The following is a 47,295-nucleotide window of genomic DNA, read 5'->3' as shown; positions in this document are numbered from 1 at the left end:
TGCGTAAATTCGCCTTGCCTACAGGATGTAGGTACCTTAGCGAGAGCAGGACGCGGAAGCGGTGTTTTCCCTAAAACTCTCTGGCTAGACAAGGAAAAACTAAGTTGTGCTTTAGCAACAATGAGTTGGAACACTCCTTATCCAAACCTCAGGTTAAATAACTTGCCTAACTTCCAATCGAACTTTACAGCGCTGACGGCCGTTAAGATTAAAACAATCCCAAGCGTTTGTAGCATCGAAATCGTGTGCTCGAATGCAATAAAATCTACAAACAGCGCCACGACCGGATAAATAAAAGAAAGAATAGCGATTAATGTGGTGCTTAAGCGTTGAAACGCATCATACATGATCACATACATAAACCCTGTGTTGACGACGCCTAAGAATAGGATATTGCCCCAGCTCGATGAAGTCTCTGGGAAATGTGCAAAGTCAACCCAAGGCAATAAAAATAAACCGCCCAAAAAGATTTGGATCACAGCAACCACACCGGATGGCACTTGGCTTACCTTTTTTGTCATCAGCGTTGTAATGGTATACAGAAATGCAGCTCCAAGTGCCAGTAGCAGACCAAAAACGGCTTGATTGCTCTCTTGTGCAAAAATAACTGCGACTATTTCTTGATAGGGGATCCCCACAACCAACCATAATCCCACCACGGCGATGGTCAACCATAAAAGGATTGCTTTACTTGGATACTGACGATAAAGCACCGCACTTAATAATACCAACATCAGAGGTTGTAGATGGTATGCGATGATTGAAATTGAAAAAGGAATATAGTCAAACGAGGCGAATAACAGCACCCAGTTTCCGACCAGCACGATACCGCCGAGCAAGATGGTTATAAAAACGGGACCTTTAAACACCTCTTTTGTCAGTTGCTTTGTTACGAGCACGTATCCGAGAAGACACAACGCGCCAATAACACAACGTAAAAATACCACGTTCCAATAGGATTGTTGTGCACTGACGACAAAGTATCCTATGGTGCCAGATAGCACCATAGCTATTATCATCTCTATCGAACCCTTTTCTTTATCTGAGCCAAACATTGTTCACACCTTGTCATATTCAATTCTATACTTGCATATTACTTAGGGTTTGCCGTATTACTAATAGGCAATAAAAGGCTAATCTTTCTAATTTCCTAAAAATGAAAGGCAAAAATGAGAAAACTAATTAATAATGAAAAATGGTCGCTTGACGCGATAGATAGCAAGCTTATATCGCTGTTAGAAAACAACAGCCGGGTGTCTGTTGCTGAAATGGCCCGGGCAGTGAATATGTCTTCACCGAGTGTGAATGAGCGCATGAAACGTATGGAAGAGTATGGGGTAATTAGTAAATACAGTATTGAATTAGACCCAGAAAGCTTTGATTACCCGCTGACAGCGATTGTGCGTATTCGCCAGCATCCTGGTAAACTAAAACAACTTGAAGCGATGATCCAAAACATTCCTGAAGTGATTGAATGTGACAAAGTGACGGGAGAGGATTGTTTTTATGTGAGGTTGTGTTTTGAGAGTATGCCTAAGCTAGACGAAATTCTGGATAAAGTCTCCACGCTGGGTGATACCCACACATCGGTGGTGAAATCAACAGTAGTCAAACGCAGAAACGTGCCATATCAGATCCGCAAAAGGTAATCGCTAAGTATGACGAGTAGTAACGTTTTGACGGGATAAGCAATGCACAGCTAAACGTCAACAAATTTATAGTTTGTCACACTTTTTATAGCAATCCTGCCATCAATCTGGTTTTGAGTATGTTAGTATCCGTGCAGCAGTTTTTTACGAGATAGATTATGTTTCAACCAGTTAGCCTCTTTGTTGGGTTAAGATATAGCCGTGCTGCGAAAGGCAATGCATTTATATCGTTTATCTCATTTTTCTCAATTGCGGGTATCGCCCTTGGCTTGATGAGTTTGATCACCGTCAGCTCAGTGATGAATGGCTTTGAGCAAACCTTAAAAGCCGCCATGCTTGATTTGATCCCGCATGTGCAAATTAAGGAAAATGAGCAACTTGATCAAAATAAATTACAAGCCATTGAAAATCATCCTTTGGTTAAGCAAGTTTCGCCATATGTTGCAAGTGACGTAATTCTACAAACCAATCAAGATTTGGTGGGCGTGCAACTTCAAGGGCTATTTCAAGGGTATGAAACAGCGTTAGATGACGCCGTACGCGCAGGTAGCTTAACTCGATTGTATGAGCAAAAATACCAAGTGGCGCTGAGTCGCTATTTAGCCAATAAACTTGGCGTAAGCGTTGGTCAACAACTTCGCGTGATCATGCCTGAATTCACCACATACACACCGCTTGGCCGCACACCGACGCAGCGCTTATTCACCGTAGCTGCCATATATGATGGCCAAAGCGAAGCTGACACTTATTTGGCATTTGCCGACGGGAAGAGTTTACAGCGGTTAATGCGCAAGAAGCCAGAGCAATACGACCTTAACATTCATTTATATGATGCCTTTAGTCTGCCTGATTTTTATCAGCAAGCGGATAGCTTGTTACAAGGGCTCGAGATACAGGATTGGCAAACTCAGCAAGGCACATTGTTTGCGGCGGTTGCAATGGAAAAGCGCATTATGTCGCTATTACTTGGCCTTATTGTGATAGTGGCTGTATTTAATATCATTTCAGCGCTATCTATGATGGTGAGTGAAAAGCAAGGGGAAGTGGCTATTTTGCAAACGCTTGGCTTTACCCCACAAATGATAGCTAAAGTATTTATGGCGCAAGGGATGTATAACGGCATTTTTGGCACACTCATTGGTGTTGCTGGTGGATTATTGCTTTCGAACAATATTAATGAGGTGCTCCACCTCGCAGGCCTTCAGTTGCTTGGTGGCGCTGAACTTCCGGTCAAAATAGAACTAACAGATTTAACGATTATGGCAGTGGGCAGCATATTGCTAAGCTTTTTAGCAACCTTGTATCCAGCTAAACGCGCGTCGAGTGTGCTGCCAGCAGAGGTATTAAGATATGAGTGATTTAGTCATTGACTGCCAAGATTTGGTCAAAAGCTACCAAGATGGTAAAGCCGAAGTAACGGTACTAAAAGGCGTTGATTTATCTGTAACCCAAGGTGAGATGCTTGCCATTGTAGGTAGCTCGGGTTCAGGTAAAAGTACTTTACTGCATATTCTCGGTACCTTGGATAAAGCATCCACCGGCAGTGTAAAAATCAAAGGTGTGGAAGTTGGCAAGCTGTCACGTAAAAAGCAGGCGGAATTTAGAAATAAGCATTTGGGTTTTATCTATCAGTTTCATCATTTGTTGATGGAGTTTAGCGCGGTTGAAAACGTGGCGATGCCATTACTAATTGCCGGTAATAAAGCAAAACAAGCCCGCGAAAAAGCATTACTCATGCTTGATAAAGTAGGCTTGAGTCATCGTGCTGATCATAAGCCTTCAGAGCTTTCTGGGGGGGAGAGACAGCGTGTTGCGATAGCGAGAGCGTTAGTAACAGAACCTGATTTGGTGCTAGCTGATGAACCAACCGGCAATCTTGATAAGCATAATGCGCTAAGGATCTATGACCTCCTAGCTGAACTCAATCAGCAACTAAAAACCAGCTTTGTTGTTGTAACACACGACCTAGAGTTGGCAGATAAGCTTGGTCGTGCAGTGCAACTGGACGATGGCAAAGTAGGTGTGTATCAGCATGCTTAGTTATTTTTTAAGCAAACGTTTTAGAGAGTCTAAACGTCAGCTTGGCTTTATTGGTTTTTTAACCCGTGCTTCTACGCTTGGTGTAATGCTGGGTATGGCAGTATTGATAGTCGCACTTTCTGTGATTAATGGTTTTGAAGAACAATTAGAGCAGCGGCTGTTGTCGGTGGTACCGCAAGTTAGTTATCAAGCACCTTACGACCCTATTCAAGCGTGGCAGCAAAAAGTAGAGATCTTGGAGAGTCAACGTGGCGTCGTAAGCGCGACGGCTGAAATTAACTTAACAGCCATGCTGCAATACAAAGGCACCTTAAAAGCGGCGCAGTTAAAAGGGATCGCACCGAATAGGCATCATACGGTGTCGAGCATAGGTGATTTTATAAAAGGCGCAGAACTAAAGGCACTAAAACCGGGTGAAGTGATCATCGGCAAAGGGATAGCTGACAAGCTTGGCGTCGTGGCTGGCGATAATATCCAGCTCTTGGTTGCTAACAAACATTCGGATAATCCACTCGCTGCGCCAAAGCGATTAACGGCGACGGTGGTGGGGCTTATCGATATGGGCGGGCCACTTGACCAAACATTATCCTTAGTGCCACTTAACGCACTGCAAGAAGCGATGGATTTTAGAGAAGACCAAGTAACGGACTTGCGTGCCAAGGTGAGTGATGTGTTTCAGGCACAGCAAATTGCGACATCAGCGGGCAGGGCATTACCCGATTTAGTGTACGTGTCGTCTTGGTTTCGAACGCAAGGCGGACTGTATCAAGATATTCAGATGGTACGCACTATCGTCTATCTCGTGGTATTTCTGATCATCGCTGTAGCGAGCTTTAATATCGTCTCTTCTATGGTGATGGAAGTAAAAGAAAAGCGGGCGGATATTGCCATTTTGAAAACCATGGGTGCACAGGACAGTACGATTTTTTCGACTTTTGCGCTACAAGGTGTGACGTATGCAGGGATAGGTGCACTGCTAGGCACAGGGATCGGCATTTTTATTGCTATTAATATCCCCGATATTTTTAAAGCCTGGATCAATATGAGTGATACCAATCCGCTTGAAGGCGTCTACTTTATTGAGTACTTACCGAGCAAAATTATTTGGACAGACATTTATATCAGTTTAGTCACGACTTTTGTTATGGCTGTCGTCGCAAGCTTATATCCCGCTTGGCAAGCCACCAAAACGGATCCTGCCAAAGTACTGGGAAATGGCTGATGATGGCAAAAATTTATAGCCGGTAAAACCGGCTATAACAAGTATATATTGGCTGCAGATAGATTAAATTCCCAATAGAAGAGGAAACGTTTGATCAAGTATCAAGATGTTTGCATGTGTTCACATCACTAAAATGTCAAAGTGACTCGCACGGCTGGACAGGCCCTAACCATCAAGCTTAAACATATTTTTTAATACCAATTTGTCTTAATACTAGCTCAATTTGAAGGTGTAAATCTGACGCTACCTGCGTTAAAAATTTCTTATTTAGAACAACTCAATAGCAAAATCTTTGCCTTGCAGATATGGATGTAGGCACCTTGGCGGTAGCAGGATGCAGTAGCGGTGTTATCGACAAAATTTTCTCACTGCAGAATAGATCACTTAATTAAGCAAATTGATATAAAGCTCCCTTGTCCGCAAACTGTCCGGTGTCCGTCCAAATCCTCTCAATAAAGCCGTTAAATTACATAAATAGCATATAAAACAGTAAGATAAATTATGGCACGCTACTTGTTATTAGTTACTCATAATAATCGCGGACACCCTCTTGTCCGCAAGGAGGTAACATGATTAAAGATACAAGTGCGCAAGATAAACAAATCGCAAAGAAACGAACCATAAAAAAGCCTGTGCTTGCGTTGTTGGCCGTTGGCATCACCTTAGGTGGATTGACCAGTGCTTGGCCAAGCATTAACACAATTTTATCTGCAGAGCAGACGGTATCGCGGGAGCAAGTACGTCTCGCCACGGTAGTGAGAGGTGATATCAGCGAAGATATTCGTGTTGAAGGGCGTACGCTGGCTGCGAATAATCCCGACTTATACGCCATCGCATCGGGCACAGTAACGCTAAACGTTAAACCCGGTGATGCCATCAAAGCAGGGCAAGCGTTGCTTATCATAGACAGTCCAGAGCTTACCAACCGTTTACTGCAAGAAGAGGCGACATTTGAACGTTTACAAACGGAAGTTGAGCGCCAACGGATCTCGATTAAACAGCAGCTACTTGATACTAAACAACGCATGGAAATGGCGAAAGTAGACTTAGAAGCGGCAGAGCGGGAAATGGCACGCTCAAAACAAAGCATCGAAAAGCAAATTATCTCAAAATTAGAGCTTGAACAGTCAATGGTTGAACTTAAGCGCGCGCAGCTACAAGAGCGTCACGCCATCGATTCGCTAAAGCTTGAGCAAGAACGACTTGCGTTTGAGCTAAAAAGTAGCGAGCTGAGCCTAACCAGACAACAGCATATTTTAGAAGAAGTGCAGCGTCAGGTAGCGGCACTTAACATTATATCGCCGTTGTCGGGTATTGTTGGTACGGTGCATGTCCAGCAAAAGCAGTTTGTACAGCGAGATGCGGCGCTAATATCCTTGGTTGACCTTTCAGAGCTTGAGGTTGAAGCGCAAATACCAGAAATTTATGCCGACAATCTAGGTGTCGGCATGGCCGCTGAAGTAATTATCAATCAATACCAATACCATGCAAAGCTGGTCGCTATTTCCCCTGAAATCGAAGCTGGCCGTGTCAGTGCGCGAGTACGCTTTGATGAACAACCAAGTGGTCTTCGCCAAAACCAAAAGGTATCTACAAGAATTATCCTGTCACAAAAGCAAGACGTGCTCAAAGTAAGGCGTGGTGCATTTGTTGAAACTGGCGCAGGGCGTTTTACCTATACGGTTGTCGGTGAGCAGGTCGATCAAACACCCATTCAGCTCGGTGTAAAAAGTATTTCTGAAGTTGAAATTATCGAGGGCCTAAGTGAAGGACAAGAAATCGTGATTTCAAGTTTAGATCCGTTCAATAACAAAGCGCGAGTGTTACTCGGGAAGTAGCCTCATCTTGCGTACCGAATAAGAATGAGAAGGAATAGACAATGTTAAAAATGAATGAAGTAAGCAAAATTTATCGTACAGATCTGATTGAGACCCATGCGCTCAGCAATGTTAATTTAACCATTGAAGAAGGGGAGTTTATTGCGGTCACAGGCCCGTCAGGATCAGGCAAAACGACCTTTTTGAACATTGCCGGTTTGTTAGAGCGTTTTGAGCGCGGTGACTATTTTCTAGATGGTGAAAACGTTGCCAATCTTAACGATAGAAAGTTGTCTCAGCTAAGAAACGAAAAAATTGGCTTTATCTTCCAAGGCTTTAACCTTATCAGCGACTTATCTTTATATGACAACGTTGAAGTGCCGCTCATTTTTCGGGGGATTAAGGCCAGTGAGCGTAAAAAGCGCATTGAAGAAGCGCTTGAACTCGTTGGGCTTGCAAGCCGAATGAAACATCATCCCGCACAGCTAAGTGGCGGGCAACAGCAGCGTGTGGCTATTGCCAGAGCTTTGGCGGGGAAACCGCGATTCCTACTAGCGGATGAGCCAACGGGTAACTTAGACAGCTTAATGGCAAGGCAAGTGATGGATTTATTACAAGAAGTGAATCAGGCGGGTACAACATTGATTATGGTAACCCATGACAATGAGCTGGCACGACGAGCGGGTCGTAACATCCAAATTTTTGATGGTGAGCTAACCGACATCACCAAATCTCAGCTAACTGAACTGGCAGTGTAGGAGTAAGCGATGAAAGAGCTAATACTATTAGCTTGGCAGGGATTAAAGCAAAAACCCAAGCTAAGCGCACTGATGGTGATCAACCTTGCAGTTGGGATCACCTTGATGTTGACGATGTCAGCCATTGTAAAACAAAGCAGCAGTGAGGTGATTGGTTATAAGGGAGATCACTTGTACACCGCGGGCCTAAATTTTTTTGATGGCGACCAAGACGTTGTCGATTTTAACCAATTTCCACGCTGGACATATCAAGATGCAGAGGCGCTTAAGCAAGCGGATTTACCATACGAGCATCTATCATTTAACTACACCACAGAGTTTATTGTGGGGCTGGCGGATAACTCAGTTAGACCTATTAGTGTAGAAGCTTCTGGTACAGATAGAGAAATGTTTAGTGTACTAGATGCGCCGTTTATCCACGGAGCTTCTTGGAGTGAACAAAGCCAGCAAAGTGGTGAAGCGGTCGCTGTGATCAGTAAAAACGCTAATGACCATCTTTTTGGTGGGGCGAATTCTGTCGGGCAGTTTATTCAAGTTCAAGGCGAACAAATACAAGTCGTGGGCGTGGTTGATTTGAGCAATTATAAACGTCGTTTCCAAGATTTGAGCTTTAGTAATAATTACAATCACGATGCATTTATCCCGCTAAATTATGCCTATGCGCAAAACTTTCCAAGAACAGGGCAAGTATCGTGTAGAACCGACGATTTATACACCGCAACCAACCCGCGTAGCGGCAGTATCGACATGCTGAAAAGTGCTGAATGTGGTTATTTGACGGTTTGGTTCCAGTACCAAAATGATATGGGGGTGGCACATCTTGCAGAGCTAAAAACTTGGTTGAATAACTATACTGCAAATCAGCAAGTGGTTGGCCGTTTTCAACACAACAATCTCACCGATTTTTATAGCATGGGTGAGCTCTATATTTTGATCCAGCGTTTTATGGCATGGGAAGCCATTTACCTAACGTTTTCATATTTACTATTTGCCATTTGTCTAGTGAACACTGTGGGGATCCTACTGGCCAAATTCCAAGCCAATCGTAAGCTTATTTCCCTTTACCGAGCCCTCGGTGCAAACCGTGGGGTAATAATGAAAATTCACTTTTTAGAGATCTTGATGCTCACAGTTGCATCTGTGTTGCTTGGTTTTGTACTCGCATTTGCAGGACTCGAGTTGATGTTCCATTTGCGTATGTATCAGACGGATTATATGGCATTTGCCGAGCAGGTTCGTCAAATCTATCAGTTTGATGGTGAGCTGGCACTTTTGACCACCATAGGTATTTTCTTGGCGGTTGGGATATCTGGATTATATCCGGTATATCGTAGTAGCCGTGTATCACCAGCTGCAGAGTTAAGGGGGTAAGTATGGCGATTAAACATATTTTAAAACTGATCTTAAAACAAAAAAGTATTGCGCTGTTAATTATTCTACAAATCGCGATCACCGTGATGATTGTCAGCAATACCGCGTTTATCAGCTATGCAACGCTGCAAAACTGGCTAATTCCTTCAAAGTTGGAAGAGCAACAAATTCTCAATGTAACGACGCGTGTGTTTGATACCTCCGTAGACGTGCAGTCACTTATAGAAAAGGATATTCAAGCGATTGAAAATGTGCCTGGGGTCGTTGCCGCATCTTATGCTGGTAGAGAGCTGGTATTAAACAGCTTAGGCCCTGGATGGACTATTTTTAAAGATACCCAACCAGAAACGGATTACAGCGTGTTCGGCTACTTTGGCTTGGATGAAAAAGGGGTAGATGTACTTGGGCTTGAACTTGTTGAGGGGCGGAGATTTTATGCCAGCGAATTTATAAAAGGTGATGAGGCAACAAAAAATGCAGGCGTTATTATGATAAGTGACGACCTTGCCACGTCTTTATTTGGTGGTGACTCTGCCCTTGGGCAGACGGTGTATATTTCAAGACAACGCATTCCACATCAAGTGATTGGTGTTTATAAAGGTAAAATGCTTGGGGAAGGCGCAACGTACAATCAACAACACTACAATTCAGGGGTTGTACCTGAGGTCATATGGGGTAACCGTCAACGGGCAAATTATTTAGTCAGGGTTGAAAAAGGTGTGTCTGAGCGAGTGCTAGAAGAAGTTGAAACGGCACTGTATCACACCAGCGGACGAATGGTTGAGCGAGTAGAGTTTGTTGCTAGGGCAAAAAAACGTTTGTGGGATGGCCGTAGCACCTTTGCACTCACCATGGCAGGTATAAGCATCATAGCATGCGTGGTCACCGCGCTTGGTATTGTCGCACTTGTCAGCTTTTCTGTTAGCCTAAGAAAGAAAGATCATGGTGTACTTCGTGCGTTAGGGGCATCTAAAGGCAAAGTGATGTGGTCTTTAATTAAAGAAAATACAATTTTAGTCTTTATCGGTTTAGTGCTAGGCTTTGGTCTCTCGATTTTGCTTTACTATTTTTTGATGAATAATGTTCGCGTGCAAAGTGTGGTAGAGATCCCGTTATTGGTTGGGGTAGCTATTTTTACTTGGCTTGTGAGTACATTGGCAGTGTACCTGCCTGCCAAAGAAGCTGCGAAAGTGTCGCCGGCACAAGTAACTAAATCGAGTTAATAATAAAAACAACAAAGCCCCGAAAGGGGCTAAATCTACAAATTAGGATCAAAAGCGTTCATGAGTGTATTGGTAATTGACGATAATCCGGATGTAATTCAAGCCATTAAAGTCCTTTTGTTACTCAATGATATTCCGTGTGAAGGTGTTACCTCTCCGCAGCTGGGCCTAGAGAAGGTTCGTAGCAAACAGTTCGACTTAGTTATTCAAGATATGAACTTTACCCGAGACACCACCAGCGGCGCGGAAGGTAAAGCCCTGTATAAAGCTATTCGAGATTTAGAGCCAGACTTACCCATCATCTTACTGACCGCTTGGACGAATCTTGAAATGGCGGTAGAGCTAATTAAAGATGGTGCAGCAGACTACTTAGCTAAACCTTGGAAAGATCATAAACTCGTCACTTCAGTGAAAAACTTGCTCGAAATGCGAGAACTACAAGAGCAAGTAAGTAGCGCTGCTAATCAGCGCAATGCCAGATTACAAAAGCTAAAAGCGCAATACGACCTGTGTGGTGTGGTGGTTGCCGATCCGGCCATGTTGAGCTTGCTTGAAATGGCGACGCAGGTTGCGCACTCCGATGCACCAATTCTGATCACAGGACCAAACGGCGCTGGAAAAGAGAAAATTGCAGAAATCGTACAAGCCAATAGCAGCTATAAACATAAACCCTTTATTAAAGTGAATGCGGGGGCCATTCCGGCGGACCTCATTGAGGCCGAGTTATTTGGGGTTGAAAGTGGTGCTTATACAGGTGCACAAAAATCGAGGGCTGGGCGCTTTGAAGCGGCCGACGGTGGCACCTTGTTTTTGGATGAAATCGGCAACTTGTCTTTGACAGGGCAACAAAAATTGCTAAGGGTTTTACAAAGTGGTGAGTTTGAACGCGTTGGCAGCACGGTCACGAAAAGGGTAAATGTTAGGGTGATCAGTGCCACCAACAGTAATTTACCAGAGGCCATTCGCGCAGGTACTTTTAGAGAAGACTTGTATTATCGGATCAATATGATTGAGCTTAAATTGCCGCCACTATCTGAGCGAAAAGAAGATATTGCCGTGTTAGTGGATCACTTTTTACCGAGCAATAAGAGTTTGAGTAACGCAGCTATGAAGCAGTTAAAGCACCACACGTGGCCTGGAAATGTCAGGGAGCTTGAAAACACCATAGGCCGTGCTGTGTTGCTGAGTCCTAGGCAAGAAATTGAGTGTGAGCATTTAGCAATTCAAATACCACAACATGAAGAGCCGCTTGAATATACACAAGCAGATATCGAAGCTGCATTAGACAGCGCTGATGGCGTAGTCAGTAAAGCCGCAAGAAAGCTTGGATTAAGTCGGCAAGCACTATACCGGAGAATGGAGAAGTTTGGTTTAAAATGACGGTGTCTCTTCAAGCAGCGGTGTCTGCATGCCTATTTGTATCGCTATTGGTGTTTGCGGCTATTCTATGGCTGGCAGCTTTATTTGCAATACCATTTACTCTGGCAATTCCGGTGGGGCTGCTTGTTGCGGCGGTAGTAGGCGTTGTCGGTATCAGTTACTTTTTCTCTCGCCAACAGCGGATCATAGATTGCTTAACGGACGGGATCCGCAGTTTTAAAGATCAAGACTTTTCAGTTCAAATTACACATTTTGAAAGCATAGAAATGTCTGATCTAATTTTGGAATATAATCGTTTATCGACAACACTAAAAAAGCAGCGCCACGCCACCAGCCAAAGGGAGTTACTACTCGATACTATTTTGCAGGTGTCACCGGTATCTATTTTATTACTAAACCAATTTGATCAGGTTGTATATGCCAATGATAAAGCAGGAAAATTACTTAATAACAACAAGTCGTTAAGCGGCCTAGTACTGCATCATGCCATTGCGAATGCAGATCCTAAACTGCAAACTATTTTGCTACAAAAAGAGTCTGGGTTTGTGACTTTTCAAGCCAATGATGAAAAGCAAAGCTATTACTTTTCAAGGCAGAGCATAACGCTCAACCACCAGCCACATATATTGTTAATGTGTCAAAACTTATCCAGCGAAATGAGCCGTCAAGAAGTGGGACTGTGGAAAAACGCCATTCGGCTGATAAGTCATGAGCTTAATAATTCATTAGCACCCATTTCTTCGTTGACTAACTCCGCAAACACGATTGTTGAGCGCAGTGTTAAAGAACAAAACCATGCCCTGATCCAACTGCTTCCCGATATGTTGGCAACCATTAATCGCCGTACCGAGAACTTGAGTGAATTTGTGGCTAAATATAGCGAATTTGCAAGATTACCGGCTCCTAATATTACAGAGCAACCCTTGCAGCCCTTACTTGATACCGTTAGTAAGCTTTATGACTTTACTTTGCTGGCAGCACTTCCCTTGGAGCGCGCTTTTTTTGATCCCATACAGGTAGAGCAGGTGATGATTAATTTGGTTAAGAACGCCCATGAGTCAGGATCTAAAATAGAAGAAATAGGCGTTAAACTGCTGGTTGATTATCAACGCCTCATTGTTGTAGTCGTGGATAGAGGGGTGGGAATGGAAGAAGAGAAACTTGCAAATGCAGTACTGCCATTCTTTTCTACTAAACCAAGTGGCACAGGGGTAGGATTGAGTATTTGTAATGAAGTCGTGATTGCTCACGGTGGACAACTTAAGCTATTTAATCGCAAAAAAGGTGGCTTAATGGTGCAGTTTGATTTACCACTCGTCGCACCAAAAGCATAGCGTTGTAATGACACTGACCCATATCTGGTAGGAGCGGGTTCACCCCGCGATCTTTTTGGCTCTAATGCCGCACTTTAAGCCGCGGGAATATTTGTGCCCAGATAAATCACGACCCACAGATATTATCGGTTGAGCGCATATCTATCGACAGGCAAAGGCAGAACAGTGATACTTAAGCAAGTTGACAATATAGGGAAATGAACTTGAACACGAAAACTCAAACGACCAACCATTTTCTACTCTTCGCGGGTGTGTGTACAGCCATTGCGGCAGTGGCGCATATTGGCTGCATTATTTTTGGTGCACCTTGGTATCGATATTTCGGTGCCGGCGAGGAAATGGCTACTATGGCCGAGCAAGGGCTTATTTATCCTCACCTTATCACTGCCGTTATCGCTACGATTTTACTGCTCTGGTCATGCTACGCGTTTTCAGGGGCGAAACGGATCCGACAATTACCTATGCTTAAAATCGCCCTGTGTGTAATAAGTGCAATCTTTTTAATAAGGGGAATTGGGTTTGTTTTTATCATGCCAACGATCCCAGATAACAGCATGACATTTTGGCTGGTGAGTTCCTCAATTTGTTTGGTAATAGGAGGGGCTTACGCGCTTGGAACCAAAAAGGCATGGTCACAAATTTAGCCGTTTAATAGCTAGCACTTCAGGTGCTAGCTATTTGTTCAGATTAGGCAGTTAACCTTATTCACTCAGTGCCGTTCTAACACCGGCTTCAAGCTCTTCGTGAACAGATTTAAATAACCCAAGTTGGCGTTCAATGATATGTTCAGGTACACCCGCCATCGCGCGCGCTATGTTGCCGTACAAGCGCTGCTTTTGGGCATCATCAAATAGGCAATATAGAGCACGAGGCTGTGAAAAATCATCATTGTCTTTACGGTGGTCGTATCTATCCGCCATTCCTTCAAGCTCAAGAGCAGGGCGTTTATACTCTGGGCTCTCTTTTGGGCCTCCCATCGAGTTAGGCTCGTAGTAAGCATCTTCGTTACCACCAGGTTCATTATTAAAGAACCGCATTGCACCGTCTTTGTGGTAATGATGCACAGGGCATTTTGGGCGATTAACAGGTAATGCCTCATAATGCGTACCGAGTCGGTAGCGGTGAGCATCGGCATAGGAGAAAATGCGTGCTTGCAACATTTTATCGGGAGAAAATCCAATTCCAGACACCACGTTAGACGGACTAAATGCAGCTTGTTCTATCTCTGCAAAATAATTGTCTGGTACGCGATTTAATTCTAGTGTGCCAACATCGATGAGTGGAAAGTCGCCATGCGGCCAGACTTTGGTTAAGTCAAACGGATTGTGTTGGAACTGTTTTGCTTGCGCTTCAGTCATCACTTGAATCTTCATATCCCATTTCGGATAATTTCCGCGCTCTATGGCCTCAAGCAAGTCCTCTTGAAAACTCTCTCTGCTTTCGCCAATTACTGATTTTGACTCTTCATCGGTATGATGCTGGTGGCCTTGTTGGGTTTTCATATGAAACTTCACCCAAACTCTTTGGTTTTCCTCGTTAATCAAACTAAAGGTGTGAGAGCCATAGCCATTCATATGTCTCACATCCGTTGGCAAGCCACGGTCAGACATTAAAATCAATACTTGATGCAGGCTTTCTGGCGACAGTGACCAAAAATCCCATTGCGCGGTGTTGGAACGCAGGTTGGTTTTTGGGTGGCGCTTTTGGGTGTGAATAAAATCTGGGAATTTATACGGATCACGGACAAAAAATACGGGGGTATTATTACCAACTAAATCCCAATTTCCTTCATCAGTGTAAAACTTTATCGAGAAACCTCTTACGTCACGCTCCGCATCCGCAGCCCCTTTTTCGCCGGCTACCGTTGAAAAGCGCATCAGAATGTCGGTTTGCTTACCAACCTCAGCAAATAGCTTTGCCTTGGTATATCGGCTTATGTCATTTGTTACCGTAAATGTTCCAAACGCACCCCATCCCTTAGCATGCACGGTACGCTCTGGAATACGTTCTCTATTTTGATGCGCCAGTTTTTCGATTAATTGGTAGTCCTCAACCAATAATGGGCCTCTAGGACCTGCGGTAAGACTATTTTGATTATCGGCGATTGGATTACCAGCTGTGGTGGTTAATGGACACTTGGTCATTGCTCGTTTCCTTCATATAAAATTTAGAAACTAACAGCAAGAAATGAACCAAAGAAAAATTCAATTTAAACAATTAGTTGAGTAGTAGCTTAGCGGTGATTGTGATTTTTACAGAGCAAAGTTTTCAAACGCGTTGTAAGAGCTACGTAAGTGGTGAGCTAGGATATTGCTCACCACTTACTCATCTTAGTTACTGAGATTCGGCAAATGCATCAAGCTCACTTTCCATTTGCTCTCGCATTTTGAACTTTTGTAGCTTGCCTGTGACTGTCATCGGATAATTTTCAACGAGCTTGATATGTTTTGGGACTTTGAAATAGGCGAGTTTATCTTTTAAAAATATACGAATATCCTCTTCCGTAATATAGTGTCCGGGCTTAAGTTGAACCCATACACATACTTCCTCACCATATTTTTCGTCTTTGATCCCAAATACAGCGGCGTCTTGAATATCATGATGATGATAAAGCACTTCCTCAATTTCTCTGGGGTAAATATTCTCGCCACCGCGAATGATCATGTCTTTTATGCGGCCGACGATACTAACGAACCCTTCGTCGTCCATTACCCCTAAATCGCCAGAATGTAGCCAGCCATCGCTATCAATAGTTGCCCCCGTTTTTTCTGGGTCTTGCCAATAGCCTTTCATTACGCAATATCCTCGGGCACATACTTCACCAGGCGTACCAATTGGGGCAATATGTCCTAGCTCGTCAATAATTTTGACCTCGGTATGTGGCATAGCGCGACCAACAGTCTGCACGCGTTTCTCAACAGGCGAATCGATTTCGGTAATATTATTGATTGGGCTGCACTCGGTTTGCCCGTAACCAATGAGTACATCGGTCATATGCATTTGGGTTTGTACTTGGCGCATGACCTTTTCAGGGCAGGTAGAGCCTGCCATCACGCCAGTGCGCAGCGAAGATAGATCAAACTGTGTAAAGTCTGAGTGCTCTAATTGTGCGATAAACATTGTTGGTACACCGTGAAGCCCAGTGCACTTTTCTCGTTCAACAACTTCTAAGGTGACAAGCGGATCAAAGCTATCGTTAGGGAGTACAGCGCACGCCCCTTTACTGATACAAACGAGATTACCGAGCACCATGCCAAAACAATGATAAAGCGGCACGGGAATACAAAGCTTGTCTTGCTCTGTGAGCTTCATGGCATTGGCGACGAGTAATCCGTTATTGAGGATATTACTGTGGGTGAGGGTGGCGCCTTTCGGGTTGCCTGTAGTACCTGAAGTGAATTGAATATTGATTGCGTCGCTGGCACTGAGGTTGGCTGCAATCGCATTTGCCTCAAGATAGTGGGCATCATTAGCTTTAGATAACAGGGTGCTGAAATTCATTAGACCTGGTTCAATATCCTCGTCAATCAGCACAATCTGTTTGAGAGAGGGAAGGCGCTGTGAAGACAATTCGCCAAACATGCAGTCATAAGATTCTGGTGCCAGCTCTCTTATCATGTCAACGTAATGGCTATGTTTAAATGATTTCGCCATAACTAACATCTTACACTCAACGTTGTTTAGCACGTATTCAAGCTCGCTTGGACGATAAGCTGGGTTAATGCACACCATGATCGCGCCAATTTTAGCGGTTGCAAATTGCACTAGACTCCATTCAAGATTGTTTGGAGACCAAATCCCAACTCTATCCCCTGGTTGTATGCCCACAGCTAAAAGGCTTGCGGCAAGTTGATTTATTTTGGCGAGATACTCACGATAATTTAAGCGAACAGATTGATGAGAGACAACAATGGCTTCTCTTTCTGGATAATTGTCGACAATATCTTCTAGGTATTGCCCTATGGTGAGTTGAGTAAGCGGTGCTACTTGGGGGCCTTTGAAGTAACTCTTTGTAAGTGCACTTGCATTTATTAATTGGCTCTCTGTTGTCATATCTTGTCCTTGCTGTTGATCTCTAGTTTTTATCATTATGCTTTATCAGTGATAACCTAATTGTCGACAAAATCAAGTGCATTTGGACGAAAAGCATGAAATTACGACTAATGGCTAGTGATAAAGTGTGTGATGGTGAGGTAGTGGAAAGGTCAAGAGTAGCTTTTTTGGGGTATAAAAAACGCCTGAAAATTCAGGCGTTTTGTGGTTTCACTTAAGGGATGTTATTAAGCTAATCCTTCATCTGTATCGACATGCTCATCTTTATGATGCTTCGCGATTTCATCTGAAAGTTCTTGCTTAGAACGCTTCTCTGACATCCGTCTTGCCATTAGCCAATAGAAGAATAGTGGCAAGAAGAATACTGCGAGGAAGGTAGCCGAGAGCATACCACCCATTACGCCAGTACCCACACTGTGTCTTGCTCCTGCGCCAGCTCCAGAACTCATCACCAGTGGAACTACACCAAGTATGAAAGCAAGTGAAGTCATGATAATAGGTCTAAAACGCAGTCTTGCCGCTTCAAGGGCAGCGGTTGCTGGACTCCATCCTTCTTGATACTTCATGAGTGCGTACTCGACAATAAGAATGGCATTTTTACTTGCAAGGCCAAGTAGGGTAACCAAACCGATTTGGAAGTAAACGTCGTTGGTTAGCCCAGCGATCCAGATTGAGACCAAGGCACCGAAAGTACCAAACGGTAGCGCTAACATAACCGAGAATGGCAATGACCAGCGCTCATAAAGTGCTGCGAGGATCAAAAATACCATGATCACGGCCATGCCGAGTGCAATACCGGTTGTGCCAGAGTTTTGCTTTTCTTGGAACGCGGAACCCGTCCACTCGTAAGTCATATCTGGTGGTAGCACTTTGTTGGCGATACGCTCAAACTCCGCGATAGCTTGACCTGAGCTGTAGCCAGGTGCTGCTTCGCCCATTAACTTAACTGCAGATAAGTTATTGTAACGATTCATGGTTTCCGGACCGCGACTATACTCAACATCCGTAAATGCAGAAATTGGTACCATTTCGCCACGATTGTTTTTCACATAAATGCGGCCAACATCTTCCGGTGTCATTCTAAACTCGGCTTCAGCGGACATAATCACTTGCCATGCACGACCAAATTTATTGAAGTCGTTGACGTAGTAATTACCTAAATTGGCTGCAAGTGCGTTAAACGCAGAATTGATATTAACCCCCATGGCACGCGCTTGTTCACGATCCATATGCACTTTTAGCTGTGGTGCATCAGGACGCCATAGCGTTTGAATGCCTGTAAGGATAGGGCTCTTCTGCGCCTCGGCCATGATCATCTGCATGCCTTGCTTCAATTTAGCGGGATCAGAGCCGCCTTTATTTTGCAAGAAGACTTCAAATCCGCCTGTTGTACCCAAGCCGAAAATTGGCGGTGGGTTAAACGCCAGCACTAATGCTTCGTTAATATGCGCGGTTTTCATAAATAACTCACCAACAAGTTCCTTCGCCGACACATCGCGTTCATCCCAATGTGTTTGCGTAACGAACATAGTCGCCGCGCTATTTTTGAAGCCACCACCGATGAAGTCCATCCCCGTAAACGCCACGACGTTTTCGTTAGCTGGGTTTGACTTTGCAGCCGCTATCACTTCATCGGCCACTTTAGCAGTGCGCTCTAACGAAGAGCCATCAGGCAAGAACACCGCTATCATATAGTAACCTTGGTCTTCGTCTGGTACCAACGAGCTTGGTGTTTTTTGCCACAGGAATACCGTTGCACCAATCATCGCTACCATTAAGGTTAGGCCTACAAAACCACGGCGAACCATAAAGCTAACCGCACCAACATAGCGTCCGGTTACACGATGGAACCAGTCATTGAACCACAAGAAAAACTTGGCATCTTGTTTGTGCTCGTGCTTAAGCAGCAATACACAAAGTGCAGGTGTCATCGTCAGTGCAACCACACCGGATAAACTTACAGAGATGGAGATTGTGATCGCAAATTGGCGGAATAGTTCGCCTGTTAACCCACCGAGGAAAGCGATAGGTACAAACACCGAACACAATACCAATACAATCGCGACTACGGGGCCGCTTACTTCTTGCATTGCTTTAACTGCGGCTTCTCTAGCCTGCAAGCCTTGCTCATGCATAATACGCTCGACATTCTCAAGTACTACAATGGCGTCATCTACCACGATACCAATCGATAACACCATGCCGAACAGCGTAAGCGTGTTAATCGAGTAACCGAGCATATAGAGACCTGCAAATGTACCAAGTAACGAGACCGGAACTGCAAGCGTTGGAATTAGCGTTGCACGCCAGTTTTGCAAGAACAGGTAAACCACTAAGAATACCAAAATCATTGCTTCACCAAGCGTTTTTAACACCTCGCGAATTGAGACTTCTACAAAGCGTGTGGTGTCGTAAGAGTTAACGTGGGCGAGGCCTGTAGGGAACTGAGGTTTGATCTGTTCAATTTCAGCCTCTACTGCTTTAGCCACGTCAAGCGCATTCGCGCCCGGTTGCAAGAATACACCGAGCAATACCGCTTCTTTACCGTTAATAGTACCTTGGAAGTTATAGTCTTTAGAACCAAGCTCTACGCGAGCAACATCCTTAAGGCGCAGTGTTGAGCCATCTGGGTTTGCACGAACGATGATATTTTCGAACTCTTCAGCCGTCGATAAACGTCCTTTCGCGGTGACACTATAAACGAGCGATTGCGCGTCTTGAGATGTCGGTGTTGCACCAATACTACCCGCAGCATACTGAGAGTTTTGCTCTCTAATTGCACCCGCAATATCGTCTGCTGTGACTTGCAATTGACTCATAATATCCGGGCGCAACCAAATACGCATGGCATAGTCTTTAGCACCGAAGATCTGCACGTTAGTCGTACCTGGAATGCGTTTGACGCGGTCAAGGATATTCATGGTGACGTAGTTAGATGTCCAGAGACTTTCTCGAGTTCCATCTGGCGAATAGAACGCGTGTACTTGCAAGAAGTTAGAAGATGTCTTTTGAACCACAACGCCTTGGCGTCTAGTTTCTTCAGGGAGACGAGCTTCAACTTGCTTCACCCGGTTATTTACATCTACGGCAGCCTGATCAACATCCGTTCCAATCTCAAAAGTTACTGCAATAGTTGTTACGCCGGAGTTGGTACTGGTTGATGTCATGTACATCATGCCTTCAACACCCGTAATCGCGTTTTCGATAGGGGTTGCAACGGTTTGTTCTAATACATCCGCTGATGCACCAGGGTATACCGCACGTACCTCAACTTGAGGTGGAGCGATTTCGGGATACTGCGCAACAGGCAAACTGCGCATGGCAGCAAGGCCCGCAAGTACAATCACGATAGAGATAACAAAGGCAAAAATAGGCCTGTTTATGAAATATTTGGAGAACATCAGATTATTCCCCTTGCTCGCTCACAGACACTGGCATACCAGGGAAGAAGATCCTCGCCATGCCTTCAACGATGACAGGTTGACCTTCTGTTAAGCCTTCGCGAATAACCCACATATTCTCATTATTAAGCTTGACCCACTCACCAACTTTGACCGGTGCAGGCAGGGCTACGGTTGTGCCTTGTTCATTTTTGGTGGCAATGTATACAAATTTACCCGTGCCGTTGTCTAATACCGCTCTTTGCGGAAGTACAATCGCGTTATTGCGTACCGCACCAGAGAGTTTAACTCGAACAAACTGACCCGGTCTTAACTCGCCATTTTTATTAGGAATACGAGCTTGTAACTCACTGGTACCCGTGAAGCGGTTTACCCGAACGTCGCTAAAGTTTACTTTACCGGCTTGTCCGTATAGTGAACCGTCTTGCAGAATAATCGTGGTATCAAATTCATTATGATCTGGTAATGACAATGAGCCATTTTCTACATCTTGGCGCATTGTTAGCTGCTCACGCTCTGAAAAGCCGAAGCGAGCACGAATGGTGCTAATGTCGGTAAGTTCAGTTAATAGTACACTCGGACCAGAAACATAACTGCCTTCTGACATCAGTTCACGACCAACAATACCAGAAACAGGTGCTTCAACTTTGGCGTATTCAAGGTCTAGCTTGGCTTCACTCAATGCGACTTTTGCAGATTCTAAATTCGCAACTGCAATATCGTAGGCCGATACTGAGTTATCAAAGTCGCGCTTTGATACTGAACGCTCGTTCTTCAAACGCTCAAGCCTTTCGCTCTCGCGCTTAGTTTGATCAACGTTTGCTTTTGCTGCCTGAAGTGCTGCCTGCGCTTTTTCTACCGCTAATTCAAAAGGTTTAAGCTCGATGGTGAATAATGAATGACCAGCTTTTACAAATTGACCTTCCTCAAAGTTGCGAGATTCGATGATCCCAGAAACTCGAGAACGAATTTCGACTTCTTTATCACCCGCGAGAGTGGCCGGAAGTTCGATATCGAAAGGCACTGATTGAGTAGTAACTTGTTGTACACTCACTTGCGCAGGTGGCATTGCATGGCCCCCTTGCTGTGGTGCTTCTGAACACGCTGACAAAGTGCCTAACGTGAGCATTAAAAAAGATAGGTGTTTAACACGACTGCGTATTGATGCTGGATACATGAACACTCCAATTCCTATATTATCATTTTATGCTGCCCCGGCTTTGACGGGGAACTACCTTGCAATTTGCCTTTAATAACGCACACTCAACTGGATGCAATCAGTCAAGTGAGTTCATTTCATACCTTAACCACACCAAAGTAAAGGCTATTTGTTCGACAATTAAACAAGTAAACGGTAGTGTATACTTAAAGAAATAAAAGGTAAACGGTTGCGTGTACTTTTCTTCAATTTAGGTATACGATCATGTGTACTTTTTATTAACGACTTTATTGATTAAAATAAAGGGAATGTTGATTTATTACGAAGAAGGCTTATCTCTGTATAGAGAGGTGATTCTCGGTATACAACTGACCATGTGAGTAGCAGCTATCAATGGCTCGCTTTTCCCACTATTAATTAAAGACAGAATAAGTAAATGACGCAACTTTCACCAAAACAGCAGTCAATTTTATGTGCAGCGATAGAAGAGTTCGCTCAAAAAGGCTTGCAGGCGACGACGATGGAGTCGATCAGTCAATCAGCGGAAGTATCAAAGCGCACGTTATACAAGCATTACTCGACCAAAGACGAGCTCTTTGATGCCGTTGTTGAGCTGTTAATTGAGCGAATTAAGCCGATAACTGCGATACAATTTATCCCAAACTATGACTTTTCAGTGCAACTGCAACATCTTGCGAAAAGCGCAATGACTTTGTTGAATGACGAGGATTATATGCGTTTGTCGCGTATTGTGATGATTGAATCGATGCGTAGTTTTGAGCAAGCACAGAATTTAAATGAAAAGTTTAGTCATTGTGAAGCCGCGATGATCCAATGGTTCGAAGATGCTGCGAATTCAGGGTGTCTTGGTAGTTTTGATGCGGACTTTGCCGCAGCGTACTTTTGGGGCGCACTGAAAAAGCTAGGCTATTGGGAACGCGCGATAAAATGGCAAGCTCCGCTTCCAGAAGCAGAGCTTGATATATTAGTTGAAAAGGCGGTCTCACTATTTTGTAATGGCGTTACTCAACGCCAATAAATCCACCGGTTTGATGCGACCACAGTTTGGCGTAAATACCACCTAAAGCTAGCAAGGATTGATGGCTTCCTTCTTCTACTATCCGACCTTCATCCATAACGATTAGTCTGTCCATTTGTGCAATCGTGGATAACCTATGGGCAATTGCAATAACGGTTTTACCTTCCATCAGTGCATCTAAGCTCTCTTGGATAGCTTGCTCAACCTCAGAATCCAAGGCTGAAGTGGCTTCGTCTAAAATTAAAATTGGCGCATTTTTTAGTAATACACGGGCAATGGCGATACGTTGGCGTTGGCCACCTGATAGTTTCACACCGCGTTCACCTACTTGTGCGTCAAAGCCAGTATTACCGTGACTGTCTTCTAAGTCTTGGATAAAATCGTAAGCCTGCGCTTCTTTTGTTGCGGCTATTAATTCTTCTTCTGATGCATCAGGGCGACCATAAAGAATATTGTCACGCACGCTGCGATGGAGCAAAGAAGTATCTTGCGTCACCATGGCGATATGACGTCTTAAGCTTTCCTGTTTTACTTTCGCAATATTTTGGCCATCTATTTCGATGCTGCCGCCGTCGGTATCGTAGAATCTCAGTAATAAGTTCACTAAGGTCGACTTCCCCGCACCTGAGCGGCCAACTACACCAATTTTCTCGCCAGGTTTGATATGTAGGTTCAAGTTGTCGATGACGTTATGTTGTCTCGCTGCATCTTTACGCTTATAAGCGAAGGTAGTGTTACAAAAGTCGATTTTTCCGGCTTTAAAATCTAACTGTGGCGCTGTTTGTTGGTCAACAATATCAAGCGGTCTTGAGAGTGTGTTCATGCCGTCTGCAACCGTACCAATATTTTCGAATAGGCCGCTAATTTCCCACATTATCCACTGCGCCATACCATTTAGTCGTAAGGCTAAACCCACTGTAATTGCGATTGCACCAGCGGTTATCGCATTAAAAGACCATAAGTAGATGGAAAGTGCCGCGACGGAAAATACCAAAAGATAATTTAAGGCTTGAATACTAACGTTTAAGCTAGTTGCTAAGCGCATTTGCTTATATACAGGTTGAATAAACACATCCATGCTGTCTTTGGCATATTCTTCTTCTCGTTTGGTATAAGAGAAAAGCTTTACGGTTGAAATATTGGTGTAGCTATCAACGATCCTTCCCGTCATTTCTGAGCGCGCGTCAGCCTGCTCACTAGAAACACGTTTTAGTTTAGGAACAAAATAGAATTGGAAACAGATATAGCAGCCAAGCCAAATAACTAGCGGGATCATCAAACGTATATCACTGCTCGCAACAAGTGCGAGCATGGCGGTGAAGTACACTAAAATATAAACCAGCACATCGAGTAGCTTCATGACTGATTCGCGCACGGCTAGGGCGGTTTGCATCACTTTAGTTGCAATACGCCCTGCAAACTCATCTTGATAGAATGTCATAGACTGCTTTAGCAAGTAGCGGTGTGCCTGCCAGCGAATAGCCATTGGGTAATTACCCAATAAACTCTGATGTAAAATGGCGCTGTGAAAAAAGACTAACAGTGGCAGCGCCACTAACGTGATGACAGACATTCGAATTAACTCGGTTTGTTTAGCTTCAAATAGAGTTTGTGGTGTATAAGTGGAGAGCCAGTCAACTAAATCACCCATAAAGCCAAATAATGTTACTTCCAAAATTGCGAGGAGCGCAGCACTTAGCGACATAAATAACAAGGGTAATTCCATTCCCTTAGTATAGAAGCGACAGAAAGCCAACAAACCTTGTGGTGGCTGACCAACTTCTTGCTCGGGAAAGGGTTTGGTAAAGCGTTCAAATACTCGATACATGGATGGTCCCTAAATTTGTTCAGAAGCTAGTCTACCTTGATAGTATGAAACGCGCGAGTCACAGATTGGTGCTCAATTTGCACGAATGATTATAGTTGTTTTTGGTTGAGTAGTTTTTGTGTAATGAGCTCACCAGTGACAGCATTATAGCTACTCAAAGTCAGTGGCGTAGAATAGTGCTTTAAATAGACCTGATCATGTGGTTTTTCTACTGTAATTTTATCGATTGGGACGAGTTTATTACCTTCCTCGACAAAAAATGACAGCTCTAAATAGCATGGAAACACCTTTTTACATACACCGAGTGATTGTTGTTGTAAGTCAAACGTTGAAGAGAGCCAACTTGGCCTATTATTGATTTTAGTGGTTTTGGGCCAAGTTACAGAAAGATCAAACCTTTGCGGGTCTGAAGAGTAGTGCTGAGATTGGCTTGCTACTCGTGCGAGGAGCAAAGGAGTATTGCCACTCACTGATTGAACCTCAGATAAGCGAACCTGATCAACGGTGAGTGGATTAATTTTCAATGTTTGCTTGAGTTCACTTGCCAGTTGGTTTTGTTCATCTAGTTGAGAAAATCCGAGGTGAACGAGTAATTTTGCATCGCGATTGTTATCAAATACCTTTTCTTTTATGTGTTTAGCCGCGGCTTTGGCTCTACCTTGTTGTGAGTCGTGATCGTAACTAATAATCTCGTAGCCAAGCGATTTGGCTTCAAATATCAAGCTAGCGTAAGTCGCCTCCATGGTGTAGATCCCATGCTCATATGTTGTAAAGCCGTGTTTATTGATTTGCTGCTCAACGCTTACCTGTGGGGTAAGCGCTTCTAATGCAAGATAGCGATAGCCTTGTTCATATAAAGGCTTCAACAGGGCAATCGTTAGCGCTCGGTGTTTAGCATTATGATACGCCTCGTTTACCATAGTGATACGCGTGTCAGCAGCCTTGTGTTCTATGATTTCTAGCGCAGGAACTAGCCGATAATCGTTTAGCAACATATCTGGGTTGATCACCCCAGAGGTGAGTTTTTCTGCTTCAAAATAATTGCCGACAATAGAATGATAAGTTGCTGCATATTGAATGTTTGCTGAGCTGCTATCTAAATGCCCTTTGACTGGAATTTGGCTTTCAAGTGACTGTGTGTTTTCAAACACACGTTTATCTGAGTTAACACCAAAGATTAAGGAAGCAGGGTTAGCGCTTGAATTTGCTAATGCTGTTACGGATATCAGCGAACATGCGCAAAAAATAACGGCTTTTCCATATTGTTGAGGTAACACCTAAATCCACTCCTTGCGGTTTATTACGGTTATATTAATAGCATAAAAGCGCGGAGGGCTGAATCAAATAAAAGCAAATTTTTTACAAGTATTTTATATTTGAATTATTTACAGAGGACATAAATGTGGAAGCAAATAAAAAGGCCAGTAGCTAAGTAACTGCTGGCCCTTGATATGATTATTCTTCTTTGCCGTATGTTTTACGAAGAATATAAACATAGGCATTGATGAAAGCTTGCTCTTGAAACTTTTTCAACCCAGTGTCTTCATAGTCAACAGGAATTGGGTTTCTTTTTAATTGCTCTTTTACTTCAGTGCCAGAAAGTAACTGCACGTCGACACCTGAAATTAACTGGATTGCAGCTTCCATTTTAAAACCAGCCGCACTACCTGCGAATTTGCCTTTGTGTGGGCGTTGACGAATGGCGATAGAATCTACGCCGTAATCTTCTACTAGTTTTGCAAAGTCGAATTGGAACTTGCGCATTTCATCAAGTTCTGTCCCTTGGTTACTTAACGTAAAGCGGCGCTGACGAATGTCTCTAATATCAAAAACATCATCTTCTTTCGTTAGCATACAAAGCAGAGCTTCGCTGCCTGAAATTTCAACCCCAAGTGTTCTCATTTTCGTGTCCAGATTATGCAAAAATTGAATTATCTCACAGTGTTATTTCTATTGCTATCGCTGCATGGTCAGAATAGCAAATATCTTCGTCCATGCGCTTTGGATCAAGGTGAGCATCGTAACTGTAGTAATGTAACGACTTCACCCTGGGCGTTTCTCGGTTGGGATTGAACTCTTTTGAACAAAGAATGTAATCAAGTACGTTACCTTCACCTTGATAGTAATGACTGGCTGGTTTTTCTTTGTGGTTGTTGTCGGCGTAAAGAAAACTGTCAAACAATCCGACACTATCAAAGCCATTACTAGCAAGGACGGGTGGAAAGGCTTGCGTCATAAAAGATAATGCCGGGCTGTCTAACGCATCATTGAAGTCGCCCATCACTAACGTTGCAGCCTGTTTCTCCCTTTGTGTCTTTAATGCATCGTAATAAATGATGGAAGCTTCGAGTGAACGTGAGATCTGCGACTGCATCGTACCAACGGTTTCGTGAAGCAATGTAAGTAGCGGGTCATCTTGATTGGAATCTCCCAGCATGTGGGCCATTGAATGCACGCGTTGAGACTTGAAGTGGACGGCATAACACGCCAGTAACCCGAAGCCTGGAATGTCGAATTTACATTTTATCGGGGTGCGATTGAATTTAAATTGATGTTGATTATTAAGGTATTCGAGTAATTCGGGGCAGGGCTCTAACGGCGCAAAGGATTTAAATGGTAGTTTTGATGCGATAGCGACCACGGGTTTAAACAGTACCGACGGGTAGACGTGATCAGGACTTGGCGCATCTACAGTGGCAAAGTGGACAAGACCTAAGTCTTCGCACAGCATCTGTAAGCTATCAGGTGAGAAGACCTCTTGAAACACAATGACATCGGGGTTTATATGCTGAATGAGTCCCGTGATGAACTGAGTTTTGGTTTGCCACTGTGTTTCATTATAGTGCTCATGAAGTTGATAAAAAGAATAAGGCGGCGCTGCAAAATTTAGTAGATTAAAGGTTGCAAACCGATAACGCTTTTTGGCCACGAAGAATCCCAAAATAGTTTTTGTAAATTAATAGATTAATTTTAGCTCTAGGCTTGCACTTAGCCAAGTAACACGCGAGAATAGTGATTCTTATTCGAAAGTCCTCGGATGAGCCGCGATAATTCGCGCAAGACAATGCTTATTCGTAAAAGCGTTGATAGGCACACTTTAAAATTAATTAAATACATGTGATGCATTGTAGGTGTCACCACTGTAAATAGGATTTATCATGCCAGTTATTACTCTCCCTGACGGCAGTCAGCGTATTTTTGAAAACCCTGTCACTACTCTAGAAGTCGCTCAAGACATCGGTCCAGGCCTTGCGAAAGCAACGATTGCTGGCCGTGTAAATGGCGTTCGTGTTGACGCTTGTGACCTCATCGAAAATGATTCAGCACTTGAAATCATCACCGCAAAAGACGACGACGGTCTTGAAATTATTCGTCACTCGTGTGCGCACTTGATTGGTCACGCTGTAAAACAATTGTTCCCAGAAGCTAAAATGGCGATTGGTCCTACTATCGACAACGGTTTCTATTACGATGTTGATCTAGAGCATTCGCTTACTCAAGAGGACCTTGAAGCGATAGAAAAGCGTATGTTGGAGTTGGCAAAAACCGACTACGACGTAGTAAAGAAAAAGGTGAGCTGGCAAGAAGCGCGCGATGCATTTGCAGCACGCGGTGAAACCTATAAGATGGAAATCCTAGACGAGAATATCGCGAAAGATGACCGCCCAGGTTTATATCACCACGAAGAATATGTTGATATGTGTCGTGGTCCGCACGTACCAAATATGAAGTTCTGTCACCACTTCAAGATTATGAAAGTGGCGGGCGCATACTGGCGCGGCAACTCAGAAAACAAGATGTTACAGCGTATCTACGGTACAGCTTGGGCTGACAAAAAGCAGCTAAAGGCGTATCTTAAGCGTCTAGAAGAAGCTGAGAAGCGTGATCACCGTAAAATTGGTAAAGCACTCGATCTGTGGCATTGGCAAGAAGAAGCGCCAGGCATGGTATTTTGGCACAATGATGGCTGGAGCATTTATCGTGAGCTTGAAGATTTTGTTCGCGAAAAACTACGCGAATATCAGTACGAAGAAGTAAAAGGTCCGTTGATGATGGACCGTGGTTTGTGGGAAAAATCAGGCCACTGGGACAAGTATTCAGATGCCATGTTCACGACTGAGTCAGAGAAACGTGAGTATGCTATTAAGCCGATGAACTGCCCAGGTCACGTGCAGATCTTTAACCAAGGTCTAAAGTCATACCGTGATTTACCATTGCGTATGGCTGAGTTTGGTTGTTGTCACCGTAATGAACCATCTGGTGCACTACATGGTTTGATGCGTGTTCGTGGATTTACACAAGACGATGCGCACGTATTCTGCACAGAAGAACAGATCATGGACGAAGTATCAGCATGTATCAAAATGGTGTATGATACGTATTCAACTTTTGGCTTCGAAAAGATCGTTGTTAAATTATCGACGCGCCCTGAAAAACGTATCGGTGAAGATGAAATGTGGGACAAAGCAGAAGCTGCACTTGCAGATGCTTTGAAAGCCAATGACATCGAGTTTGAATATTTACCAGGGGAAGGTGCGTTTTACGGACCGAAGATTGAATTCACGCTATATGACTGTTTAGAGCGTGCATGGCAATGTGGTACAGTGCAATTAGACTTTGCACTACCTGGCCGTTTAGGGGCAACATATGTTGCGGAAAATAACGAACGTAAAACCCCTGTTATGATCCATCGCGCAATTCTAGGCTCACTAGAGCGCTTTATTGGTATCCTAACGGAAGAATACGCTGGTCAATTCCCAACTTGGCTTGCACCAAAGCAAGTTGTGATCATGAATATCACGGACAAACAAGCCGATTATGTCCACGAAGTTGTACAAAAGTTGAATAAACTTGGAATAAGAGCTTGTGCCGACTTGAGAAATGAGAAGATTGGTTTTAAAATCCGCGAGCATACTTTAAAACGTATACCTTATTTACTAGTGGTGGGTGATAAAGAAGTCGAGCAACAAGAAGTTGCAGTAAGAACCCGTACTGGTGAAGATTTAGGTAAATTCTCGGTTGACGATTTCATCGCGAAAGTTAGCGAAGAGATTAAAAATCGACTATAAATATAAACTTGCGTGTACTTTACTTTTTCTGGTGCACGCATTTACTTTTGAATTTTTTGGAGGAACGTACCATTAGAGGCGGCAAAAAAGGGCAAAATAACGCTCAGAAAAATCGTATTAACGAAGAGATTACAGCGAAAGAAGTTCGCTTAATTGACGCTGAAGGCGAGCAAGCTGGCATTGTCTCAACAAGAGACGCACAAAACATGGCGGAAGAAGCCGGTCTAGATCTAGTTGAGATCAGTCCAAACGCTGAACCACCAGTTTGTAAAGTGATGGACTACGGTAAGTTCCTTTTTGAAAAAGCAAAAATCCAAAAAGAACAAAAGAAAAAGCAAAAGCAAATTCAGGTTAAGGAAGTTAAATTCCGTCCTGGTACTGATGTTGGTGATTACCAAGTTAAGCTACGTAGCCTTCGCAAGTTTCTTGAGGGTGGTGACAAAGCTAAAGTCACAATTCGCTTCCGTGGTCGTGAAATGGCGCACCAAGAAATTGGTATCGACCTGTTAAACCGTATCAAGACTGAGTTGGAAGATATCGCATCTGTTGAGTCTTTCCCGAAAAAAGTGGAAGGTCGTCAGATGATAATGATGATGGCACCTATTGCTAAAAAGTCTTAATCTCGGCATAATACGTATCGAATTTAACGCAGGTCTCAAGTGCTAACGCCACCTGCGTTATCCGGTTCTAAAGTAAGGTATTGATCCTTCACCGGTTTTAGGTAGTAAGCTAGGCCTACAAGTGAGTTTATCTCCGCCTACTTACATTGTGTTAAAGCAATATCATTCGGAGTTATTGCAAATGGCTTATAAGCTAAAATCACACAGAGGTGCTGCTAAGCGCTTCAAAAAGACTGCTTCTGGCGGTTACAAGCGTAAACAGTCGCATCTTCGTCACATTCTGACTAAGAAATCTTCAAAGCGTAAATTACACCTTCGTGCTAAGTCTATGGTTCATAAGAATGACCTAGGCCTAATCGATCGTATGTTACCATTCGCTTAATAGAGGATATCAGAAATGGCAAGAGTTAAACGCGGCGTAGTTGCACGTGCACGTCACAAAAAAGTATTAAAGCAAGCTAAAGGTTACTATGGAGCGCGTTCACGCGTTTACCGCGTAGCTTTCCAAGCGGTAACTAAAGCTGGTCAATATGCTTACCGTGACCGTCGTGCTAAGAAACGTACTTTCCGTCAACTATGGATTGCTCGTATCAACGCAGCTGCACGTCAAAATGGTCTTTCTTACAGCCGTTTCATCAATGGCCTTAAAAAGTCATCGATTGAAATTGATCGTAAGATCCTAGCTGATATCGCAGTATACGACCAAGTAGCTTTCGCAGCACTAGTTGCTAAAGCAAAAGATGGTCTAGCTGCTTAATAAGCAGAACTAGAATTAGTCTTAGGACTAAACCTGGTATTGAAAAGGAGCCTTTGGCTCCTTTTTTAGTTTTATATTCGTTATAAACTCTAACGTTAGCGGTTTTTTATTAAGATTTTATCCAGCATCTTACTGCTCAATATTCGTTTTAAGTATCCCATCAAATAGGTCGGAAACGTGACGTAATATCTTGGCTTTGCAGTCTTAGCACTCAGCGCGTGTTGCAGCACTTTATAAACAGCTTCTGGCCCCAAAGTGAATTTTTGCGGAGCTTCTTCTGAGCTTAATCGGTTAAGCTGTGCCTGATATGCATCGTGATGTACGCTATTTTCGTGATCGATATTCGCTAAAAAGGCGTGTTTCGCGTTTTCTCTAAATTTAGACAAAATTGGACCTGGCTCTATTAGGCTAACTTGAATATTGCTACCTGAGAGCTCCATGCGTAGGGTATCGGTAAGTCCTTCAAGTGCAAATTTGCTCGCGTTATAGGCGCCGCGATATGGCAGTGCGACTAATCCAAGCACGGATGAGTTATGAACAATGCGGCCTGCGCCTTGCTTACGCATTTGCTCAACTGCGAGACAGGTGAGCGTATGCCAGCCAAAAAAATTAACTTCAAATTGTTGCCGTAACACGTCTGTAGGCAAGTCTTCTACCGCACCAGGTTGGCCGTAGGCTCCGTTATTGAATAAGGCGTCTAGCTGACCATTTGCGATTGTCAAAGCTTGGTTAAAGCCATCGTTTATACTTTGCTCACATGCTAAATCTAGCAGAATACATTGAATGTTTGTGCCTTCAAATTTATTCAAGTCTTTTGCATTTCTAACCGAAGCAATAACTTGATATCCTGCTTTTGACAATTGCACAGCGCAGTAATAACCAATCCCGCTAGAACAACCTGTGATTAAAATTGATTTTTGTACGCTCATTTGATCCCTAAAGTTATGGTTATCTGCGATTAACTGCAAATTTTTGTTGAATCACCGCACATTGTAAGCCGATATCTAAAATATTGATATAATTGGCAGATAAAAGCAGAGGAATAGAGAAATATGATGAGTTCCAGCATTATTATGCTTACTGCAATGCTAGGTATGAACGGTCATTTACCACCCTTGATGGAGTGGCAGGGCAAAAGCGAACAACTATTACAACAACAGGGCCCATTAACGACTGATTTTGAACTAAGCGGTGCGATAGATTCTCCTAATTACGCAGATACGATGGCATTTGTTGACCGCCTAGTGGCTGCCAATCCGACCCAATTTAAGCTAGAGACCATTGGGTTTAGCAATAGTAATCGCGCAATTAAGATGATTGTTGCAACGGAGCAGGGCGGTGATAAATCAAATGTTATTAATAATGGCAAGCCAACCATTTTAGTACAAGCTGGTATTCATGCCGGAGAAATTGACGGCAAAGATGCCATGTTTATGTTGTTTCGCGATGTTGCAACAGGTAAGCGCCGTGATATTTTGACGAAAGTGAATTTACTCTTTATCCCTATTCTCAACGTCGATGGGCATGAAAGACGCAGTGAGTTTAACCGTATAAATCAACGCGGCCCGACTGTTATGGGCTTTAGGACCAATGCCAATAACTTAAATCTGAATCGTGATTACACTAAATTGGACACGCCAGGAGTCAAGGCGGTCATGCAGGTAATTAACGAATACAATCCGGATCTGTACATTGATGTTCATGTAACGGATGGCGCAGACTACCAATACGATGTCACTTATGGTTTTAACCCGACTTTTGCAAGTGAGTCACCGGCAATAGCTGAGGTGTTAGAGAATCAGATTTCGCCACAAATTAATGCAGCGCTTGCTGCTCAAGGACATATTCCTGGTCCACTTGTGTTTGTGATGGATAAACGAGACTTTAAAAAAGGGCTGGCTGGATGGGTGGCAACGCCGCGATTTTCAAATGGTTGGGGAGATTTAAAGGGACTGCCGACTATACTGGTAGAAAATCACTCATTAAAACCCTATAAGCAGCGTGTACTGGGCACCTATGTGTTTATGGATGGCGTTATCAGTGGCCTCTCAAGCAATATTCAGGCATTACGAGAAGCGGTTCAAAAAGAGGCCGAATTCACACCTAAACAATTGGTAGTTGAACGCAGCTATGCAAAAGAGCCCGACTACATTCAATTTAAAGGCATCCAATACAAGCAGTTTGAAAGTGCATTGTCTGGTCATTTGGAAGCTAAGTACTTAGGCGAGCCACAAAACTATGAGAAGCTGCCAATTTATTGGCAGAAGGAAGTAAAAACAGCGGTGAATGTACCTGAGCAGTTTTACATTCCACCCGCATACCCTGAAGTGGTCGAAAAATTAAAACTGCATGGAATAACCGTTTCTACATTACCAGATGGAACGGTAGTGGAAAAAGTAAGTCAAGCTACAGTAAAAGACTACAAGTTCGATACTGCTCCTTTTGAAGGGCGCTTTAGAGTGAATGCGACTTTCGACATTAAGGAGCTCTCAGATAAGGTCGATCTCAGTGGGTGGTATAAAGTGGCAACGGCGCAAAAATCTGGAGAGCTGGTGACTCACTTACTACATCCAGAAGCGCCTGACTCATTTTTTGCTTGGGGGGAGTTCAATACTATCTTCCAACGTACAGAATATGTTGAAAATTATGCACTTGAACCTTTTGCACGAAAAATGCTAAAACAAAATCCAGCTATGGCATTAGCCTTTGATAAAAAAATACGTGAAGACAAGCAGTTTGCAAACGATCCAAAAGCGCGGATGGAGTGGCTTTATGCAAGAACGCCGTTTTATGATAAAGCGTATCTTAAATATCCTGTTTTGATGTCGTTTGGAGCAAACTAACCATGCAAGTGTTTACCATTCCAGTTACACCATTTATGCAAAATTGTCGTGTCATTGTGTGTCCAGAAACACAAGCCGCTGCAATTGTAGACCCAGGTGGTGAAGCGGAAAAAATTATTGCGCAGTTGAACACACAAGGGGTAGCGCCAAGCATGATTTTGCTTACCCACGCGCACCTTGATCATGTGGGAGCAAGTACAGTATTAAGTGAGCATTTTAATATCGAGATTATCGGGCCTCATCAGAGCGACCAATTTTGGCTGGAAGCCTTGCCAATGCAATCACAGATGTTTGGTTTTCCTAATCATGAAGCTTTTTTACCATCTAAGTGGTTAAATGATGGGGATAAGGTTAAAGTGGGGAACCTCGCACTCGAAGTCAGACATTGTCCAGGGCATACTCCGGGGCATGTGGTTTTTTATGAACCAAGCTCAAAACAGGTCTTAGTAGGAGATGTGTTGTTTAAAGGCTCTGTTGGTCGTACTGACTTTCCAAAAGGCGATGCAGCCCAACTAAAACAGTCTATACAAGATAAGCTGTTTACTTTGCCTGATGAGGTCGTGGTGCATTCTGGCCATGGTGAAAATACCTCAATTGGCTTCGAAAAGGCGACAAATCCTTTTATGAGTGGCCGATTTGGTTAGATATAGTGGAAGTGGCATAGTAGTGATGTGCATTTTTTAATTTGCTATGCTTCAGGGAATAACAATCAGCATCGGTTAATAGACTGGTGTGCTAATTAAACTAGAATAGATATGTCATTAAACCAAGTAGATCGCCAGATACTGGCATTGTTACAGCAAGACGCAAGTCTTTCTACCGCTGAAATCGCTGATAAAGTAGGGCTATCTCAGTCACCTTGTTGGCGTCGCATCGCTAAATTAGAGCAAGACGGCTACATCAAAGGCAAAGTTGCATTGCTGGATGAGAAGAAACTCGGATTTGATATGTTGGTTTATGCGCATGTTAGGCTTTCAAACCATGGCCGCAACAACCTTGCCGAGTTTGAAAAATTGATCTTAAGTTATGACGAAGTGACAGAGTGCTACTCTATGGCAGGCACCATGGACTTTATGTTGCGTATCATTTCGAAAGGCATTGAAGGTTATGAGCAATTTGTTCGTGATAACTTACTTAATTTAGAGTTCGTCCAAGAAGTACATTCAAATGTTACAATGACTTGCGTTAAGCGCAGCACTTCCTTACCACTTTAATGCAATTTGTTGCCCTGCTTCGTTGGGTAGGGCTTCCCGTCATCTTTTCACCATTGTTCTATACTACAATACAGACCGCTTTATTAAGTTATGTATTGCAAGCGAGTTTGTGATACAGGCTTGTATCTTATTTGTTAAAGGCGCTGCTTTTTGCTAAAATCCGCCGCCTTTGTGTTCATAGTCAATTCACACCAGAGGATATTGATGTTTAATCTTATCAGCAAAGCGCCTAGCTCTGCTAAAAACGATGTACTGTCTGGGCTTACGGTCGCTTTGGCACTTGTGCCTGAGGCTGTGGCTTTCGCTTTTGTTGCACAAGTAGACCCATTAGTCGGTTTATATGCAGCATTTATTGTCGGTCTTGTGACTTCAATCTTTGGTGGTAGGCCGGGTATGATCTCGGGTGCAACAGGGGCTCTTGCCGTGGTAATGGTGAGTCTCGTTATTGATCATGGTGTCGAGTATCTTTTTGCAACTGTATTACTCATGGGGCTCTTACAAATACTCGCAGGTATATTTAAGCTTGGCAAGTTTATACGTATGGTACCGCACCCTGTGATGCTAGGCTTTGTGAATGGTTTAGCCATCGTTATCTTTCTTGCGCAACTTGGTCAGTTCAAAGTACTTAATAGTGAAGGTGAGCTGACTTGGATGCAAGGGGAAACCCTTTATGTGATGGTGGGCTTGGTAGCATTGACTATGGCCATCATTCACTTTCTACCAAAGCTAACAACTGCAGTTCCGTCTAGCCTAGCGGCAATTTTAGTGGTAACTGGTATTGTTATTGGTTTAGATTTAGACGCTCGTAATGTGCTTGATTATCTGAAAGATATGTCAGGTAACGTAGATGCAACGATTGCCGGTGGTTTTCCTGCTTTCCATATTCCAGAAGTTCCTTGGACATTTGAAACATTTAAAATTATCTTCCCATACGCGCTTATCCTAGCGGCGATTGGTTTGATTGAATCTTTATTAACGCTCACGCTAATCGACGAAATCACCGAAACACGTGGTCACAGTAACCGCGAATGTATCGGCCAAGGTGCGGCTAATGTTACTTGTGGTGTGTTTGGTGCGATGGGTGGCTGTGCGATGATTGGGCAATCAATGATCAATATTAATTCTGGTGGCCGTAGCCGTTTGTCAGGTATCACAGCAGCATTATTACTACTTGTATTTATTCTGTTTGCAGCAAGCCTTATTGAGATGATCCCGCTAGCGGCGTTAGTTGGTGTAATGTTTATGGTGGTATTGGGGACTTTTGAATGGTCAAGTTTTAGATTAATTAGAAAGATCCCTAAATCAGATGCATTTGTAATCGTCTTGGTGTCGGGGGTTACAGTGATTACAGATTTGGCCATCGCAGTTTGCGTTGGTGTCATTGTTTCGGCACTGGTATTTGCGTGGGAGCATGCGAAACATATTTACACCAATAATTATATTGATGAGCAAGGCTCAAAAGTGTACGAATTACACGGACCTCTATTTTTTGGGTCGGTGAAAAACTTTGCAGAGCTGTTTGACGTTAATAATGATCCAGACGACATCATTGTAGAATTTAAACATAGTCGTGTTGCCGATCATAGTGCAATTGAAGCAATAGATACGCTAGCTGAACGTTATAAAAAGGCTGGTAAGACGCTTCATCTTCGCCACTTGAGCCAAGACTGTAAAGTACTGCTAAGTAAGGCTAAAGATCTCGTTGAGCTAGACGGCCAAGCAGATCCTACCTATAAAGTGGCATCTGACAAGCTTGCTTAAGAGCGACAGTTTGAATAGATGAAGATAAATTAACTGGTTAATTTATTTCAAAAAAAGGCACTGAGGTGCCTTTTTTATTTGCGGCAGGGCGTGTAAAAACTGAGACCACCAGCAGTGAATAGAGACGACATGCTGAGATATAATCCAGTTAAGATAGAAGAGGTATAATCATTTTGAAGTGGCAATCACTGGTTGATAACAGGCAGAGATTTTTCTGGGTATTACAAATAGCTGGTTGGCTGGGCTACGCGCTAGTTAACTATATTGGCTCAAAAGTCTTTGAAATGCGGGATATTTATGTATTTGTCATCGCTTTAAATGCCTACGCAGGTTGTTTGATGACCGTACCGCTACGATACCTCTATCGTAAAATTTGGAATGCAACACCGTTGGTGCTGATATTCGTTGTGTTTACGGCGTCATATGTAACTGGAACACTATGGGCGGTCGTTCAGAAGTTTAATCATTGGGAAATTTATCGTCACGGGTATCGACCTGATGAATGGTTTTATTACTTACAGCAGGGACTAGACTCTGTCTATATCATACTCTGTTGGAGTGGACTGTATTTTGGTATTAAGTATTACCAGTTGTTACAAAGTGAGCGTCAAAAGGCGTTGAAAGCCAATACTATGGCCCATGAAGCGCAATTGAAAATGTTGCGTTATCAACTGAATCCGCATTTTCTATTCAATACCCTTAATGCAATTTCGACGCTTATATTGGTTGAAGAAAATAAAGATGCGAATCAAATGGTCTCAAGGCTCAGTGATTTCTTGCGCCATACATTAAATACAGATCCGATAAAAAAGGTACCGCTTGAGCAAGAGTTACATGCGTTGAGACTGTACTTAGAAATTGAAAAGGTCCGTTTTGATGAGCGCTTATCTATTGAGCTTGATGTGACAGAAGAGGCTGAACAGGCGTTGGTACCTAGCTTGATCCTACAACCACTCATTGAAAACAGCATTAAATACGCAATTGCCCATATGGAGCATGGCGGCAAAATTGAAATAAAAGCGCAGGTGTTTGCCAATGAACTACTCTTGGAAGTAGGAGACAATGGTCCTGGCGCAGAACTGGAAGATGGGCAACTGAAAAGTGCACAGGGAGTGGGTTTAGCGAATACCAAAGACCGTTTAAAAACCTTGTACGAAAACAACTATTCATTTGTGCTCTCGGATAATGAGCCAACTGGTTTGAAGGTAAACATTCGCGTTCCATATGAAAGGGCGAAGAAGTAATGAGCAAAATTAGAACACTAATCGTAGATGATGAACCGTTAGCGAGAAAAGGGCTAGCGGTAAGGTTAAGAGATTTTTCTGAAATTGAAGTTGTAGAATTGTGTGGCAGTGGTCAACAAGCAATCGATCTATGCAAATCTGAGGACATAGATCTGGTCTTTCTCGATATTCAAATGCCGAACATGAATGGCTTTGAAGTAGCGAGAGCGCTGAGTGAAAGTGTTAAACCATTGCCTGCTATCGTATTTGTAACCGCGTTCGACCAATATGCTGTAAAGGCATTTGAGATCCATGCGCTGGATTACATCTTAAAACCCGTTGATGACAACAGATTAAAACAGGCGGTGGAGAAAGTGCAAAGCTATTTAAAAACACAACAAGACAATGCGCATAAGAAAAAGTTAGCCAGCTTTGTTGCAGGGATCACTGGCAATAACTGTGAAGAAATCCTTAAAAAACTTGCAACAGGAGATACAATTGAAGATAAAAAATTCCCGGAGTCGCTCGCGGTAAAAGAACAAGGGGAAATCATTCGAGTATCTACATCGTCAATTCAGTGGATTGATGCAGCCGGTGACTATATGTGCTTACACTGTAGCGATGGTCAGACTCATATTTTACGTAAAACAATGAAAGATCTAGAACAAGAGTTAGATCCAACGTTATTTGTGCGCGTACATCGCTCTGCAATTGTTAATACTAAGCAGATTAGTAAACTAGTCACACAAAGCAGTGGCGAGTATTTATTGGTACTTGAGAATGGTCAAGAGCTTAAAGTCAGCCGTAGTTACCGTGACAAAGTAAAGGCCGCACTCGCGAGCTAATAAAAGCGCGAGCTAAAGTGATTTGCACCGTGTTTAGCCTACGGTGACGTAGTGTATTTTATGTGCTTGTACACTTTAGAGTATTCTAAGGAAAGATGAACTAGGCAGCAAGGCTACCTAGTTCAACGCTTTTACACTGTGACGATTTTCAGCGTGTTACTGGCGCCGATAGTTTCCATCTTATCACCGTGTGTGATGATCACTGTGTCGCCTTTTTCCAATGAGCCAGCAGCAACTAGCGTATCAAGCGCTTCGCGAACAGTTGAATCATCTGAGCATTGCGTCGAGTCAAATCTTACCGGATATACACCACGATAGAGTGATGCCTGCCCAAGTGTTGATTGATGGCGAGACAGAGCGTAAATAGGCAATCCAGAACTGATACGAGACATTAATTTTGCGGTATTACCCGATTCAGTTAGTGCGACAATCGCCTTTACTGAATCTAAATGATTCGCAGCGTACATTGCCGACAGCGCGATAGTTTCACAGGTATCGGCAAAACGGCTGTCTAAACGATGTTTAGAGATATGGATCTGCGGTTGAGATTCAGCACCTAAACACACACGTGCCATTGCCGCGACCGTTTGCTCAGGATAATCACCAGCAGCGGTTTCTGCTGAAAGCATTACCGCATCTGTGCCATCAAGCACTGCGTTTGCAACATCCATAACTTCAGCACGTGTTGGCATTGGGTTGTCAATCATTGACTCCATCATTTGGGTGGCAGTGATCACAGTACGGTTTAGTGAGCGGGCACGGCTGATAATTTGCTTCTGTTTACCAACAAGAGCGGCATCGCCAATTTCTACACCTAAATCACCACGGGCAACCATCACCGCATCAGAAGCCAATACGATATCGTCAATCGCTTCTACGGTTTCAACCGCTTCTGCACGTTCGATTTTTGCAAGTAACTGTGCATTAGAACCTGCTTTCTCCGCCAATCCTCTAACGTAACGCATGTCGTCACCACTGCGAGGGAACGAAACCGCAATATAATCCACACCAATTTCAGCTGCTGTGATCAAATCTTCTTTGTCTTTGTCAGTAAATGCAGGTGCTGTTAAGCCGCCGCCTAAACGGTTGATCCCTTTATTGTTCGACAATACGCCGCCAACTTTAACACTAGTGTGAACCAAGTGACCTTGTACTTCTTCAACAACAAGCTGAATAAGTCCATCGTTTAATAACAGCAAATCACCTTGTTTTACGTCATTCGGTAATTCTTTATAGTCGATACCCACGGCTTCAACGTGACCTTGGCCAGGCTCCATTTTTGCATCGAGCGTGAATTTTACACCCACTTCTAAGAACACTTTGCCTTCTTTAAATGTTGAAACGCGGATTTTAGGACCTTGCAAATCTGCAAGGATCGCTACATTTACACCTAAGCGTTTAGCAATTTCGCGAACGGCTTCGGCTCTATTTTTGTGATCTTGAGCTACACCGTGTGAAAAGTTTAGTCTGACTACGTTGGTGCCGGCACGAATGATTTTTTCTAAGTTGTTATCTCTATCCGTCGCTGGCCCCAGTGTTGCGACGATTTTTGTGCGTCTAAGCATCAGATTCTCCTGTTAGCTTATCAAGGTAAGCAAAAACTTATGAATGTGTTAAAAGTAAATCAAAATTGCTGTTTTTTTACACATGCCACATTGTAAAATCACGATTTAACTAATTAGAGCATAAAGAATTATGCAAAACCCTTTTTAACACTCGAATTAAGTTATATGATCTATATGTCATCATTATGACACCGGTGTCAGTGGCCGTCAATCTCGAATATTTTACCTTACAGCTTAGGGGACCATTTGAGATTTATCACAAAATTGGTGAATTCGTGCTGCTGTCACTATATTGCTATACAGTGAATTGTGTTAGCTGTCATATTTTGGGGACCGATATGATACCAGTGAATTGTGTGTCTCGCTGGTCAATCATGGTCGCTCAGGTATAATGCACATACACGAACGCATAAAGTTTTGATGTTACCGAGGAGGAAACTAAATGCAGGTTGCATTAGTTGGTTTGGGTGTGATGGGTAAAAACCTCGCGCTAAATCTAATTGAGAAGGGGATGACCTTAGTCGCTTATGACAAGAACCCCGAAGTAGGTGCGGAATTATTGAGTTGCGCACAGTCGTTAGGTATGGCGGAGCGCTTACACATAGTGTCTGATCTCGGTGATATGATCAGAAGATTAGAGACTCCTCGCTCGATTTTATTACTCGTTCCAGCAGGTGAACTAGTAGATAAAGTTTGTAGCGATTTGGTTGAAGCTGGAGTTGAGAAAGACGATATCATCGTTGACTGTGGTAACAGTAATTACAAAGATGGTATTGCACGTAAATTGAAATATCAGAATAAATTTGAGTTTGCCACTATGGGGATTTCTGGCGGTGCCGAAGGTGCACGCCATGGTCCTGCAATGATGGCAAGTGGTTCAGAAGGTGGCTGGGAGCGTATCGAGCCTTGGTTCGAAAAAGTTGCTGCGAGCTACAACAACGAATCATGTTTCGCGCGTGTAGGGCAATCGGCCAGCGGTCACTTTGTTAAAATGGTGCACAATGGTATTGAGTATGCGTTGATGCAGCTTATTGCCGAGCTTTATCAATTGCTACGCTTGGGGACCGGTCGCTCTCCTAAAGAAGTTGCTGAGATTTTTGAATCTTGGTCTGAAGGTAAATTAAATAGTTATCTACTTGCAATTTCTAGCCACATTTTAAGTCTAGAAACAGATCAGGGCGAGTCTTTAGTCGACCTTATCGACAATAAGGTAGGAGCTAAGGGCACTGGCCTTTGGACGGCGCAAAACGCACTGGAGCTTGGTATTGCCGTACCTTCGCTTGTGGCTGCGGTACAAGCTCGCCATCTCACCAATACTATTGATACTCCAGCTGCAAAAGAAATGACGTATGTGAATAAATCAACGCAAACAATTGAGGTTGATTTAGACGAGTTAAAAGATGCGTTTTATTTTGCCAGTTTGCTATGCTACCGCCAAGGTCTTGCACTGATTAAGGGCGCGTCACGTGCACACCAATGGAAAGTGGATCTCAATAAAACGCTACAAACCTGGCGTGCGGGCTGTATTATCCGAGCTGATTACTTAGATGATATCGCTGAAGGTGTTGAATTTATCGATTCACTTGAGAAGCCTGCACTTGCACTACGTAGCATTACAGGTAAAGCGGTGGCGACTGGTTTGTCTTTCCCAGTGCTTGCTGCGACGCAAACTTATATTGCAACACTGAGCACGCCAAGCAACGGGCACTTGGTGCAAGCACAGCGTGATTACTTTGGTGAGCACGGTATAAAGACACACAGTGGTGAAACTTGTCACCTTACTGATCTTGTCGATATCGAAGCAAAAGTTAGATAATAATCGACGTTCGGAGTAGTTCGAGCTGATTTAAAAGCCGTGGTGAAGATATCACGGCCTTTTTGTTGTGTTACTTTTTCGCTTTACTGCTATCGAGTTAGCTCACCGCGCAGATTGTCTTGCATCAAATGGCGGATCGTTTCAAGCTCTAGCTGCTGGCTAAATAAGTAGTGTAGTTTTGTTAAGCACGCTTCTAGTGTCATATCGTAGCCACTGAACACACCACAGTTTAATAACGCATTTCCTGTCGCGTAGCCGCCCATATTCACTTTTCCTTGAATACATTGGGTGAGGTTTATTATCACCACTCCACGATCGCTGATTGCTTTAAGCTCAGTTAAAAAATGCTCGTCTTGTGGCGCGTTACCAACACCAAAGCTCAATAAGATTAATGCTTTCATCTCACCACGCATTAGGTTCTTAAGGATTTCTGTTGAGATCCCAGGATACAAATGCATTACCGCGATAGGTTGAGGTGAAATCTTGGTGACTTGCAAGCTTTGCTCAACGTAAGGGCTTAGCTTCCCTTCGATCAGCTGAATATTGATCCCAGCTTGTGCCAGCGGCGAAAGGTTTGGAGAGGCGAATGCATCGAAGCCATCAGCATGAGCTTTGATTGCTCTATTACCGCGGTAAAGTTTATTGTTGAAAAACAAACTCACTTCGGCAATAGGGTAGTTAGCAGCCAAATACATCGCGTTTAACAGATTTACTTGACCATCAGAGCGCAGTTGTGACAACGGAATTTGAGAGCCGGTCACTATCACAGGTTTAGTTAAGTTCTCAAACATAAAGGATAGCGCAGAGGCAGTATAGGCCATGGTATCTGTACCATGGAGCACCACAAAACCATCGTAGTCGTGATATTTTGATTGAATGTCATCCGCGATAAGCTGCCAGTGATGCGGTGACATATCCGACGAATCAATTAACGGGCAATATTCATGAATATCAAAAAGCGGCATTTCATCGCGAGTAAACTCAGCGTTATTCTTTACCGTATCTGTTAGATATCCTGCAACCGGAACGTAACCACGACTGGATTGCTTCATACCAATGGTACCACCGGTATAGGCGATATATATTTTTTTTCTTTTCATAAAAAAGCCCAGAATAAAATCTGGGCTCAGTATAACAATTACAGCACCACAATTGCAGTGCTTAATCGATTTTACTCAGGTGAAACGTTACACACTAAGCAAAGCGTATAGACATGGTTAGGATCGTTAAGCTGGCCTAACATTTGAGTTTGTAGTGCTATTGTATTGCTAACGCTGTCTAGGGCATTTAATGCAGTTTTTGCGAATATTGATTGCTCAGGTACAAGGGCACTAATGGCACTTTGCACTATAGACGCACCAAATAATTGCTGCATCAGCTTTTCTTGCTCGGTGAGTGTTTGTTCAATAGTGATAACATCATACATCTCTAAATTAGCAAGACTTGCAGCCGCTTCAATGGCATCATTTTTGTTACCTAACTTATCGACTAGGCCAAAATCAAGCGCCTGAGTTGCTAGCCATACTCGTCCTTGCGCAACCTCATTAACCGCTGACTTATCAAGGTTTCGTTCGGTTGCAACCATGGAAATAAATTTATCATAGGCATCTTCAACGCCCATTTGGATTAGATTTTTATAGCCACCATCTATCCCTCTGAATGGAGATTGGCCTTTTAGTTCGGTTGTCGCAACACCATCAGAGTATATTCCTAATGAGTTTGCTGCATTTTCAAAGGTCATTATCATGCCAAATACACCAATAGAACCCGTGATAGTGCTTGGCGATGCCCAAATTTCATTAGCTGATGCCGCAATCCAATAACCGCCGGAAGCTGCAACTGAACCCATTGATGCTATCACGGGTTTTCCTGCGGCCTTTAGTGCAATAACTTCATTACGAATGGTTTCAGAAGCAAACATGCTACCACCGCCAGAGTCAATTCTTAATACAACGGCTTTCACTTTGTCGTTAAGGCGAGCCTTCTTAAGTAGTGCTGCTGTTGAATCGCCACCAATAGCTCCCGCTTTACGCTTGCCATCAGAGATTTGACCTTTAGCAACAACCACAGCGACTTTCTCGGTAAATGGATTTTCTGCAAACTCTTTAGGCGGTAACGTCGATAGATATTGACTGAACGAGACCTGTTTAAAAGATTTTCCCTTTGCATCAAGACCAACTTCATCGATCAGTTTCTGAGCAAATGCTTGATTGGTGGTTAATGCATCGACCCATTGGTTGTCGATAGCATATTTGGCGGAATCGCCTTGTGCAGCTTCCATTTTGTCTGTTAATGCTGCGAAGGTTTCATCAAAATTAGCCACATCAAAACCGCGGTTTTCGGCTACTTCTGTTTTATATTGTGTCCAAAGCGGGGTGATCCATCCAAGATTTGATTCTTTTGCTTCTGGTGACATATCGCTGCGAATATAAGGTTCAACGGCCGACTTGTATGTACCAACGCGGAAAATATGCTGCGTAACTTTAAGCTTATCAAGCGCCTCTTTGAAATACAGCGGGTACATGCCAAAACCGGTGATGTTAACCCCACCGTAAGGATGTAGAGAAATTTCATCGGCTACTGAGGCGAGATAATATTGAGCTTGAGTGTAATAAGCGCCATGAGCATAGATTTTTTTGCCCGCAGCTTTGAATTGCGCGAGCGCGTCTTTGATATCTCGTAATTTGTCGAGATGGGCGCTATGAAGACGTTGTAAATCAAGATACATCACTGTAATGCGGTCATCTTGAGCTGCTTTATTGATAACATCAATGACATCATCTAACAAAATTTCACTTGGCTCTTCTGAATCGGCGAAAGCATCACTCATGGCCGCCTCAACTGGGTCAACATAGGTCAATTGTTCGACTATGATACCGTTTAGGTTTAAACGTAATACGCTTTTACTTTCGACCTCAACCTGATCCTCACCAGATACAATGCTTATCACTATGGCGATAAGAATGAATAAAAACAGCAGATTTAGAATTAATCGCCTAGAAAAGTTCAGTGTGGCCCAAATGCCCTTAAAAATATTCGCTATCAGTTTCAAAATGATCCCTTATGCTTAACTTCAATACAACTCTATACATTTATCATATATCAGAGCGAGTTTCATGAATAATAGAAAAACGTAACGAAGTATTTTCATGATTGAAATATCGCCAATGCTGCCAAATTCGTTAATTTCTTTCTTCTTAAGACTTGCCAAATAATAAAAAAACGTTAATGTTCACAGGTAAGACCAGTTTTGTGGGGCGGCAAATGTTAGAACAAGAACTACAACTTAAACATACCAGTTTGCGAAATCGCTTGGTAATGGGATCAATGCATACCGGGCTTGAAGAAGGGTGGCACAACCGAAAGCGGCTCGCTGCATTTTATGAAGAACGAGCAAGAGGTGGAGTGGGCCTGATCGTAACTGGTGGTTACAGTCCAAATCTACGTGGTAAGTTGACACCAATTTCTTCTTCTTTTAACTCGTTATACGATGTAATTAAACACAAAGCATACACCGAGGTAGTACATAAACACGGCGGCAAAATTTGTCTACAGTTACTACATGCTGGGCGCTATGCTTATCATCCATTCAACACTGCACCTAGTGCGATCAAAGCACCGATTAATCCATATAAACCAAAAGCAATGAGCTTAAGTGCCATCAAAGGTACGATTAAAGACTTTGCTCACTCAGCTAAGTTGGCCGAAAAAGCAGGCTACGATGGTGTGGAGATCATGGGTTCAGAGGGCTATTTAATCAATGAGTTTATGGCGGGTCATACCAATAAGCGCACTGATGACTATGGTGGTAGCTTAGAAAACAGAATGCGATTGGCAACAGATATTGTAAAAGCGGTTAGAGCGAAAGTGAGCGATAAGTTCATTATCGTTTTTCGCCTGTCGGTCATGGACTTAATCCCAAATGGCTCAACTCCAGAAGAAGTTGTGCTTCAAGCCAAAGCTTTGGTCGCGGCAGGTGTGGATATTCTTAACACCGGTATTGGTTGGCATGAGGCGCGCGTTCCAACAATTGCATCAATGGTGCCTCCTGGTGCCTACCGTGAAGCGTCACATAGGCTAAAACAGGCTGTCGATATACCCGTTGTAGCAGTAAATAGGATTAACACGCCAGATCTTGCTAATGACATTTTAGCCAAAGGTGATGCCGACCTTATTTCTATGGCGCGTCCATTACTGGCTGATCCTGAATTCTTTAACAAATATCAAGAGCAGCGCTCGGAACAAATCAATATTTGCATCGGCTGTAATCAGGGTTGTTTAGACCACGTATTTAAAGGTAAACGAGCAACATGTTTGGTAAATCCACAAGCCGGATTTGAATTGGATTATCCACTTCATACCGCCCAAAGGAAAAAACAAGTACTCGTGGTTGGGGCAGGACCTGCTGGGTTGTCTGTAAGTTACTATCTCGCTAAAAAAGGCCACCAAGTTAAGTTGATTGATAAAGGTAGCGAGCTTGGTGGTCAGTTTAATTTAGCGATGCGAATACCAGGTAAAGAAGATTTCCAACATACGCTTAAATACTATGTCAGCGAAATAAATCGCTTGGGCGTTGAGCTTTGCTTAAATACACCATACGAAGAAACAATGGCAAACGCGTTTGATGATGTGGTATTTGCAACGGGTGTAAGCCCACGTATGTCGAAAATAGAATGCGCAGATGGGAAACGTGTGTTTGCCTATGACGAAGTGATTAAAGGTGAAGTAGAATTAGGTAATAAAATTGCTATTTTAGGTGCCGGTGGTATTGGCTTTGACATGGTAGCGTTTTTAACTGAACAGCGAGAACAAACGATCCCTGATTTTAAATCTCAATGGGGAATAGAATGCGAAGCGCAGCCTTCACAAGAGCAAAGGCCGATTTATATGTTAAAACGCTCTGAAGGACGTTTTGGTAAAGACTTAGGTAAGACCACCGGTTGGATCCACAGAGCCGTTGCAAAACACCACAATGTTCAGCAAATTGCAGAATGCGAATATATCAGCTTTGATAATCAAGGTTTGACCGTAAGAGTTGCGGGTGAAGAGCAACTGTTAGATGTCGATACGGTCATTGCTTGTATTGGACAAGTTTCTAACGATAGCTTGTTCGATAAAGAGGCACTACCTGAGAATCAGCACGTTATCGGTGGGGCCAAACTGGCTGCAGCGATTGATGCTAAGCGAGCGATTGCAGAGGCACTTCAGGTAGCAAGAAAGATCTAGGGTCTGTTGATCTTTGCTGTTTGATTTTTGTTCTCCTGAGTGTGTTTTGGTCGCGACGCTCGACTTGCCGCCTAGTAATCTA

Annotated in this window: 37 protein-coding genes; 24 read left to right on the top strand and 13 right to left on the bottom strand. The window is 43.3% G+C overall.

Annotation, left to right across the window (positions count from 1 at the left end):
* Window positions 1-137: 137 nt before the first annotated feature.
* The gene (locus MHN32_RS18485; RefSeq protein WP_239422488.1) at window positions 138-1,055 is read right to left on the bottom strand and encodes a DMT family transporter; all 918 of its coding nucleotides are present in this window, start codon (window positions 1,053-1,055) and stop codon (window positions 138-140) included.
* Between the two features lie 114 nt (window positions 1,056-1,169).
* Here MHN32_RS18485 and MHN32_RS18480 point away from each other — a divergent pair, with 114 nt between their 5' ends.
* The 11 genes from MHN32_RS18480 to MHN32_RS18430 all read left to right on the top strand — a co-directional run bounded on the left by MHN32_RS18480 (window position 1,170) and on the right by MHN32_RS18430 (window position 13,438).
* On the top strand, window positions 1,170-1,649 hold the full coding sequence (locus MHN32_RS18480) for an Lrp/AsnC family transcriptional regulator (protein WP_239422487.1): 480 nt from the start codon (window positions 1,170-1,172) through the stop codon (window positions 1,647-1,649).
* 158 nt (window positions 1,650-1,807) lie between these two features.
* Window positions 1,808-3,007: a lipoprotein-releasing ABC transporter permease subunit gene (locus MHN32_RS18475; protein ID WP_010604888.1), complete on the top strand. Its 1,200-nt coding sequence runs from the start codon at window positions 1,808-1,810 to the stop codon at window positions 3,005-3,007.
* Entirely contained in the window at window positions 3,000-3,689 is a 690-nt protein-coding gene (gene lolD / locus MHN32_RS18470; RefSeq protein WP_045990679.1) for a lipoprotein-releasing ABC transporter ATP-binding protein LolD, read from the top strand. Before MHN32_RS18475 ends, lolD begins: the two co-directional genes overlap by 8 nt.
* Window positions 3,682-4,911 (top strand): lipoprotein-releasing ABC transporter permease subunit, encoded by a 1,230-nt coding sequence (locus MHN32_RS18465; protein WP_010604886.1) that lies wholly within the window; start codon window positions 3,682-3,684, stop codon window positions 4,909-4,911. Before lolD ends, MHN32_RS18465 begins: the two co-directional genes overlap by 8 nt.
* Before the next feature lie 569 nt (window positions 4,912-5,480).
* On the top strand, window positions 5,481-6,749 hold the full coding sequence (locus tag MHN32_RS18460; RefSeq protein WP_239422486.1) for an efflux RND transporter periplasmic adaptor subunit: 1,269 nt from the start codon (window positions 5,481-5,483) through the stop codon (window positions 6,747-6,749).
* A gap of 41 nt (window positions 6,750-6,790) precedes the next feature.
* The gene (locus tag MHN32_RS18455) at window positions 6,791-7,486 is read left to right on the top strand and encodes an ABC transporter ATP-binding protein (RefSeq protein ID WP_239422485.1); all 696 of its coding nucleotides are present in this window, start codon (window positions 6,791-6,793) and stop codon (window positions 7,484-7,486) included.
* A 9-nt stretch (window positions 7,487-7,495) separates the two neighbouring features.
* Window positions 7,496-8,857 carry an ABC transporter permease gene (locus MHN32_RS18450; RefSeq protein ID WP_237115996.1) on the top strand — a complete coding sequence of 454 codons (1,362 nt, stop codon included), beginning with the start codon at window positions 7,496-7,498 and terminating at the stop codon, window positions 8,855-8,857.
* 2 nt (window positions 8,858-8,859) lie between these two features.
* Window positions 8,860-10,080, top strand: a complete 1,221-nt coding sequence (locus MHN32_RS18445; RefSeq protein WP_174168802.1) for an FtsX-like permease family protein — start codon at window positions 8,860-8,862, stop codon at window positions 10,078-10,080.
* A 60-nt stretch (window positions 10,081-10,140) separates the two neighbouring features.
* Complete coding sequence (locus MHN32_RS18440) at window positions 10,141-11,460, top strand: sigma-54 dependent transcriptional regulator (RefSeq protein WP_235368134.1); 1,320 nt, start codon at window positions 10,141-10,143, stop codon at window positions 11,458-11,460.
* Window positions 11,457-12,794, top strand: coding sequence for an ATP-binding protein (locus tag MHN32_RS18435; RefSeq protein ID WP_239422484.1), 1,338 nt, complete (start codon window positions 11,457-11,459; stop codon window positions 12,792-12,794). The genes MHN32_RS18440 and MHN32_RS18435 overlap by 4 nt, the downstream gene beginning before the upstream one ends.
* Before the next feature lie 197 nt (window positions 12,795-12,991).
* Window positions 12,992-13,438: a hypothetical protein gene (locus MHN32_RS18430; protein ID WP_239422483.1), complete on the top strand. Its 447-nt coding sequence runs from the start codon at window positions 12,992-12,994 to the stop codon at window positions 13,436-13,438.
* Window positions 13,439-13,495: 57 nt separating this feature from the next.
* On the opposite strand, the gene MHN32_RS18425 is transcribed toward MHN32_RS18430, so the two are convergent.
* The 4 genes from MHN32_RS18425 to MHN32_RS18410 form a co-directional block, all read right to left on the bottom strand.
* Window positions 13,496-14,938: a catalase gene (locus MHN32_RS18425; RefSeq protein WP_239422482.1), complete on the bottom strand. Its 1,443-nt coding sequence runs from the start codon at window positions 14,936-14,938 to the stop codon at window positions 13,496-13,498.
* Between the two features lie 190 nt (window positions 14,939-15,128).
* Complete coding sequence (locus tag MHN32_RS18420; RefSeq protein ID WP_239422481.1) at window positions 15,129-16,847, bottom strand: AMP-binding protein; 1,719 nt, start codon at window positions 16,845-16,847, stop codon at window positions 15,129-15,131.
* 227 nt (window positions 16,848-17,074) lie between these two features.
* Window positions 17,075-20,248, bottom strand: a complete 3,174-nt coding sequence (locus MHN32_RS18415; protein ID WP_010604876.1) for a multidrug efflux RND transporter permease subunit — start codon at window positions 20,246-20,248, stop codon at window positions 17,075-17,077.
* A 4-nt stretch (window positions 20,249-20,252) separates the two neighbouring features.
* Complete coding sequence (locus MHN32_RS18410; RefSeq protein WP_239422480.1) at window positions 20,253-21,425, bottom strand: efflux RND transporter periplasmic adaptor subunit; 1,173 nt, start codon at window positions 21,423-21,425, stop codon at window positions 20,253-20,255.
* A gap of 418 nt (window positions 21,426-21,843) precedes the next feature.
* Here MHN32_RS18410 and MHN32_RS18405 point away from each other — a divergent pair, with 418 nt between their 5' ends.
* Window positions 21,844-22,446, top strand: a complete 603-nt coding sequence (locus MHN32_RS18405) for a TetR/AcrR family transcriptional regulator (RefSeq protein ID WP_010604874.1) — start codon at window positions 21,844-21,846, stop codon at window positions 22,444-22,446.
* On the opposite strand, the gene MHN32_RS18400 is transcribed toward MHN32_RS18405, so the two are convergent.
* From MHN32_RS18400 to MHN32_RS18385, 4 genes are all read right to left on the bottom strand, one after another.
* Window positions 22,430-24,274 (bottom strand): ABC transporter ATP-binding protein, encoded by a 1,845-nt coding sequence (locus MHN32_RS18400; RefSeq protein ID WP_102056876.1) that lies wholly within the window; start codon window positions 24,272-24,274, stop codon window positions 22,430-22,432. The two genes, MHN32_RS18405 and MHN32_RS18400, sit on opposite strands and share 17 nt — an antisense overlap.
* Window positions 24,275-24,363: 89 nt before the next feature.
* Window positions 24,364-25,551 (bottom strand): hypothetical protein, encoded by a 1,188-nt coding sequence (locus MHN32_RS18395; protein WP_239422479.1) that lies wholly within the window; start codon window positions 25,549-25,551, stop codon window positions 24,364-24,366.
* Window positions 25,552-25,729: 178 nt separating this feature from the next.
* Window positions 25,730-26,176 (bottom strand): DUF3010 family protein, encoded by a 447-nt coding sequence (locus MHN32_RS18390; RefSeq protein WP_010604871.1) that lies wholly within the window; start codon window positions 26,174-26,176, stop codon window positions 25,730-25,732.
* Between the two features lie 34 nt (window positions 26,177-26,210).
* Window positions 26,211-27,203, bottom strand: a complete 993-nt coding sequence (locus MHN32_RS18385) for an endonuclease/exonuclease/phosphatase family protein (RefSeq protein ID WP_010604870.1) — start codon at window positions 27,201-27,203, stop codon at window positions 26,211-26,213.
* Window positions 27,204-27,432: 229 nt separating this feature from the next.
* On the opposite strand from MHN32_RS18385, the gene thrS reads away from it, so the two are divergent.
* The 4 genes from thrS to rplT all read left to right on the top strand — a co-directional run bounded on the left by thrS (window position 27,433) and on the right by rplT (window position 30,720).
* Entirely contained in the window at window positions 27,433-29,343 is a 1,911-nt protein-coding gene (thrS, locus tag MHN32_RS18380) for a threonine--tRNA ligase (RefSeq protein WP_095729293.1), read from the top strand.
* A 56-nt stretch (window positions 29,344-29,399) separates the two neighbouring features.
* Window positions 29,400-29,963, top strand: coding sequence for a translation initiation factor IF-3 (gene infC, locus MHN32_RS18375; RefSeq protein ID WP_095729294.1), 564 nt, complete (start codon window positions 29,400-29,402; stop codon window positions 29,961-29,963).
* Window positions 29,964-30,144: 181 nt separating this feature from the next.
* Complete coding sequence (gene rpmI, locus MHN32_RS18370; RefSeq protein WP_010604868.1) at window positions 30,145-30,345, top strand: 50S ribosomal protein L35; 201 nt, start codon at window positions 30,145-30,147, stop codon at window positions 30,343-30,345.
* A gap of 15 nt (window positions 30,346-30,360) precedes the next feature.
* Window positions 30,361-30,720: a 50S ribosomal protein L20 gene (gene rplT / locus MHN32_RS18365; protein WP_010376973.1), complete on the top strand. Its 360-nt coding sequence runs from the start codon at window positions 30,361-30,363 to the stop codon at window positions 30,718-30,720.
* A 95-nt stretch (window positions 30,721-30,815) separates the two neighbouring features.
* Here the strand turns inward: rplT and MHN32_RS18360 are convergent, their stop codons facing one another.
* Entirely contained in the window at window positions 30,816-31,649 is an 834-nt protein-coding gene (locus MHN32_RS18360; RefSeq protein ID WP_102056873.1) for an SDR family oxidoreductase, read from the bottom strand.
* A 126-nt stretch (window positions 31,650-31,775) separates the two neighbouring features.
* Between MHN32_RS18360 and MHN32_RS18355 the strand changes: the two genes are divergently transcribed.
* The 6 genes from MHN32_RS18355 (at window position 31,776) to MHN32_RS18330 (ending at window position 38,606) form a co-directional block, all read left to right on the top strand.
* Window positions 31,776-33,563, top strand: coding sequence for a M14 family metallopeptidase (locus MHN32_RS18355; RefSeq protein ID WP_239422489.1), 1,788 nt, complete (start codon window positions 31,776-31,778; stop codon window positions 33,561-33,563).
* Between the two features lie 2 nt (window positions 33,564-33,565).
* Window positions 33,566-34,207, top strand: coding sequence for an MBL fold metallo-hydrolase (locus MHN32_RS18350; RefSeq protein ID WP_010604865.1), 642 nt, complete (start codon window positions 33,566-33,568; stop codon window positions 34,205-34,207).
* A 111-nt stretch (window positions 34,208-34,318) separates the two neighbouring features.
* Window positions 34,319-34,777: an Lrp/AsnC family transcriptional regulator gene (locus MHN32_RS18345; RefSeq protein WP_010376979.1), complete on the top strand. Its 459-nt coding sequence runs from the start codon at window positions 34,319-34,321 to the stop codon at window positions 34,775-34,777.
* Between the two features lie 204 nt (window positions 34,778-34,981).
* Window positions 34,982-36,538, top strand: coding sequence for a SulP family inorganic anion transporter (locus MHN32_RS18340; RefSeq protein ID WP_102056870.1), 1,557 nt, complete (start codon window positions 34,982-34,984; stop codon window positions 36,536-36,538).
* 173 nt (window positions 36,539-36,711) lie between these two features.
* On the top strand, window positions 36,712-37,782 hold the full coding sequence (locus MHN32_RS18335; protein WP_010604863.1) for a histidine kinase: 1,071 nt from the start codon (window positions 36,712-36,714) through the stop codon (window positions 37,780-37,782).
* On the top strand, window positions 37,782-38,606 hold the full coding sequence (locus MHN32_RS18330; RefSeq protein WP_010376983.1) for a LytTR family DNA-binding domain-containing protein: 825 nt from the start codon (window positions 37,782-37,784) through the stop codon (window positions 38,604-38,606). The genes MHN32_RS18335 and MHN32_RS18330 overlap by 1 nt, the downstream gene beginning before the upstream one ends.
* 131 nt (window positions 38,607-38,737) lie before the next feature.
* Here MHN32_RS18330 and pyk read toward each other — a convergent pair whose 3' ends face one another.
* Complete coding sequence (gene pyk, locus MHN32_RS18325; protein WP_102056869.1) at window positions 38,738-40,171, bottom strand: pyruvate kinase; 1,434 nt, start codon at window positions 40,169-40,171, stop codon at window positions 38,738-38,740.
* A gap of 442 nt (window positions 40,172-40,613) precedes the next feature.
* On the opposite strand from pyk, the gene gndA reads away from it, so the two are divergent.
* Entirely contained in the window at window positions 40,614-41,987 is a 1,374-nt protein-coding gene (gndA, locus tag MHN32_RS18320; RefSeq protein WP_239422478.1) for an NADP-dependent phosphogluconate dehydrogenase, read from the top strand.
* 89 nt (window positions 41,988-42,076) lie between these two features.
* On the opposite strand, the gene ansA is transcribed toward gndA, so the two are convergent.
* On the bottom strand, window positions 42,077-43,087 hold the full coding sequence (ansA, locus tag MHN32_RS18315) for an asparaginase (RefSeq protein WP_239422477.1): 1,011 nt from the start codon (window positions 43,085-43,087) through the stop codon (window positions 42,077-42,079).
* 71 nt (window positions 43,088-43,158) lie between these two features.
* Window positions 43,159-45,039, bottom strand: coding sequence for a signal peptide peptidase SppA (gene sppA / locus MHN32_RS18310; RefSeq protein WP_239422476.1), 1,881 nt, complete (start codon window positions 45,037-45,039; stop codon window positions 43,159-43,161).
* A 212-nt stretch (window positions 45,040-45,251) separates the two neighbouring features.
* Here sppA and MHN32_RS18305 point away from each other — a divergent pair, with 212 nt between their 5' ends.
* Entirely contained in the window at window positions 45,252-47,213 is a 1,962-nt protein-coding gene (locus MHN32_RS18305; protein WP_343224412.1) for an NADPH-dependent 2,4-dienoyl-CoA reductase, read from the top strand.
* Window positions 47,214-47,295: the final 82 nt, after the last annotated feature.

This window comes from Pseudoalteromonas sp. Of11M-6 (genome assembly GCF_022347905.1).
Lineage (GTDB): Bacteria > Pseudomonadota > Gammaproteobacteria > Enterobacterales > Alteromonadaceae > Pseudoalteromonas.
Note: the sequence above shows the minus strand (reverse complement) of the source record. Positions and strands in the feature narration are given on the sequence as shown.

Bases quoted from the DNA above. Each gene is read 5' to 3' on its own strand.
- gndA (WP_239422478.1), top strand. From the start codon at position 40,614: ATGCAGGTTGCATTAGTTGGTTTGGGTGTGATGGGTAAAAACCTCGCG.
- ansA (WP_239422477.1), bottom strand. From the start codon at position 43,087: ATGAAAAGAAAAAAAATATATATCGCCTATACCGGTGGTACCATTGGT.
- thrS (WP_095729293.1), top strand. From the start codon at position 27,433: ATGCCAGTTATTACTCTCCCTGACGGCAGTCAGCGTATTTTTGAAAAC.
- MHN32_RS18450 (WP_237115996.1), top strand. From the start codon at position 7,496: ATGAAAGAGCTAATACTATTAGCTTGGCAGGGATTAAAGCAAAAACCC.
- lolD (WP_045990679.1), top strand. From the start codon at position 3,000: ATGAGTGATTTAGTCATTGACTGCCAAGATTTGGTCAAAAGCTACCAA.
- MHN32_RS18305 (WP_343224412.1), top strand. From the start codon at position 45,252: ATGTTAGAACAAGAACTACAACTTAAACATACCAGTTTGCGAAATCGC.
- MHN32_RS18445 (WP_174168802.1), top strand. From the start codon at position 8,860: ATGGCGATTAAACATATTTTAAAACTGATCTTAAAACAAAAAAGTATT.
- MHN32_RS18405 (WP_010604874.1), top strand. From the start codon at position 21,844: ATGACGCAACTTTCACCAAAACAGCAGTCAATTTTATGTGCAGCGATA.
- MHN32_RS18455 (WP_239422485.1), top strand. From the start codon at position 6,791: ATGTTAAAAATGAATGAAGTAAGCAAAATTTATCGTACAGATCTGATT.
- MHN32_RS18350 (WP_010604865.1), top strand. From the start codon at position 33,566: ATGCAAGTGTTTACCATTCCAGTTACACCATTTATGCAAAATTGTCGT.
- MHN32_RS18345 (WP_010376979.1), top strand. From the start codon at position 34,319: ATGTCATTAAACCAAGTAGATCGCCAGATACTGGCATTGTTACAGCAA.
- MHN32_RS18480 (WP_239422487.1), top strand. From the start codon at position 1,170: ATGAGAAAACTAATTAATAATGAAAAATGGTCGCTTGACGCGATAGAT.
- MHN32_RS18435 (WP_239422484.1), top strand. From the start codon at position 11,457: ATGACGGTGTCTCTTCAAGCAGCGGTGTCTGCATGCCTATTTGTATCG.
- MHN32_RS18415 (WP_010604876.1), bottom strand. From the start codon at position 20,248: ATGTTCTCCAAATATTTCATAAACAGGCCTATTTTTGCCTTTGTTATC.
- MHN32_RS18440 (WP_235368134.1), top strand. From the start codon at position 10,141: ATGAGTGTATTGGTAATTGACGATAATCCGGATGTAATTCAAGCCATT.
- rpmI (WP_010604868.1), top strand. From the start codon at position 30,145: ATGGCTTATAAGCTAAAATCACACAGAGGTGCTGCTAAGCGCTTCAAA.
- MHN32_RS18420 (WP_239422481.1), bottom strand. From the start codon at position 16,847: ATGACAACAGAGAGCCAATTAATAAATGCAAGTGCACTTACAAAGAGT.
- MHN32_RS18485 (WP_239422488.1), bottom strand. From the start codon at position 1,055: ATGTTTGGCTCAGATAAAGAAAAGGGTTCGATAGAGATGATAATAGCT.
- pyk (WP_102056869.1), bottom strand. From the start codon at position 40,171: ATGCTTAGACGCACAAAAATCGTCGCAACACTGGGGCCAGCGACGGAT.
- MHN32_RS18465 (WP_010604886.1), top strand. From the start codon at position 3,682: ATGCTTAGTTATTTTTTAAGCAAACGTTTTAGAGAGTCTAAACGTCAG.
- MHN32_RS18390 (WP_010604871.1), bottom strand. From the start codon at position 26,176: ATGAGAACACTTGGGGTTGAAATTTCAGGCAGCGAAGCTCTGCTTTGT.
- rplT (WP_010376973.1), top strand. From the start codon at position 30,361: ATGGCAAGAGTTAAACGCGGCGTAGTTGCACGTGCACGTCACAAAAAA.
- MHN32_RS18360 (WP_102056873.1), bottom strand. From the start codon at position 31,649: ATGAGCGTACAAAAATCAATTTTAATCACAGGTTGTTCTAGCGGGATT.
- MHN32_RS18460 (WP_239422486.1), top strand. From the start codon at position 5,481: ATGATTAAAGATACAAGTGCGCAAGATAAACAAATCGCAAAGAAACGA.
- MHN32_RS18475 (WP_010604888.1), top strand. From the start codon at position 1,808: ATGTTTCAACCAGTTAGCCTCTTTGTTGGGTTAAGATATAGCCGTGCT.
- MHN32_RS18430 (WP_239422483.1), top strand. From the start codon at position 12,992: ATGAACTTGAACACGAAAACTCAAACGACCAACCATTTTCTACTCTTC.
- MHN32_RS18330 (WP_010376983.1), top strand. From the start codon at position 37,782: ATGAGCAAAATTAGAACACTAATCGTAGATGATGAACCGTTAGCGAGA.
- MHN32_RS18410 (WP_239422480.1), bottom strand. From the start codon at position 21,425: ATGTATCCAGCATCAATACGCAGTCGTGTTAAACACCTATCTTTTTTA.
- MHN32_RS18340 (WP_102056870.1), top strand. From the start codon at position 34,982: ATGTTTAATCTTATCAGCAAAGCGCCTAGCTCTGCTAAAAACGATGTA.
- MHN32_RS18425 (WP_239422482.1), bottom strand. From the start codon at position 14,938: ATGACCAAGTGTCCATTAACCACCACAGCTGGTAATCCAATCGCCGAT.
- MHN32_RS18400 (WP_102056876.1), bottom strand. From the start codon at position 24,274: ATGTATCGAGTATTTGAACGCTTTACCAAACCCTTTCCCGAGCAAGAA.
- MHN32_RS18355 (WP_239422489.1), top strand. From the start codon at position 31,776: ATGAGTTCCAGCATTATTATGCTTACTGCAATGCTAGGTATGAACGGT.